Source organism: Streptomyces sp. NPDC033845, assembly GCF_055576225.1.
On sequence record NZ_JBVIRI010000003.1, the window covers coordinates 567,314 to 614,222 of the forward strand.

The 46,909-nt window shown below is 72.6% G+C and carries 40 protein-coding genes and 1 pseudogene (1 of these 41 only partly in view); 20 read left to right on the forward strand and 21 right to left on the reverse strand.

Annotated elements, in window-relative coordinates; genetic code table 11:
- On the reverse strand, positions 1–159 hold the beginning of the coding sequence (locus ACZ50K_RS09645) for a phosphoenolpyruvate carboxykinase (GTP) (RefSeq protein WP_468899744.1). The gene continues 1,662 nt to the left of window position 1, outside the view; only the first 159 of its 1,821 coding nucleotides appear in the window; the start codon lies at positions 157–159; its stop codon lies off the left edge, out of view.
- 248 nt (positions 160–407) lie between these two features.
- Here ACZ50K_RS09645 and trhA point away from each other — a divergent pair, with 248 nt between their 5' ends.
- A complete protein-coding gene (gene trhA, locus ACZ50K_RS09650) occupies positions 408–1,070 on the forward strand; it encodes a PAQR family membrane homeostasis protein TrhA (RefSeq protein WP_468899747.1) in 663 nt (220 codons plus the stop codon).
- Between the two features lie 389 nt (positions 1,071–1,459).
- Here trhA and ACZ50K_RS09655 read toward each other — a convergent pair whose 3' ends face one another.
- A complete protein-coding gene (locus ACZ50K_RS09655; RefSeq protein WP_468899750.1) occupies positions 1,460–3,529 on the reverse strand; it encodes a thioredoxin domain-containing protein in 2,070 nt (689 codons plus the stop codon).
- Positions 3,530–3,641: 112 nt separating this feature from the next.
- Here ACZ50K_RS09655 and ACZ50K_RS09660 point away from each other — a divergent pair, with 112 nt between their 5' ends.
- Together ACZ50K_RS09660 and ACZ50K_RS09665 are read left to right on the forward strand one after the other, a co-directional pair.
- Positions 3,642–4,208 carry a Uma2 family endonuclease gene (locus tag ACZ50K_RS09660; RefSeq protein ID WP_468899752.1) on the forward strand — a complete coding sequence of 189 codons (567 nt, stop codon included), beginning with the start codon at positions 3,642–3,644 and terminating at the stop codon, positions 4,206–4,208.
- Between the two features lie 339 nt (positions 4,209–4,547).
- Positions 4,548–7,976, forward strand: coding sequence for a tetratricopeptide repeat protein (locus ACZ50K_RS09665; protein ID WP_468899755.1), 3,429 nt, complete (start codon positions 4,548–4,550; stop codon positions 7,974–7,976).
- A gap of 336 nt (positions 7,977–8,312) precedes the next feature.
- Here ACZ50K_RS09665 and ACZ50K_RS09670 read toward each other — a convergent pair whose 3' ends face one another.
- A complete protein-coding gene (locus tag ACZ50K_RS09670; RefSeq protein ID WP_468899758.1) occupies positions 8,313–8,546 on the reverse strand; it encodes a hypothetical protein in 234 nt (77 codons plus the stop codon).
- Positions 8,543–9,430, reverse strand: a complete 888-nt coding sequence (mca, locus tag ACZ50K_RS09675; RefSeq protein ID WP_468899926.1) for a mycothiol conjugate amidase Mca — start codon at positions 9,428–9,430, stop codon at positions 8,543–8,545. The genes ACZ50K_RS09670 and mca overlap by 4 nt, the downstream gene beginning before the upstream one ends.
- A 105-nt stretch (positions 9,431–9,535) precedes the next feature.
- Here mca and ACZ50K_RS09680 point away from each other — a divergent pair, with 105 nt between their 5' ends.
- Positions 9,536–9,952, forward strand: a complete 417-nt coding sequence (locus tag ACZ50K_RS09680; protein WP_468899761.1) for a DUF4307 domain-containing protein — start codon at positions 9,536–9,538, stop codon at positions 9,950–9,952.
- Between the two features lie 219 nt (positions 9,953–10,171).
- Positions 10,172–10,669: a transcription elongation factor GreA gene (gene greA / locus ACZ50K_RS09685; protein ID WP_468899764.1), complete on the forward strand. Its 498-nt coding sequence runs from the start codon at positions 10,172–10,174 to the stop codon at positions 10,667–10,669.
- A gap of 82 nt (positions 10,670–10,751) precedes the next feature.
- Here greA and ACZ50K_RS09690 read toward each other — a convergent pair whose 3' ends face one another.
- Positions 10,752–11,159: an ATP-binding protein gene (locus ACZ50K_RS09690; protein WP_468899767.1), complete on the reverse strand. Its 408-nt coding sequence runs from the start codon at positions 11,157–11,159 to the stop codon at positions 10,752–10,754.
- A 115-nt stretch (positions 11,160–11,274) separates the two neighbouring features.
- On the opposite strand from ACZ50K_RS09690, the gene ACZ50K_RS09695 reads away from it, so the two are divergent.
- The gene (locus ACZ50K_RS09695; RefSeq protein ID WP_468899769.1) at positions 11,275–12,084 is read left to right on the forward strand and encodes a helix-turn-helix domain-containing protein; all 810 of its coding nucleotides are present in this window, start codon (positions 11,275–11,277) and stop codon (positions 12,082–12,084) included.
- Positions 12,081–12,257 carry a DUF397 domain-containing protein gene (locus tag ACZ50K_RS09700; RefSeq protein WP_468899771.1) on the forward strand — a complete coding sequence of 59 codons (177 nt, stop codon included), beginning with the start codon at positions 12,081–12,083 and terminating at the stop codon, positions 12,255–12,257. The genes ACZ50K_RS09695 and ACZ50K_RS09700 overlap by 4 nt, the downstream gene beginning before the upstream one ends.
- 56 nt (positions 12,258–12,313) lie before the next feature.
- Here the strand turns inward: ACZ50K_RS09700 and ACZ50K_RS09705 are convergent, their stop codons facing one another.
- The 3 genes from ACZ50K_RS09705 to ilvA form a co-directional block, all read right to left on the reverse strand.
- Positions 12,314–13,180, reverse strand: a complete 867-nt coding sequence (locus tag ACZ50K_RS09705) for an ABC transporter permease (RefSeq protein ID WP_468899774.1) — start codon at positions 13,178–13,180, stop codon at positions 12,314–12,316.
- Positions 13,177–14,163, reverse strand: coding sequence for an ATP-binding cassette domain-containing protein (locus tag ACZ50K_RS09710; protein WP_468899776.1), 987 nt, complete (start codon positions 14,161–14,163; stop codon positions 13,177–13,179). The genes ACZ50K_RS09705 and ACZ50K_RS09710 overlap by 4 nt, the downstream gene beginning before the upstream one ends.
- Positions 14,164–14,309: 146 nt before the next feature.
- The gene (gene ilvA, locus ACZ50K_RS09715; protein ID WP_468899779.1) at positions 14,310–15,542 is read right to left on the reverse strand and encodes a threonine ammonia-lyase; all 1,233 of its coding nucleotides are present in this window, start codon (positions 15,540–15,542) and stop codon (positions 14,310–14,312) included.
- Between the two features lie 409 nt (positions 15,543–15,951).
- On the opposite strand from ilvA, the gene ACZ50K_RS09720 reads away from it, so the two are divergent.
- The 3 genes from ACZ50K_RS09720 to ACZ50K_RS09730 are packed head-to-tail and all read left to right on the forward strand — an operon-like array spanning position 15,952 to position 17,282.
- Positions 15,952–16,482 carry a MarR family winged helix-turn-helix transcriptional regulator gene (locus ACZ50K_RS09720; protein ID WP_468899782.1) on the forward strand — a complete coding sequence of 177 codons (531 nt, stop codon included), beginning with the start codon at positions 15,952–15,954 and terminating at the stop codon, positions 16,480–16,482.
- Between the two features lie 45 nt (positions 16,483–16,527).
- A complete protein-coding gene (locus ACZ50K_RS09725; RefSeq protein WP_468899785.1) occupies positions 16,528–17,034 on the forward strand; it encodes an RNA polymerase in 507 nt (168 codons plus the stop codon).
- Positions 17,031–17,282 (forward strand): hypothetical protein, encoded by a 252-nt coding sequence (locus tag ACZ50K_RS09730; RefSeq protein ID WP_468899788.1) that lies wholly within the window; start codon positions 17,031–17,033, stop codon positions 17,280–17,282. Before ACZ50K_RS09725 ends, ACZ50K_RS09730 begins: the two co-directional genes overlap by 4 nt.
- Before the next feature lie 146 nt (positions 17,283–17,428).
- Here ACZ50K_RS09730 and ACZ50K_RS09735 read toward each other — a convergent pair whose 3' ends face one another.
- Positions 17,429–18,601, reverse strand: a complete 1,173-nt coding sequence (locus tag ACZ50K_RS09735; protein WP_468899790.1) for a cystathionine gamma-synthase — start codon at positions 18,599–18,601, stop codon at positions 17,429–17,431.
- 50 nt (positions 18,602–18,651) lie between these two features.
- Between ACZ50K_RS09735 and ACZ50K_RS09740 the strand changes: the two genes are divergently transcribed.
- Positions 18,652–19,758: a hypothetical protein gene (locus ACZ50K_RS09740; RefSeq protein ID WP_468899792.1), complete on the forward strand. Its 1,107-nt coding sequence runs from the start codon at positions 18,652–18,654 to the stop codon at positions 19,756–19,758.
- Between the two features lie 141 nt (positions 19,759–19,899).
- Positions 19,900–20,562: a peptide-methionine (S)-S-oxide reductase MsrA gene (gene msrA / locus ACZ50K_RS09745; protein WP_468899795.1), complete on the forward strand. Its 663-nt coding sequence runs from the start codon at positions 19,900–19,902 to the stop codon at positions 20,560–20,562.
- Positions 20,563–20,603: 41 nt separating this feature from the next.
- Here msrA and ACZ50K_RS09750 read toward each other — a convergent pair whose 3' ends face one another.
- Both ACZ50K_RS09750 and ACZ50K_RS09755 read right to left on the reverse strand, forming a co-directional pair.
- Positions 20,604–22,820 (reverse strand): sulfatase-like hydrolase/transferase, encoded by a 2,217-nt coding sequence (locus ACZ50K_RS09750; protein ID WP_468899798.1) that lies wholly within the window; start codon positions 22,818–22,820, stop codon positions 20,604–20,606.
- Positions 22,821–22,927: 107 nt separating this feature from the next.
- Positions 22,928–23,992 (reverse strand): NAD(P)-dependent alcohol dehydrogenase, encoded by a 1,065-nt coding sequence (locus tag ACZ50K_RS09755; RefSeq protein WP_468899801.1) that lies wholly within the window; start codon positions 23,990–23,992, stop codon positions 22,928–22,930.
- A gap of 205 nt (positions 23,993–24,197) precedes the next feature.
- On the opposite strand from ACZ50K_RS09755, the gene ACZ50K_RS09760 reads away from it, so the two are divergent.
- Positions 24,198–25,121, forward strand: a complete 924-nt coding sequence (locus ACZ50K_RS09760) for a helix-turn-helix transcriptional regulator (RefSeq protein WP_468899803.1) — start codon at positions 24,198–24,200, stop codon at positions 25,119–25,121.
- Between the two features lie 40 nt (positions 25,122–25,161).
- On the opposite strand, the gene ACZ50K_RS09765 is transcribed toward ACZ50K_RS09760, so the two are convergent.
- From ACZ50K_RS09765 to ACZ50K_RS09775, 3 genes are all read right to left on the reverse strand, one after another.
- Positions 25,162–26,145: a GNAT family N-acetyltransferase gene (locus tag ACZ50K_RS09765; protein ID WP_468899806.1), complete on the reverse strand. Its 984-nt coding sequence runs from the start codon at positions 26,143–26,145 to the stop codon at positions 25,162–25,164.
- Positions 26,146–26,236: 91 nt separating this feature from the next.
- Positions 26,237–27,514, reverse strand: coding sequence for a L,D-transpeptidase (locus tag ACZ50K_RS09770; protein ID WP_468899808.1), 1,278 nt, complete (start codon positions 27,512–27,514; stop codon positions 26,237–26,239).
- 130 nt (positions 27,515–27,644) lie between these two features.
- Complete coding sequence (locus tag ACZ50K_RS09775; RefSeq protein WP_468899811.1) at positions 27,645–27,986, reverse strand: hypothetical protein; 342 nt, start codon at positions 27,984–27,986, stop codon at positions 27,645–27,647.
- 108 nt (positions 27,987–28,094) lie between these two features.
- On the opposite strand from ACZ50K_RS09775, the gene ACZ50K_RS09780 reads away from it, so the two are divergent.
- Positions 28,095–28,436 (forward strand): hypothetical protein, encoded by a 342-nt coding sequence (locus tag ACZ50K_RS09780; RefSeq protein ID WP_468899814.1) that lies wholly within the window; start codon positions 28,095–28,097, stop codon positions 28,434–28,436.
- 113 nt (positions 28,437–28,549) lie between these two features.
- Here the strand turns inward: ACZ50K_RS09780 and hutH are convergent, their stop codons facing one another.
- From hutH to ACZ50K_RS09805, 5 genes are all read right to left on the reverse strand, one after another.
- Positions 28,550–30,091, reverse strand: a complete 1,542-nt coding sequence (gene hutH, locus ACZ50K_RS09785; RefSeq protein ID WP_468899929.1) for a histidine ammonia-lyase — start codon at positions 30,089–30,091, stop codon at positions 28,550–28,552.
- Between the two features lie 93 nt (positions 30,092–30,184).
- Positions 30,185–31,300, reverse strand: a complete 1,116-nt coding sequence (locus tag ACZ50K_RS09790; protein ID WP_468899817.1) for a GGDEF domain-containing protein — start codon at positions 31,298–31,300, stop codon at positions 30,185–30,187.
- Positions 31,301–31,368: 68 nt separating this feature from the next.
- Entirely contained in the window at positions 31,369–32,178 is an 810-nt protein-coding gene (locus ACZ50K_RS09795; RefSeq protein ID WP_468899819.1) for an enoyl-CoA hydratase/isomerase family protein, read from the reverse strand.
- A gap of 53 nt (positions 32,179–32,231) precedes the next feature.
- On the reverse strand, positions 32,232–33,383 hold the full coding sequence (locus ACZ50K_RS09800; RefSeq protein WP_468899822.1) for an adenylate/guanylate cyclase domain-containing protein: 1,152 nt from the start codon (positions 33,381–33,383) through the stop codon (positions 32,232–32,234).
- A 193-nt stretch (positions 33,384–33,576) separates the two neighbouring features.
- Positions 33,577–34,458 (reverse strand): biotin--[acetyl-CoA-carboxylase] ligase, encoded by an 882-nt coding sequence (locus ACZ50K_RS09805; RefSeq protein WP_468899825.1) that lies wholly within the window; start codon positions 34,456–34,458, stop codon positions 33,577–33,579.
- 143 nt (positions 34,459–34,601) lie between these two features.
- Here ACZ50K_RS09805 and ACZ50K_RS09810 point away from each other — a divergent pair, with 143 nt between their 5' ends.
- The 4 genes from ACZ50K_RS09810 (at position 34,602) to ACZ50K_RS09825 (ending at position 37,313) form a co-directional block, all read left to right on the forward strand.
- Positions 34,602–36,197, forward strand: a complete 1,596-nt coding sequence (locus tag ACZ50K_RS09810; protein ID WP_468899828.1) for an acyl-CoA carboxylase subunit beta — start codon at positions 34,602–34,604, stop codon at positions 36,195–36,197.
- 32 nt (positions 36,198–36,229) lie between these two features.
- Positions 36,230–36,436 (forward strand): acyl-CoA carboxylase epsilon subunit, encoded by a 207-nt coding sequence (locus ACZ50K_RS09815; RefSeq protein ID WP_468899831.1) that lies wholly within the window; start codon positions 36,230–36,232, stop codon positions 36,434–36,436.
- Between the two features lie 85 nt (positions 36,437–36,521).
- Positions 36,522–36,656, forward strand: coding sequence for a morphogenic membrane protein MmpB (gene mmpB, locus ACZ50K_RS09820; RefSeq protein ID WP_468899834.1), 135 nt, complete (start codon positions 36,522–36,524; stop codon positions 36,654–36,656).
- A 51-nt stretch (positions 36,657–36,707) separates the two neighbouring features.
- Positions 36,708–37,313 carry a nucleoside triphosphate pyrophosphatase gene (locus ACZ50K_RS09825; protein WP_468899837.1) on the forward strand — a complete coding sequence of 202 codons (606 nt, stop codon included), beginning with the start codon at positions 36,708–36,710 and terminating at the stop codon, positions 37,311–37,313.
- Here the strand turns inward: ACZ50K_RS09825 and ACZ50K_RS09830 are convergent.
- Positions 37,294–37,740: a hypothetical protein gene (locus ACZ50K_RS09830; protein WP_468899839.1), complete on the reverse strand. Its 447-nt coding sequence runs from the start codon at positions 37,738–37,740 to the stop codon at positions 37,294–37,296. The genes ACZ50K_RS09825 and ACZ50K_RS09830 overlap by 20 nt on opposite strands.
- 307 nt (positions 37,741–38,047) lie before the next feature.
- On the opposite strand from ACZ50K_RS09830, the gene ACZ50K_RS09835 reads away from it, so the two are divergent.
- Complete coding sequence (locus ACZ50K_RS09835; RefSeq protein ID WP_468899841.1) at positions 38,048–39,811, forward strand: acetyl/propionyl/methylcrotonyl-CoA carboxylase subunit alpha; 1,764 nt, start codon at positions 38,048–38,050, stop codon at positions 39,809–39,811.
- Positions 39,812–39,892: 81 nt separating this feature from the next.
- Here ACZ50K_RS09835 and ACZ50K_RS09840 read toward each other — a convergent pair whose 3' ends face one another.
- Positions 39,893–44,827, reverse strand: coding sequence for an FG-GAP-like repeat-containing protein (locus ACZ50K_RS09840; protein ID WP_468899844.1), 4,935 nt, complete (start codon positions 44,825–44,827; stop codon positions 39,893–39,895).
- Between the two features lie 502 nt (positions 44,828–45,329).
- On the opposite strand from ACZ50K_RS09840, the pseudogene ACZ50K_RS09845 reads away from it, so the two are divergent.
- Positions 45,330–46,909: pseudogene (locus ACZ50K_RS09845) on the forward strand (RHS repeat protein); the annotation flags it as partial.

Consider the following 46,909-nt stretch of genomic DNA (forward strand, 5'->3'; position numbering starts at 1 on the left):
CTTGGCGACGAGCTCCTCGCACAGCAGCTCGTACTCGGACTCGGAGCCGTCGCACCAGACGACGCGGTCCGGCTGGGTGAGGGCTGCGATCTCGTCCACCCAGGAGAGCAGCTCCTGGTGGTTCGTCGGGTTGGTGGGAGCCGCGTTGTCGCGCGCCACGATTGCTCCTTGTAGAGGGGTTGTTTGGTGTTTGCCCCGTGGGGGCTGCGACCCGGACGCTTCGCGCTCCGCTCATCCGGTGCCGACCGCACTCATCTGATCATCCGGTGGATGTGCGCATATGTCCAGGGGGCCTCTCACGTGAGCATCGCCACTCGATTCAATCTTCGGTAAAGCGGATGTTTCACGCGAGGAAAGGTGGGATCCCACCCACAGAAAACCTACGGAACCGTAGGTAGCATGGCCGTATGACTGCTGAACCGCTCGCGGAAGCCCTCGGCAAGCCGATGATGCGCGGCTGGCTGCACGCCGGGATGTTCCCCGCCGTGGTCGTCGCCGGCCTGGTGCTGATGGCGTTCACCGACTCCACCGAGGCACGGGTGGCCTGCGGGGTGTACATCCTCACCGCGTGCCTGCTCTTCGGCGTCAGCGCGGTCTACCACCGCGGCACCTGGGGCCCGCGCGGCGAGGCCATCCTGCGCCGGCTCGACCACGCCAACATCTTCCTGATCATCGCCGGCACCTACACCCCGCTGACCGTCCTGCTGCTCCCGCCCTCCACCGGCCGGACCCTGCTGTGGGCGGTCTGGCTGGCCGCGGCGGCCGGCATCGCCTTCCGGGTCTTCTGGGTCGGCGCCCCGCGCTGGCTGTACACCCCCTGCTACATCGCCATGGGCTGGGCCGCCGTCTTCTTCCTCCCCGACTTCATGCGGACCGGCGGCATCGCCGTACTGGTCCTGGTGATCGTCGGTGGCCTCCTCTACAGCGCGGGCGGGGTCATCTACGGCATGAAACGCCCCAACCCCTCCCCCCGCTTCTTCGGCTTCCACGAGGTCTTCCACTCCCTCACCCTGGTCGCCTTCGTCACCCACTACGTGGGCATCTCCCTGGCGGCCTACTCCCACGCCTGACGGGCGCCGGCCTGGCCGCCGCCCGTGGTACGGGGGGGGCGGGCCCGCGCCCGTGGTACCGGGGGGCGGTGCGGCCGCCGACCGTATACGGGCGGGCGCAGACGGGTGGCGGCCGACGGCGCCACGGCGGGGCCGGATGCCGGCCTGCCCGGGGCACCGAGCGCCGGGCGGGTGCGGGCCCGGGCCCCTGACTGCGGATCGCTGGCCGTCAGCGGCGGGGCGCGGCGCCGCACGGGCGGGTCGGGGCCTGGGCCCCGGTCCCGGATCGCCGGGCAGGGGCGGGCCCGGGGCCGACCGCTGGGTGCCGGGTGTCAGCGGCCGGGCCGGATGCGGGCCCGGCCGCACACGGGCGGCGACGCGTCCACGGACGGGGGAGGCCGGGGCAGCGCTCAATGGTCGGCGGCGGCCGTGGAACCCAGTTGCTCCGCGAGCGCGGCCGGGTCCGTCGTCGGCCGGTCGCACACGAAGTGCCGGCACACGTACGCCGCCGGCAGACCGCCGACCAGCGTCCGGTCGGCCAGCAGCGGGAACTCCCCCTCCCCCGGCCGGACGGCCGACGGCGCCCCCGCCGCCACCACGGCCCCGGGGGCCGTGGCCAGCAGCGCGGTCCGGTGCAGTGCGGCCGTCGCCGGATCGGCCGGGTCCCCGACCACCGCCACCTCCCGGGGCCCGTCCAGCAGCGCCTCGGCGACGGCCAGTCCGTGCCCGATGAACCTCGGCACCCGCGGCCCCAGCGCGTGCACCACGCCCAGCGCCCGCTCGGCGGCCGTACGGTGCGCCTCGGACCCGGTGTGCGCCGCGTACGACAGCAGGGCGCCGGCCGCCGCCGTCCACCCGGACGGGGCCGCGTTGTCCGTCGGGTCCTGGGGCCGCCGGATCAGCCGCTCCGCGTCATGGGCGGTGTCGTAGAGGGTGCCGTCCTCGGCGGTGAACCGGTCCAGCACCAGGTCGAGCAGGAACCCGGCGAACTCCAGCCAGACGCCTTCCCCGGTGACCGAGGCCAGCGCGAGGAATCCCTCGGCCACGTCCCCGTAGTCCTCCAGCACCCCGGCGTGCGCGCCCGCCTTGCCGTCCTTGCTGGTCCGGTACAGCCGGGCCCGCCCCGCGGTGGAGTCGAAGTGCACCCGCACCAGCAGGTCGGCGGCCTCGGTGGCCCGCTCCACCAGGTCGGGCCGCCCGAAGTACGCCCCGCATTCGGCGAGCGCCGCCACGGCCAGCCCGTTCCAGGCCGCGACCACCTTGTCGTCCCGGCCCGGCGCCGGCCGCCCGTTCCGGGCCGCCAGCAGCCGCTCCCGGATCCCGGCGAGCCGTACGGCGTCCGCCGCCGGGCCCTCCTGCGGCAGCTGCAGCACCGAGCTGCCGTGCTCGAAGGTGCCCTCCTCGGTGACCCCGAAGTACTCGGCGGCCAGCTCCCCGTCCGCCTCCCCCAGGACTTCGCGCAACTGCGCCGGCGTCCACGCGTAGTAGGCGCCCTCCACGTGCCGGCCGGTGCCGTCGTCGCTGTCCGCGTCCAGCGCGGACGCGAATCCGCCCTGCTCGGTGCGCAGCTCCCGGACCATGAAGTCGGCGGTCTCCAGGGCGACCCGGCGGGCCAGGTCGGAGCCGGTGGTCCGCCAGAGGTGGGCGTAGGCCCGGCACAGCAGCGCGTTGTCGTAGAGCATCTTCTCGAAGTGCGGGACCACCCACTCCCGGTCCACCGAGTAGCGGGCGAACCCGCCGCCGAGCTGGTCGTAGATCCCGCCCCGGGCCATCGCCTCACAGGTGTCGGCGGCCATCTGGAGCGCGCCCTCCGACCCGGTCCGGGCATGGTGCCGCAGCAGGAACTCGACCACCATGGACGGCGGGAACTTCGGCGCCCCGCCGAACCCGCCGCGGCTCTGGTCGTACTCCCGGGTCAGCCCCAGCAGCGCCTGCGCCAGCTCCTCCGGCCCGGGCACCCCGGCCCGCCCGTAGTCCAGCTTCCGGCCCGCGAGGTCCGAGGCCACCTTCCGCGCCACCTCGGCGACCTCCCCGGGCCGCCCGACCCACGCGGTCCGCACCCCTTCGAGCACCTGCATGAAGGAGGGCATCCCGTGCCGCGGCTCCGGCGGGAAGTAGGTGCCGAAGTAGAACGGCTCGGCGTCGGCGTTGAGGAACACGGTCATCGGCCAGCCGCCCTGCCCGGTGGCGGCCTGCACGGCCTCCATGTAGACCGCGTCCACGTCCGGCCGCTCCTCGCGGTCCACCTTGACGTTGACGAAGTGCTCGTTCATGTAGGCCGCCGTCAACTCGTCCTCGAAGGACTCGTGCGCCATCACATGACACCAGTGGCAACTGGAGTACCCCACGCTCAACACCACCGGCACCCCCCGCTCCCGCGCCTCGGCGAACGCCTCCGGCGACCAGGGCCACCAGTCGACCGGGTTGTCGGCGTGCTGCAGCAGATACGGCGAGGTCTCGTGCGCGAGGCGGTTAGACATGCACCCATCCTGCCCCACGGCCCCCGCCCGACCCGAGCGGCACGGCACCCCGGAACAGTAGGCTGGTCCCGGCAGCACCGGTCCCGCCGAGGCTCCTCGAAGGAGGCACACGATGACCGCCGAGATGGTGGCGCACGCGTGGATGCACAGCCAGATCAGCGCGGAGCAGTACGACTCCTGGACCGAGGAGCAGTGCGCCGGCATCGAGATCGTGGACGGAATGGTCGTCGTGAGCCCGAGCGCCTCCAAGCGTCACAACCGGCTGGCCCGCCTCCTGGCCAACGCCCTGGACGCCGCCGCAGGCCCGGACTGGAACGCGGACACGTACTTCGACGTCCGGCTGCAGGACGTCCCCCTCACCAACCGCCGCCCGGACGTCATCGTCTACCGGGCGGAAACCATCGACCTCACCCCGACCCGCCCCGAGCACGTGCTCCTGGTCGTCGAGTTCGTGTCGCCCGGTTCGGAGACCACCGACCGGGTCGTGAAGGTGGACCAGTACGCCAAGGCCGGGATCCCCTTCTACTGGCGGGTCGAGCAGGCCGCCACCGGCGTCCCGCTCGTCTACACGTACATCCTCGACCCCGCCACCAAGGCCTACCGGGACGGCGAGGTGTTCACCGGCACGGTGAAGGCCACGGCGCCCTTCTCCGTCACGGTCGACCTCGGGGCCCTGTAGGGGCACCGCGAGGCGGCGCCTCAGGCGATGGCGGCGATGTCACCGTCATCGTTCCACCGGCCCGACTTGTCTCCGGCGACCCAGCGGGATCCTACGGCGCCATGGACGGCGGCCGCCCCGGTGCGGGAACGCCTGTGGTCAGTACGTCCGGTGCCCGGACCAGCGTCGCGAACGCGGACTCGTCCGGGCCGTCGATCCACTCGCGCACCTCGTCAGCGACGTGAATGTCACGGGCGGTGGGGGGTCAAGTAGCTCTGAAGCAGCTCAGATTCGCTCGCCTTCGGGTCTGGGGCGCAGGACACTGGGGTGCTCGACCGGAGCGCTCGGAGGGGGATGCTGATGCGGGACAGCCATCGGAGCGAGGCGGAGCGGCTGTTGGAGCGGGCCGTCGAAGACGAAATGCGGCGCGGGGACGCGCAGGGGGCGGACGCGGGCGTGCTGCTGGCCCGGGGGCGGGAGGCCCTGGACGCGTTGGCGGCGAGTGCCGCCGAGGAGTACGAGGCGTACGTACGGGCGCTGGACGCGGCAGCGGCCGGGGAGCAGTCGCTCGGGGAGGCCTTCCGGCGGGGCAACACCTCGACGGCGCTGCTGGTGACGGCGGTCGCCTCGGTGGCGGCCTTCGCCGCGGACCTGGCGCTCGGGGTGGAGCCGGGCACCTCGCTGGGCGCCGGGGCGCTGGTCGGGGTAGCCGGGGCGGTGGCGACGGTGACCAAGGTGACGGCCACCCATCTGCCGGCCGCGCACCGCCGGGCCGGTGCGCTGAGCCAGCCGGGCGGGCCGGAGCAGTTGCGGCTGAGCTGGCTGTCGGCGCTGGAGGTGCGCGGGGTACGGCCGTTCCTGGAGCAGCAGCGGGCCGCCCGGGCCAAGGCGCGGGCCCCGCGCTCGGGGCAGCCGGGCGGGCCGGTGCTGCGCGGGGTGGACCGTAGCGCGGAGGCCCGGCAGCGCAGTGTGCTGGCCCAGAGTTTCGGTCAACTGCCGGAGCCCGCTGGTGGGTTCGTCGGGCGTCGGGCGGAGGTCGGGCGGATCGCGCAGTGGGTGCAGGCGGCCCGGGCCAGTACCGAGACCCGGCCGGTGGTCGTGGTCCTGCACGGGGAGCCGGGGGTGGGCCGGACCAGTCTGGCCTTCCGGGTGGCCCACCATCTGCGGGACCAGTACCGGGGCGCCTGCGTGGTGGACCTGCGGGGCGGTCTGCCGGGCGGGCAGGCCCCGCTGTCGACCCGGGAGGCGCTGCTGCACCTGCTGAACCGGCTGGGCGCCCCGCGCGAGCGACTGCTGTTCCGGGACGGCTCCTCGGTGGAGCAGCAGTTGCGCCGGCTGGTCGAGCTGTACCACCAGCAGGTGCGGGGGCTCGCGGTGGTCGTGGTCCTGGACGACGCGGTGGACGCGGAGCAGGTGGCGGCGCTGCTGCCGGAGGGTTCGGACTCGCTGGTCCTGGTGACCGGCCGCGAGCCGTTGGACCTGCCGGCCGGGACGCCGGCCTGGGTGCACCGGCTGAAGGTGCGCCCGCTGGCGGGCGCGGACGCGGTCGGGCTGCTCACCGACGGGGGCGCCCGGCCGGCCGGTGCGGGGGCGGAGGCCCTCGCGGAGGCGGCCGGCGGGCTGCCGCTGGCCCTGCGGATGCTGGGCCCGCTGCTGGACCGGCGGACCCCCGCCGAGCTGGTGGCCGCGTTGGCCGCGCCGGGTCCCGAGGCCGTACGTACCGATCCCGTAGGCGCCGATCCCGTACGCGCTGAACCAGGCGCCGAACCCGTAGGCGCCGGCGCTGAGCCGGGCCCCGAGCCCGTACGCCCCGAGCCCGGCCCCGGTGGGAGTGTCGGCGGGCGGAGTGTGCTCGGGCGGGCCGTGGCGGTGGCCGACCGGGAGCAGGGCGAGGCGGCCGGGCTGCTGCTGGCCCGGCTGCCGCTCGCCGGGCGGGCCTCGCTGGGGCCGGCGGCCGCCGCCGCGCTGCTCGACGTACCGGAGCCGGAGGCGCTCTCGGCGCTGGAGGAGCTGTGGCGGGCCGGGCTGATCGACCGGGTGCGCGGGGACCGGTTCCGGATGCACGACGCGGTGCGGGCGTACGCGGCCTCCGGGCCGTTCCGGCCGGCCGGCCGGGAGGCGACGGCCGCGGCCCACGAGCGGCTGATCCGCAACCTCGCCCAGCTGGCCGACGGGGTGATCCGCATGGTGGACGGGAAGACCTCCACCCGGGCCGACCAGTTCGGCGGCCACGGTTTCGGTTCGCTGGACGCGGCCCTGCGCTGGCTGGACGAGGAGTCCTCCTTCATCACCGCGGCGCTGCGGCACACCGAGGGGGTGGACCAGCAGGCGGTGCTGGACCTGTTGGGCGCCCTGTGCGACCACTGCCTGCTGCGCGGGGACCTCTACCGGCTGGGCGAGATCAACGAGCTGACCCAGGCGGTGGAGGAGGCCACCGGAGCCAGCGGGGCCACTGGGGCCACTGGGGCCACTGGGGCCAGCGGGAGCGCCCCGGCCGCCGGGTCGGCCCCGGCAGCCCGGACCGCCGAGCGGGGGCAGCTGGTCCGGTCGGTGCGCTGGCGGACCGGGATCGCGGCCCGCCAGCTCGGCGAGCTGGACAAGGCGCGGACCACGCTGACCGAGGTCGTGGACCAGTTCCGCGAGGCGAACCACGAGCCGGGCGCGGCCCGCGCCCTGGTCTCGCTGGGCATCACCCTGCACCACCAGGGCCACCTCCCGGAGGCCGCCGCGAAGATCCGCGAGGCGGTGGCGCTCCAGGCCGGCGAGGAGCTGGCCGGCGACCGGGCGTGGGCGCTGCACGCGCTCGCGGCGGTGGAACGGGACCTGGCCCACCTCACGGAGGCGCTGGCGCTGCTGGAGGAGTCGCTGCGGCTGCACCGGGACAGCGGGAGCGTGCACGGGCAGGCCTGGGCGCACTTCCAGCGCGGCCAGGTGTTCCTCCGGATGGACGGGGTGCCGGCCGCCGAGGCGGAGTTCCGGCTGGCCAGGGACCTGTACGGGCGGACCCGGGACGCCCGCGGCGAGGCCTGGGCGGTCACCCAGCTGGCGCGGGCCCGGCTGGTGGCCGGGGATCCGGCGGCGGCCGTCGAGGGGCTGGCCGACGCGCTGGCCCGGCAGCGGGAGGCGGAGGACGCCCGCGGCGAGGCCTGGACCCTGTACTACCTGGGGCAGGCGCTGGAGGAACGCGGCGAGCCGGACCGGGCGCTGCGCGAGCTGGAGCGGGCCCGGACCATGTTCTCGCGGATGCGGGACGTGTACGGGCTGGCGTGCGCCCGCCACCACTCCGGCCGGGTGACCCGCGACCAGCGGGCCGCGCGGACCGGGAACCTGCGCAACTCCGGCTTCGCCCGGCAGCTGCTGGTGGACGCCCGGGCGGACTTCCGCCGGATCGGGCTGGCCCACGGGGAGGGCTGGACCTGCCTGGAGCTCGCGGTGGTGGACGCGGGCAACGGCCGGATCCCGCAGGCGCTCGCCCTGTGCGGGGAGGCGGCCGGGCTGTTCGGGACGTACGGGGACCGGCGCGGCGAGGACTGGGCCCGGTTCCTGCGCTGCACGCTGCTGCCGTACGCCGGGGAGGCGGCGTCGGCCGGAACCGAACTGGCCGAGCTGGCGGCCGCCCGACATCCGCTGCGGGACGCGCGGCTGGAGGACTGCGTGGAGGCGTACGCGCTGGTGCTGGCGCGGGGGGTGGAGCCGGCGGAGGGCTGGCAGGGCTGGCGCCTGCGCATGGTGCCGGACCGCCACTCCCGCGAAATCATGGGCGTCCCGGTCCCCACGGCCTCCCCCTGACCCCGGTCCTTGACCATGGTCGTCCGGCGGCGGTCGGTCGGTCGGTCGGGCCATGGCCCTAGCCCTGGCCGACCTGGCCGCAAGCCGGTACCCGCGGGCCGTGACCGGCCCGATCGGCCCCAGGCCGGACGGCGCCGGGGCGCGGCCAAGCCGAGGGCCCGGCCCGAGGCGGTAGGGCAGGGCGAGGCCCAGGGGCCGCAGGGGCGGGGAGGCCGAGGGCCGGCCCGGCCGGGAGGCCGAGGGCCAGCCCGGCCCGGCCCGCAGGCGCGGGCGCGCCAAGGCCCGGCCCTCAGGCGCGGGCGCGCCATGGTCCGGGCCCGGCCGGAGGACCCGGGGCTAGGTGGCCGACGGGGTTTTCGGGGTGGTCTGGGCCGGGGCGGGGGCCTCTTCGAAGTCGACTCGGCCCATGTGGCGGTTCATGGACTTCATCAGGGCCCACACGCCGACGGCGAGGGCCGCGAACACGAGGAACCCGAGGATGCCCGGGGTCACCTTGTTCTTGTCGAAGGTGTCTCCGGCCAGCGGGAGGAGCTGGGCCATGGCCGCGTGCGTAGCCTGCGTAGCGCTCATGAGAGGACATTCTCCCGGATGCCCTCGAAGAGGTCGGACTCGGGGAGGGAGGTGTCGACGAAGGACTTCGCCAGCTCGTACTCCTCGGTGGGCCAGACCTCCTTCTGGATGTCCATCGGGACCCGGAACCAGCCGCCGTCGGGGTCGATCTGGGTGGCGTGGGCGATCAGTGCCTTGTCCCGGATCTCGAAGAAGTCGGCGCAGGGCACGTGGGTGGTCAGGGTCCGCTCCTTGCGCTCGAACTCCTTCCAGCGCTCCAACCACTCCCCGTAGGGGGATTCCAGGCCGCGCTCCAGCAGGGCCTCGTGCAGGGCGATGGTGCGGGGCTTGTTGAAGCCCTGGTTGTAGTAGAGCTTCTGCGGCTGGAAGGCCGGCCCGAACTCGTCCTCCGGGTACTTCACGGTGTCGGCCGCACCGTCGAAGGCCACCATCGTGATCTTGTGGGTCATGATGTGGTCGGGGTGCGGGTATCCGCCGTTCTCGTCGTACGTGGTGATGACCTGCGGCCGGAAGGCGCGGATCTTGCGCACCAGGCGGCCGGCGGCCTCGTCCACGTCGGCCAGCGCGAAGCAGCCCTCGGGGAGCGGAGGCAGCGGGTCGCCCTCGGGGAGGCCGGAGTCCACGTAGCCGAGCCATTCCTGCTCGACGCCGAGGATCTCGCGGGCCTCGTCCATCTCCTTGCGGCGCACCTCGTGGATGTTCTCCTCGATGTACCTGTCGCCCTGGAGCTTGGGGTTGAGGATCGAGCCGCGCTCTCCACCGGTGCAGGTCACGACCAGGACCGGTACCCCCTCGGACACGTACTTGGCCATGGTGGCCGCACCCTTGCTCGACTCGTCGTCGGGGTGGGCGTGGACGGCCATCAGTCGAAGCTGCTCGGTCAAGTCGGTCAAGACAGGATCCTCTGTGATTCGGCGCGATCGGCGGCTTCTATAGTGACCGAATCGGGGGACGGAAAATTCCGGGGCCCCCGAAGAGAGGATCCGATCATGAGCTCGCTGCGCGAGGGCCTGCCCGAGGGCCGCTACGGCCGTTCCGCGGACCAGACCGCCGACCGCAAGCTCAAGATCGTCGGATCCGTGCTGGGTGTGGGCCTGCTGGCCCTGGTCGGCTGGATCGGCTGGGACTACGTGGCCGGGCAGGACGTCAGCGCCGAGGTGATCAAGTACGAGGTGGTGTCGGACTCCGAGGTGAAGGTCCACCTGGAGGTCCGCAAGGAGGCCGGGGCCACCGGCGTCTGCACCCTGAGCTCGCAGGACGAGTCGCACGCCGAGGTCGGCCGGGCCGACTTCACCTTCGACGCCCCCGGCAAGCGGCTGGACGAGCTGGTCACCCTGAGGACCACCGGCCGTGCGACGATGATCGAACTGGTCGGCTGCCAGGTCGCCGGCACCCCGGCCGGCTGACCAAGGAACCCGTCCGGGCCCGCTCAGGGCCCGCTCAGGGTCCGTCGAGGCGGCGGCGTCCACCCGTCCGGAGCAGCGCCCGGCGCGCTGACCGGCACGGACACACTTGATACGACGGTGTCCTCCCTCTTTTCCCCCCGAATTGTTAGGCTCGTGGTTTCGCCCGCACGCCCTTCGCGTGCGCGGCCATGTATTCCCCTGTACCGACGAGGAGCACCTGTGACCCAGACGAGCGAGAACGTCACCTGGCTGACCCAGGAGGCGTACGACCAGCTCAAGGCCGAGCTGGAATACCTGTCTGGTCCCGCCCGTACGGAGATCGCCACCAAGATCGCGGCGGCCCGCGAGGAGGGTGACCTCCGGGAGAACGGCGGCTACCACGCGGCCAAGGAAGAACAGGGCAAGCAGGAGCTCCGGGTCCGCCAGCTGACCCAGCTGCTGGAGAACGCCAAGGTGGGCACGGCCCCGGCGGCCGACGGCGTGGTGGCCCCGGGCACCGTCGTCACCATCGCCTTCGACGGCGACCCGGACGACACCATGGAGTTCCTGCTGGCCTCCCGCGAGTACGCCTCCGAGGACATCCAGACCTACTCCCCGCAGTCCCCGCTGGGCTCCGGCGTGATGGGCAAGCAGACCGGCGACGACGCCGAGTACGAGCTGCCCAACGGCAAGAAGGCCCAGGTCAGGATCCTGGCGGTCCGCCCCTACACCGGCTGACCGACCCCCGCACCGATACGCACGGAGGCCCCCGCCGCGACCGCGGCGGGGGCCTCCGCGTCTGCCGCCGGGCCGGGGTCCTTCAGCCCAGGTCCAGCTCCGCCCAGACCGTCTTGGTGGGCAGCCGGACGTCCACACCCCACCGGGAGGCGAACGCCGCCACCAGGACCAGGCCCCGGCCGCCCTCCCCGTACGCGTCCGGGGCCGCTGCGGACGGGAGCGCCTCCGGCTTGGCGTCGTCGACCGCGATGAACAGGGTGTCCGCCCGCAGCCGGAGCCGCAGCCGGAAGCGCCGGTCGCGGCGGTGCCCGTGGGTGACGGCATTCGCGGTGAGTTCCGCCACGACGGAGGCGGCGGAATCCGAATGCGGACTTCCGGCCGGAATTCCCCAGTCGGCCAGCCGGACCACGGCCAGCCGACGCGCCAGCCGCGCGCCCCTGCGCGTACTGCTGAACTGCCGGGCGAACTCCGGTTCGATCATCGTCGGCATGCCGTCACGTCCCCTGCCTGTTTCCGCTTCTTGGGTATGAGCCTGGCCCCCACTGGATACGCTCACCAGGGGTTTCAACGTGCACGAATGCGTTCCGCAGAAACGGAGTTGGGGCATGGCCCGACCGCGGAAGGATTTGGACCGGTCGACGCCGGCAGGCCTGCTGGGAGCCAAGGTCAGAGACCTGATGGACCTGCGGGGACTCAACGCGAAGGACCTCGCTGCGCTGGTATTCGTCTCAGAAACGCGCATCATCAAAGTGCAGACGGCCAACGACCCGCCGAACCGGGAACTCGCGGAGCGGCTGGAATCGGCGCTGGACGCGGGCGGGGCGATCATGGAGCTCTATCCGCTGACGCGGAACGAGTCGTTCAAGGACTACGCCAGGGCCTTCCTGGCGAAGCAGCGGACAGCGAAGACCGTTCGCGAGTACTCGCCGATCATCCCGGGCCTCCTCCAGACACCGGAGTACACCGCCGCCATCGTGCGTTTCGCTTCCCCCGGCGGGGCCGCCCACGTCGAGGCGGCCGTGGAACGCCGAATGGAGCGCCAGGAAGTCCTGGAGGGCCCCGACGCGCCCTGGCTGTGGGTCACCCTGACCCGCTCGGCGCTGGACTCGGTGATCGGCTCCCGGGCCGTCATGAGGGAGCAGATGGAACACCTGCTCAAGATGGTCACGCGGCCCAACATCCACGTACAGGTCCTGGCCCGCGACGCTCCATCCATCCCCGGCTCCATCAGCCTGCTCGCCCAGCCGAACGGTGAACGCTCCGCCTACACCGAGGGATTCGGCATCGGCCGGTACATGCAGGACATCGAGGACGTGGAGCGACACCAGAAGATTTATGATCAGCTCCACGCTGAGGCCGTAGGGGTCAGCGGGTCGGAAGAGCTCATCCGGGAAGCCCTGAGGAATCACACATGACCGAGCAGCCCAACTGGCACAAGTCCACCCACAGCGGCGACGACGACAACTGCGTCGAGGTCGCCGAGAACCTTCCCGGCACCGTCCTGATCCGCGACACCAAGAACCACGGCGCGGGCACGCTCGCCGCCTCCCCCGCCGTCTGGGGCCGGTTCCTCGACTCGGTGGTCTGACACGGCGCACGTGGGCCCCCGCCGCTTCGCGCGGCGGGGGCCCATGGCTGCCCGGGTCAGGCGGTGGCCGAGCGGTACTTGCGGACCGCGAGGGTGCGGAAGAAGACGATGATCAGGACCGACCAGATCACCGAGGCGAGCACCGGGTGCTGCATCGGCCAGGCGTCCGGGGCCTGGTAGCCGGGCGGGAAGTTGCCGAACAGCTCGCGGGCCGCCTGCACGGTCGCGCTGAACGGGTTCCATTCGGCGATGTGCCGCAGGAAGGTCGGCATGTTGTCGGAGGGGACGAACGCGTTCGAGATGAACGTGAGCGGGAACAGCCAGATCAGCCCGCCGGAGGTGGCCGCCTCCGGGGTGCGTACGGACAGGCCGATCAGGGCGCCGATCCAGGAGAAGGCGTAGCCCAGGAGCAGGAGCAGGGCGAAGCCGGCCAGGACCTCCAGGGCGCTGGTGTGGGTGCGCCAGCCGACCAGCAGGGCCACGAGGGCCAGCACCACCAGGGTGAGGGCGGTCTGCACCAGGTCGGCGAGGGTGCGGCCGGTCAGGACCGCGCCGCGGGCCATGGGGAGCGACCGGAACCGGTCGATCAGGCCCTTGTGCATGTCGTCGGCGATGCCGGCGCCCGCGCCGGCGGTGGCGAAGGTGACGGTCTGGGCAAAGATGCCCGCCATCAGGAACTCCCGGTAGTCCTGGGAGGAGAGGCTGCCGCCGACGCTGATGGAGCCGCCGAAGACATAGCTGAACAGGACCACGAACATCACCGGCTGGATCACGCCGAAGATGATCATTTCCGGGATGCGGGACATCCGGATGAGGTTGCGCTTGGCGATGACCAGCGAGTCGTTGACCGACTGGACGATCCCGCCGCGCGGGCGCGGGGCGGCCGGTCCGGGGGTGGCCGCGGTGTTGTCGGTGAGGGTCACTTCGCCTCCTCCTTGCCGCCGTCACCGTTCTCTTCCTCGGTCAGCTCGGCCGCGTGGCCGGTGAGCGAGATGAACACGTCGTCCAGGGTGGGGCGGCGCAGTCCGATGTCGTCGATCTCGATGCCGAGCCCGTCGAGTTCGCGGATGACCTCGGCGAGCAGTTTCGCGCCGCCGCTGACCGGCACGGTCAGCTTGCGGGTGTGGCGTTCGACGGAGGTCTCGCTCTTGCCGAACACGGACAGCACCCGGCGGGCGTCCTCGATGTGCGCGGGGTCGTGCACGACCACCTCCACCCGCTCGCCGCCGGTCTGGGCCTTGAGCTGGTCGGAGGTGCCCCGGGCGATGACCTTGCCGCGGTCGACCACGCAGATGTCGTGGGCGAGCCGGTCGGCCTCCTCCAGGTACTGGGTGGTGAGCAGCAGGGTGGTGCCGGCGGCCACCAGTTCCTCGATGACCTCCCACAGGGCCTGCCGGTTGCGGGGGTCGAGGCCGGTGGTCGGCTCGTCCATGAACATCACGGGCGGCTGGACGACCAGGGCGGCGGCGAGGTCCAGGCGCCGGCGCATGCCGCCGGAGTAGGTCTTGGCGGTGCGGTCGGCGGCGTCCGCCAGGTTGAAGCGCTCCAGCAGCTCCACGGCGCGGGCCTTGGCCGCCTTGGAGTTCATCTGGTAGAGCTGGCCGACCATCTGGAGGTTCTCGCGGCCGGTCAGGTACTCGTCCACGGCGGCGAACTGCCCGGAGAGGCCGATGGAGCGGCGGACCTCGTTGGGGTGCTTGAGCACGTCGATACCGGCGACGACGGCCTTGCCGCTGTCGGGCTGCAGGAGGGTGGTCAGGACGCGGACGGTGGTGGTCTTGCCCGCGCCGTTGGGCCCGAGCAGGCCCAGGACGGTTCCCTCGGGGACATCGAGGTCCACCCCGTCCAGGGCCCGTACGTCGCCGAAGGTCTTCACCAGACCTTCGGCGTAGATCGCGCCTGGCATATGGATTCTCCCAGATTTATTTCGGGTGTTTCCTACGCAAATGCTATGGGCGATAGTCGAGATACGCCCAAGTGGGCCACGGTATCGCGCTATATCGCGTGGCGCCCGGGAGTTTTCGACACCGGCGGGAAGGGAAAAGGGCGGGGTCAGCCGATGACGGGGTAGCCGGCGGCGTGGAGGTGGCGGGCGACCTCCCGGCAGTGCTCGGGTCCCTTGGTCTCCAGGTGCAGCTCCACCTCCACCTCGGTCAGCCCCAGCCTCGGATCGGTCCGGACATGGCTGACGTCCAGCACGTTCGCGTCCACCACCGACAGCTCCCCCAGCAGCCCGGCCAGGGCCCCCGGCCGGTCCGCGACCCGCAGCCGCAGCGAGAGGTAGCGGCCGGCCGCCGCCATGCCGTGCCGCAGGATCCGCTGGAGCAGCAGCGGGTCCACGTTGCCGCCGGACAGCACGGCCACCACCGGGCCCCTGCCGTACCGCTCGGGCTCGCTGAGCAGCGCCGCCACCGGGCTGCACCCGGCCGGCTCCACCACCAGCTTGGCCCGCTCCAGACAGAGCAGCAGGGCGCTGGACAGGGCGTCCTCGGACACCGTCCGCACCTCGTCCACCAGCTCCCCGATGATCCGGAACGGCACGTCCCCGGGCCGGCCGACCTTGATGCCGTCGGCCATCGTCACCGGGTTGTCCACGGACACCGGATGGCCGGCGGCCAGCGAGGGCGGATAGGCGGCCGCACCCGCCGCCTGCACCCCCACCACCCGGACGTCCGGGCGCAGCGCCTTGACGGCCACCGCGATCCCGGCGGCCAGCCCGCCGCCGCCGATGCCGACCAGGATGGTCCGCACCTCCGGGCACTGCTCCAGGATCTCCAGGCCGACGGTGCCCTGGCCGGCGATGATGTCGCGGTGGTCGAAGGGGTGGATGAACACCGCGCCGGTCCGCTCCGCGTACTCCTCGGCCGCGGCCAGGGTCTCGTCCACCACCTGGCCGTGCAGCCGCACCTCCGCCCCGTAGTCCCGGGTCGCCGCCACCTTCGGCAGCGGGGCGCCGACCGGCATGAACACGGTGGAGCGCACCCCCAGCAGGGAGGAGGCGAGGGCCACACCCTGCGCGTGGTTGCCGGCGCTGGCCGCCACCACCCCGGCGGCCCGCTGCTCGGGGCGCAGCCCGGCGATCCGGACGTACGCGCCGCGCAGCTTGAAGGAGCCGGTGCGCTGGAGGTTCTCGCACTTGAGGTGGACCGGGGAGCCGGTGAGCGCGGTCAGGTGCCGGCTGCCCTCCATGGCCGTCATCCGCGCCACCCCGGACAGCATCTTCTGGGCCCCCCTGATGTCGTCGAGGATCACCTGGGGGACGGGATGGGGCACGCGGTAGTTCATGCGGCAAGTCTCGCAGCCGCCGCCCGGGCGGGCGCGGGCTGCGACCGCGGGCAGGCACGGGCTGCGGCCGCCCGGCGGTCCGGCGGGGCCGCCCGACCGGCCCCGACCGCCCCGCACCCGCCCCGCGCCCCGCCCCCGACCGGCCCGTACCCGGGCTCCGCCGGACCGCCGCCGGGCCCCCGCCGGCCCGCCGCCGCGCGCCGGTGGCCGGATCTCGCCATGCGGAACGCGGTGCACGGCTCGCCGGAACTCCCGCACACTGACCCCCGGCACGGCCCCGGACCGGCGGCCCCGCCACTCGTGCCGGACCCGGCACCTCCAGTTCCGCCACGACGCATACGGGCCACAGCCCGGCCGCGTACGCTGTGCCCCATCCTTGTCGGCCCCCCTGCGAAGAGAGCACACGGCCATGTCCTCCACCCCGGCCAGTCCCGACCTGCCGGCATCGGCCGCGCCCGACGGTGCACCCGCCGGAGCCGGTCTCCTCGACGCCCTCCAGCACCAGGTGGCGCTCTTCGCCCGGCGTGCCGAGCAGACCCGGCTCGGCGGGGTCGGCCAGGCCCGCAACTCGATGGACCGTGCCGCGTACCTGCTGCTCAACCGGCTCGACCTGGAAGGCCCGATGGGGGTCAAGGCGCTGGCCGGCGGGATGGGCATCGACTCCTCCACCGTCACCCGGCAGGTCGCCCCGCTGGTGGACACCGGTCTGGTGAAGCGGACCTCGCACCCGGAGGACGGCCGCGCGGTGGTCCTGGCGCTGTCCCCGCGCGGACTCGCCCGGCTGGAGGAAGTACGGTCCTCCCGGCGCGAGTTGATGGCCCGGGTGACGGAGGGCTGGTCGGAGGAGGAGCGCGAGGCGTTCACCGGCCTGCTGACCCGCTTCAACCTGTCGCTGTCCGACCTGATGGGCGCGGCCTCCGAGGGCGGCCCCACCTCCTGACGCGCCTCTTGACCGGGACGGCCCCGCTGACCGCACTATGAGCGTGTGCAACGGGGCGACCAGGGCGGGGAGTTCGGCGAGTTCGAGGCGTTCGTCGCGGGGGCGGCGGGCCGGCTGCTGCATGTCGCCCAACTGCTGACCGCGGAACCGCCCGGGGAGACCGCGGCCGCCCGCCGACTGCTGTCCGGAGCGCTGTCCCGGACCTTCGCCGACTGGCCGAGGCTGCGCGGGGACGACCCGTACGACCACACCCGGCAGGAGCTGTGCGCGGCCTTCGCCCGCACCGCCTGGCGGCACCACCGGGGCCGTGGCGGCCCGCTGGCCCGGCTGCGGCCGCAGCTGCGGCTGGTGGTCGTCCTGCTGGTCTACGAGGGCGTGGCCGAGTCCCAGGCGGCCGCCCTGCTGGGGCTGCCCGAGGAGCGGCTCAGAGTGCTGCGCGGCCGCGCGATAGCAATCCTGCGGGCCCCCGTGCGAGCCCCCCGGGGCGGGCGGCGGGAACGGGGCGGCAGTCCGGGCCCGGGCGGGGCGGCGGGCCGGGGGGCCGCGGCATGACGGCCCGGGACCGCAAGGAACTCGACGTCCGGGCCATGCTGGACGGACCGCACCCGGCCGTCCCGCCGGACCTCGCCGGCCGGGCGGCGGCCCGCGGCGGCCGGCTCCAGCGGCGCCGCCGGGCCCTGCGCCGGGCGGGCTGGTGGCTGGTGCTGACCGCCCTGGTCGCGCTGGCCGTGTGGGCGGCCCTCACCGATCCGCTGTCCGCCCCGCCCCGGACCGTCGCCCCGCCCCTGGAGGGCTGGTAGCCGCAACCGGCCAGCCTCCGGGACCGGCCGGTTCCGGGACCGACGGCCTCGGCGCGGGATGGCCGCCGGGAGGGGCGGCCCACCGGGCGGTCAGCCCACCGAGGCGGTCGGCCCTCCGTACCGCCCGGCCCTCCGGGCAGACGCTGCTAGCCGAGGGCCTGGGTGAGGTCGGCGATCAGGTCGTCGACCGCCTCGATGCCCACCGACAGCCGGACCAGGTCGGCCGGGACCTCCAGTGCCGAACCGGCCGCCGAGGCGTGCGTCATCCGGCCCGGGTGCTCGATCAGCGACTCCACACCGCCCAGCGACTCGCCGAGGGTGAACAGCTTCGCGCGGTTGCACACCTCCACGGCCGCCTCCTCCCCGCCGGTGACCTGGAAGGAGATCATGCCGCCGAAGGACCGCATCTGCTTCGCCGCGATCTCGTGGCCCGGGTGCTCCGGCAGGCCCGGGTACAGCACCCGGCTCACCTTCGGGTGCCGGGTCAGCATCTCCGCGACCTTGGAGGCGTTCTCCCCGTGCCGGTCCATCCGGACCGCGAGGGTCTTGATGCCGCGCAGCACGATCCAGGAGTCGAACGGCCCGGCCACCGCGCCCATCGCGTTCTGGTGGTAGGCGAGTTCCTCGCCGAGCGCCGCGTCCGCGGTGACCAGCGCGCCGCCGACCACGTCCGAGTGCCCGCCCATGTACTTGGTCAGCGAGTGGACCACCACGTCCGCGCCCAGGGCCAGCGGCTGCTGGAGGTAGGGGGAGGCGAAGGTGTTGTCCACGACCAGCTTGGCGCCGGCCGTCCGCGCGATGTCCGCGACCACCGCGATGTCGGTGATGCCCAGCAGCGGGTTGGAGGGGGTCTCCACCCAGATGACCTTCGTGCGGTCGGTCAGCGCCGCCCGCACCGACGCCGGGTCGGAGGTGTCCGCCACCGACCACTCCACGCCCCAGCGCGAGACCACCTTCGCGAACAGCCGGAAGGTGCCGCCGTAGGCGTCGTTCGGGATCACCACGTGGTCGCCGGGCGACAGCAGGGTGCGCAGCAGGCAGTCCTCGGCGGCCAGCCCGGAGGCGAAGGCCAGACCGCGCCGGCCGCCCTCCAGCGCGGCGAGGTTCTCCTCCAGCGCGGTGCGGGTCGGGTTGGCGCTGCGGCTGTACTCGTAGCCGCCGCGCAGCCCGCCGACGCCGTCCTGCTTGTAGGTGGACACCTGGTAGATCGGCGGCACGACCGCGCCGGTCAGCGGGTCCGCGGTGTTGCCCGCATGGATGGCGCGGGTCTCGAAGCTCTGGTGCTCGTGCTCGTGGCTCTGGTGGCTGTCGTCGCTCATGGGCAGAGCCTATTCGCCTCCGGGGCGGTCCGTCTGGTTCGCTTGGGCGCATGGAGATTCTCTGGTTCCTGATCGCGATGGGCCTGCTGGTGGCCGTCATCGGCCCGTGGATACGACGGCGTCGCGGCGGCATCCGGCTCGTCGCGCCCGGCAGCCCGGACGCGGCCGACCCGGCGGACTACGGCTTCGTACGGCAGGAGCTGCTCGACATCCGGGTCCCCGGCCCCGACCAGGACCTGATGGACGCCCTCGAAGTGGTGCAGGGCACCGGCCGCTGGCAGGCCGCCTCCCAGCTGCTGGCCGGCACCCCCAAGGAGGGAGAGCAGCGCTGGCAGCGCGTCCAGGCCTTCGCCGGGGCCGCCGCACTGGAGCTGGCGCAGCAGCCGGGCACCGGGGCGCGCTGGCTGAAGGCCTGGCGGCTGGAGGCGGAGAAGGACGCCGGCGGTGCGCAGGTGCACGCCGAGTTCCTCGTCCAGCAGGCCTGGCGGCAGTCCGGCGGGGTCGGTTCGGACGACCACCGGATCATCCTGGAGGAGGCCGGGGACGCCTGCCGCAAGGCGGCCCTGCTGGCTCCCGGCGACCCCGTCCCGTACATCACCGAACTGGCCGTGGCGCGCGGCCTGGCCTACCGGCCCGCCGAGTTCGACGCCCTGTGGGCGAACGTCCTGGACCGGGCCCCGCAGCACCTGGGCGCGCACCTGGCGGCGCTGCACTACTGGTGCGAGAAGTGGCACGGCTCCCGGGAGCAGGCGGACACCTTCGCGCACGCCGCCGCGGCCCGCGCCCCGCAGGGCTCGCTGCTGGCCGCGCTGCCGCTGTTCGCGGTGTACGAGCACCTGCCCGACATCGCCCTGGTGCAGAACTTCTACGGCAGCGCGGTGGTCAGCCGGGCGATGGACGGCGCCCTCTACGCGGTCCACTCGGCCCGCCAGGACGACCCGATGCTCGCGCACGTCCGCCACATGCTGCTGTTCTTCCTGGTCAACGGCGAGCGCTGGGCCGAGGCCATGGAGCAGCTGCGCCATGTCGACGGGTTCGTCGGCGCGCTGCCCTGGTCGCACAACCCCGACCCGGCGGAGATGTACGCGGTCTTCCGCGCCATGGCGGTCGGCGGCTACGAGGCGAACGGCGGCTCCCCGGCCACCCTGCCGCACTGAGCCGCACCGAGCCGCACGTGCCGCACGTGCCGCCGCCACGGTGCCGGAGGCGGTGGCCCGCTGCGGAGGCTGCTGCCGGCCCGGTGACCGGGAATCCCGGGCCGTCCGGCACCGTTCTCCCCTTACACAAGGAGGCCACGCATGTTCTCGTACCGCCGCACGCCCGAGCTCCCCACCGCCGAGGAGGCCCTCAAGGGCCGCCCGGAGCCCCTCTTCGCGCTCCCCGACCGGCACACCGTCCTCGGCAACCCGCTGGCCGGCCCCTACCCGCAGGGGCTGGAGGTCGCGGACTTCGCGCTGGGCTGCTTCTGGGGCGCCGAGCGCAAGTTCTGGCAGGTCCCGGGCGTGTGGACCACCCTGGTCGGCTACCAGGGCGGGTTCACCGAGAACCCCACCTACGAGGAGGTCTGCTCCGGCCGGACCGGCCACACGGAGATCGTCCGGGTGGTCTTCGACCCCACCCAGGTCACCTACACCGAGCTGCTGAAGCTGTTCTGGGAGTCCCACGACCCCACCCAGGGCTTCCGCCAGGGCAATGACGTGGGCACCCAGTACCGGTCCGCCGTCTACACCCACTCGGCCGAGCAGCAGCGCACCGCCGAGGCCTCCCGGGACTCCTACCAGCAGGTCCTGACCGGCTCCGGCTACGGCGCGATCACCACCGCCGTACTCCCGGCCGACCCCCGCCCCTTCTGGCCCGCCGAGGCCTACCACCAGCAGTACCTGGACAAGAACCCCGGCGGCTACTGCGGCATCGGCGGCACCGGCGTCTCCTGCCCCATCGGCGTCGCCGACGCCGGCTGAGAGCACCCGGGCCCGGGCCGGGGGCGGGCCCGCCGGGGCGGTCAGGGGACGGTGATGTGGGGGCGGGCCCAGGAGGTGTGGTCGAAGGCGGTGTTGCCGTTGGCGTCCTCCACCACCAGGTGGAGCAGGCGGACCCCGCGGACGTCCAGGTCGAAGGCGGCGGGGCCGCCGGCCGCGGTGAGGGTGCCGGTGGTCAGCAGGGTGCGGCCGTCGCCGATGACCCGGGCGCGGGTGGCGCCCGCCGTGGACTGGTTCTTCGAGAAGTCGTCGATGCCCACCAGGCCCGTGAAGCGGCCGGCCCGGCCGCCCAGGTGGTAGACGATCTCGGAGCGGGCGTGGACGCCCAGGCCCTTGGCGTGGACGGTGCCGCCGAAGGAGATGGGGGTGCCGTCGCCCGCCTCCTTGCGGCCGTTGGACCGGTCCTTCTCCACCGGGCCCCAGCCGTTGGCCGCGGACACCCAGGGCAGGTCGGACAGGTGGGAGTTCCGGGTGGGCGGGGCCGGCAGCACGGTCCAGGGCCGGAGCGCGGTGAAGGTGAGGGACCCGGTGGCGGCCTCGGCGGTGAGGACCGCCGTGCTGCCGGGGGCGGCCCCGGCGGGCGGGGTGATCCGCCAGGTGGTCGTCAGGACCGTCCCCGCGGCCAGTGAGGCGGCCGTGGCGGGTGTGGTGGGGGTGGCCGTCCAGCCGGCCGGGGCGCGCAGCACCACCCGTACGTCCGGCCAGGCCCGGGACGTGGAGTTGCCGAGGGTGGTGGTGACGGTGCCGGCGGCCGGGTCGGCGGTGGTGGTGAGGCCCCAGGGGCGGCGGGCCGAGGAGTCCGACCAGGAGGACCGCAGCAGGGCGGTGAGGGAGGCCACCACCGCCGGGTGGGAGGCCGCCAGGTCGTGCTGCTCGCCGCGGTCGGCGGCCAGGTCGTAGAGCTCGAAGCGCCACTGGGCGTCCGGGGCGGTCCGGTCCCGGGCGGGGGCGAAGCGGACGGCCTTCCAGTGGTCCTTGCGGACGGCCTCGGCGATCCGGGTGGCCCGCCCGCCGTCCTGGGTGTTGGCCCGACCGGTGACCCCCTGCTCGTCCCGGTACCAGTAGAGGTGCGGGTGCCGGGGGGCGAGGGCGGGGTCGCCGTCGAGGACCGGGACGGCGGAGAGCCCGTCGATGTCCGCGGGGGCGGGGGCCCCGGCCAGTTCGGCCAGGGTGGGCAGCAGGTCGTAGAGCGGGGTGGGGCGGTCGCTGGTGGTGCCGGGGGCGATCCGGCCCGGGGCCCAGGCGAGCAGCGGGACCCGGACGCCGCCCTCGTAGAGGTTGCGCTTGTAGCCGCGCAGCGGCCCGTTGGCGTCGAACAGGTCCGGGTCGACCCCGCCCTCCTCGTGCGGACCGTTGTCGCTGGTGAAGAGGACCACCGTGCGGTCGGCGGCGCCGAGGGCGGTCAGCCGGTCCACCAGTGCGCCGACCTGGGTGTCCAGCCGGGTGATCTGGGCCGCGTGCCCCTTGTTCTGCGCGCTCCAGGAGCGGCTCGCGTAGTCGCCGAGCTCCGGGATGTCGGAGGGGGCGTGCGGCAGCGTGGGGGTGAGGAACAGCAGGAGGGGGTCGGGGCCGGCGGCGTGCGCGTCGAGGAACTCCAGGGCCTCGGAGAGGATCAGGTCGGGGGCGTAGGTCCCGGCCGGTACGGCTTCCTCGGCGCCGTCGCGCCAGAGCCGGGCGGGCCGGTACTGGTGCGCGTGGCCGTGGTCGATGTAGCCGTAGAACCGCTCGAAGCCCCGGGAGTTGGGGTGGCTGTCCTGGCCGCCGGCCTCCGGTCCGAAACCCCATTTGCCGAAGAGGCCGGTGCGGTAGCCGCGGGCCCGCAGGACCTCCGCGAAGGTGGTGTCCCCGGCCCGCAGGGAGCCCTGGCCGCCGCTGCCGGGGTTGGCGCGGACCGCGGAGTGTCCGGTGTGCAGTCCGGTGAGCAGGGAAGCGCGGGAGGGGGCGCAGACGGCGGCCGCCGCGTAGGCGTCGGTGAAGCGGAGCCCTTCGGCGGCCAGCCGGTCCAGCCGTGGGGTGGAGATCAGCTTCTGGCCGTACGCGCCGAGGTCTCCGTAGCCCAGGTCGTCGGCCAGGACGACGACCAGGTGGGGCGGGGCGGCGGATCCGGCCGGGGCCGCCGGGGTGGCCCGGGTGCTCGCGGCGGCGGTCGCGGCCCCGGACCCGGCCCCGGTGAGCTGGGGGAGCGCGGCCAGCCCGGCCGCTGCCGCGGACCCGGTGAGGAAACGGCGGCGGCTGGGCATGACGGACTCCCGGGCGGTGAGGGCGGCGATGGGCGGCTGTGGTGCGCCGATCTTGCGCCCGGGGACGCCCGGGAATCCATGCACGCGGGATGAAGAGCTTGTTGCGGTCAGATGGTGGCGGTGTCGATGACGAAGCGGTAGCGGACGTCGCTGTTCTGGACGCGCTCGTACGCCTCGTTGATCTGGTCGGCGCGGATCAGCTCGATCTCCGCGCCCAGTCCGTGCTCGGCGCAGAACTCCAGCATCTCCTGGGTCTCGGGGATCCCGCCGATCATCGAGCCGGCCAGGGTCTTGTTCCCGCCGATCACCGCGAACAGGTTGAAGGAGACGGGCTCCTCCGGGGCGCCGACGTTGACCAGGGCGCCGCCCACCTTCAGCAGGCCCAGGTAGGCGCCCAGGTCCAGCGGGGCGGACACGGTGGAGACGATCAGGTCGAAGCGGCCGGCCAGCTCGGTGAAGGTCTCCTTGTCGCTGGTGGCGTGGTAGTGGGCGGCGCCGAGCGCGAGCCCGTCGTCCTTCTTGCGCAGGGACTGGGACAGCACGGTGACCTCGGCTCCCAGCGCCGCGGCGATCTTGACGCCCATGTGGCCGAGACCGCCGAGGCCGACGATCGCGACCTTCTTGCCGGGGCCGGCCCCCCATCGCTTGAGCGGGGAGTAGAGGGTGATGCCGGCGCACAGCAGCGGGGCGGCCACGTCCAGGGAGAGGCCGTCGGGGATGCGGAGGGTGTAGTTCTCGTCCACCACGATGTGGGTGGAGTAGCCGCCGTAGGTGGGCTCGCCCTTGCGGTCGACGGCGTTGTAGGTGCCGGTCATGCCCTGGACGCAGTGCTGCTCCAGGCCCTGGAGGCAGTACTCGCACTCCCGGCAGGAGTCGACGAAGCAGCCGACGCCGACCCGGTCGCCGACCGCGAAGCGGGTGACCTCCGGGCCCGTCTCGGTGACCACGCCGGCGATCTCGTGGCCGGGGACCATCGGGAAGATGCCCTCGCCCCAGCCGTCGTGGGCCTGGTGGATGTCGGAGTGGCAGATGCCCGCGTACTTGATCTCGATGAGGACGTCGTGCGGGCCCACCGGCCGGCGCGGGACGGTGGTGCGCTCCAGCGGGGCCTTGGCGGCCGGGGCCGCGTAGGCGGGGACCTCGGTGGGCGCCTGGGTGGGGGCCTGGGACATGGGGGTGCTCCTCGGATCGTGTCCGGACGTACGGGGGTGTGCGGCCCGTACGCGCTGTTCGGGGGGTACGGGGCGCCGGGGGAAACGATGCCCCGTCCGGCGGCGGTCACCCACCCCCCTGTCCAGCCTAGGACTGGCGAACGTATCCCCAGCAGGGTCAGGCTGGGCCCGGCGCGGCGCCCGGCGGCCCGGCGATACTGGGCTGATGGACCAGCTTGACCAGCGCGCCGAACTCAGCGAATTCCTCAGGTCCCGCCGGGCCCGGCTGCAGCCCGCGGACGTGGGGCTGCCGGAGTACGGGCGGCACCGGCGGGTGCCGGGGCTGCGCCGGGAGGAGCTGGCCCAGCTGGCCGGGGTGTCCGTCGCGTACTACACCCGGCTGGAGCAGGGGCACGGGCAGAACGTGTCCGCGGAGGTGCTGGACGCGATCGCGCGGGCGCTGCGGCTGGACGGGGTGGAGCGGGCGCACCTGACGCATCTGGCCCGCCCGAAGGCGCGCGGCCGGCGCCGGCCGAGCCCCCGGCCGGAGCGGGTGCGGCCGGAGCTGCTGCACCTGCTGGACGCGATGGACGGGGTCCCGGCGTACATCGTGGGGCGCCGGCAGGACGTGATCGGCTGGAACCGGATGGCGCGGGCGGTGTTCGGGGACTTCGCGGCGCTGCCGGCGGCCGAGCGGAACCTGGTCCGGCTGATGTTCCTGGACCCGGCGACGGCGGAGCTGTACCAGGACTGGGACTGCCGGGCCTGCGAGGTGGTCAGCAATCTGCGGCTGTACGCGGGCCTGTATCCGGACGATCCACAGCTGTCCTCCCTGGTGGGCGAACTGTCGGTGAAGAACGAGGAGTTCCGCCGGCTGTGGGCGGCGCACACGGTCGCCGACAAGGCGCACGGGGTGAAGCTGCTGCGGCATCCGCTGGTCGGGGAGCTGTCGCTGTCCTTCGAGACCTTCCGGCTGATGGACGACCCGGAGCAGGCGCTGATCACCTACTACGCGGAGCCGGGCTCGGCCTCGGCGGACGCGCTGCGGCTGCTGGGCGCCTGGGGCGTCCCGGAGCCGGACCGGGCGGAGCCGCCGGGGCGGGCCGGCACGGCCGGGCTGCGGGCCGGGGACGGGCTGTCCACGGGCTGAGCCCCGCACAGGGGCCCGACAGCCCCGCAGCCCCGCAGCCCTACAGGGTGAGCTGGTAGAGGGCGGCCCGGCGCTCCGGGCGGTAGCCGAGCGCCTCGTTGACCGTCCGCATGGGGGTGTTCCCGTCGGCGACGGTGGTGCCGATGGTGCGCAGGCCCGGGTAGCCGGCCGCGACCTCGGTGAGCATCCGGCGCTTCACGGCGCGTCCCAGGCCGCGGCCCCGGTGGGCGGGGAGCACCACGGTGTCGTACTGGAGGGCGCGGGTGGCGTCCGGGTCCGGCAGGACCAGTTCGGTGTACGCGGCCACCTCGCCGGTGCCGGTGACCGCGGCCGCGGTCAGGATCCGGCCGCCGCGGTCCAGGACCAGCCGGGCGGCGGCGCGGAGCCGGTCCGCGTCCCAGGCGACCACCCGTTCGTCGGTGTCCCCGCCGGGGGCGTCCTCCATGGCCTCGTGGGCGGCGGCCGCGGCGTCCGCCCAGGTGTCGGGCACCACGCCCGCCCAGATCGCCCAGTGGTAGCCGGCGGGCGGCTCGGCGGCGGGTTCCGGGACGGCCGGCACCTCCTGGACGTACCAGGTCAGCGGGAGGACGGGGACGAAGCCGAGGGACTCGGCGAAGGCCTGGCCGGGGCCGCCGAGGTCCACCATGACGCTGACGGAGCTCCGGCCGCGCGCGGCGAGTTCGGCGCGGACCCGGGCGAAGAGGGCGGTGCCGGCGCCGCGCCGGCGGGCGTCGGGGCGGACGGTGAGCTCCTGGAGGGAGGCGGTGCCGTCGTTGGCCCCGTCCTCGAAGAGCATCAGGGTGGCCACCCCCTCGTCGTCCCGTTCCCCGGCCGTCCAGTTCAGATGGCGGCCGCGGGCGGGCCGCACCAGCAGCCGGCCGGCCACCTCGGTCCGGCTGGGGCCGGGGACCCCGGGCAGGTCGGCCGCGGCGGCGGCGGTGAGCACCGCCCACCAGGTGTCCACCTGGTCCTCGCCGGGCGGGACGGGCAGCGGGCGGGTGGGCACGGGTGCGGTCGAGGTCATGGCAGGACCCTAGGCCGTGCCGGGTGGAACGCACGACGGGGTTTCCCGGGCCTTGCGGGCCCGGGAAACCCCGTCGGGGGAGCCGTTCGGATCAGAGGGCGGAGCCGGCCTGCCAGTCGGCCCAGTCCATGTTCCAGCCGTTGAGGCCGTTGTCCGGCTTGATGGTCTTGTCCGGGGAGTTGACCACGGTGACCACGTCGCCGATGAGGGAGCTGTCGAAGAACCAGGCGGCCGGCTGGCCCGGGTCGCCCGCGCCCTTGGCGTCGTTCAGACCCACGCAGCCGTGGCTGGTGTTGACGCTGCCGAAGATGGAGTCGCTGCCCCAGTAGTTGCCGTGGATGAAGGTGCCGGAGGTCGACAGCCGCATGGCGTGCGGGACGTCCTTGATGTCGTACTCGCCCTTGCCGTCGTCGTCCGTGAAGCCGACGGTGGCGCCGTTCATCCGGGTCTCCTTGAACTTCTCGGAGATCACCATCTGACCGTTGTAGGTCGGGGTCTCCGGGGAACCGGCGGAGATCGGGATGGTCCTGACGACCTGTCCGTCCCGCTTGACGGTCATCTTCTTGGTCTTGGCGTCGACCACCGAGACCTGGCTGCGGCCGATGTGGAAGGTGGCGGTGCGGTCCTGGACGCCGACCACTCCGGGCGCGCCCTCGACCCCGTCGAGCTTCATCTTCAGCGTGACGGTGGAGTTGGCCTCCCAGTACTCCTCGGGCCGGAAGTCCAGCCGCTGGGAGTTGAACCAGTGGCCGACGACCTCCTGGCCGCTGGTGGAGCTGACCGTGATCGCCGACTGGACGGCCTTGCGGTCCTTGATCGGCTTGTTGAAGTTGATCGAGACCGGCATGCCGACGCCGACCTTCTGACCGTCCTCGGGGGTGAACGAGCCGATGAAGCTGTTCTCCGGGGAGACGGTGGTGAAGGAGGCGTTCTCGTGGGCCTCGCGGCCCTCGGAGTCCTTGGCGGTGGCCGACAGCGCGTACTTGGTGGAGCGCTTGAGGCTGGCGGACGGCTTCCAGCTCTTGCCGTCGGCGGAGATCTTCCCGTCGACCGCGGTGCCCTCGGAGGACTTCATCTCCACCTTGGTGAGGGTGCCGTCGCTCACCGTGACCTTGGTGTCCGAGTTGAGTCCGACGTTGGTGGCGCCGTCCTTGGGCGCGATGGCTATTCGGGCCTGCGAGGTGTCCTTCGCGGCCGCCGCGTCGACGTCCGCCTGGGACTTGCCGGTCGCCTCGCCGCTGCCCTTGGGGGTACCGCCGTCGTCGCCGTCACTGCACGCCGAGAGCACCAATACGCCACCGAGCAGGAGGGAGACGGCCGTCAGGCCCTTCTTCCGTCCCTTGCTGAACGTCCTCACACGCCACTCCATCGTTGCCGGATGCCCGGGAGCCCGCCCGGGACGGGCCCAAGGCAGGGGGCGCACCCCCCGCCTTGATCAGACAACGCGCACGAGCACCGGATCGGTTCCACATCCCGTCCGGATGTGGGCCACTCCACTGTCAGGCGTTGTCGTCCTCTTCTTCGAATACCCCATCTTCCTCGTCCATGTCCCACTCCAGGGACTCGGGGTCGTATTCGACGGGTTCGGTGCTCCAGGATGCCTGGGCGAGGTCCACTCCGGGGATGTCTGCGACCAGGTCGGTGGGGTCCACCAGGTAGGCCAGGGCTTCCGCTTCGTCCTCGCGGACGGCCGACTCGGCGTGGCCGCGCTCCTCGTCGGGCATGAACTCGTCGGTCCTGATGTGGTCGAGGGCCGCTCCGGTGAGTGCATCCGGATCGGACACCTCCAGTACCAGATCGACACGAAGGCGGACGTATCGGACCGTATCTGATGTCTCCATACGACGGAGCGTAAGGCTGGCGGCCACCCCGACTTCCCCACGACCCGCCCCTTTGCTTAGCATCGGCGCACACGGCCAATTCGCTGCTGCCACAAGGGGGATCGAACCGTGTCCGCACGTCGACCGCTGCTCACCGCCCTCGGGGCGACCACCCTCCTCGGCGCCCTCTGGTTCGTCCCTTCCGCCAATGCCACCGCGCCGGAGCACCCCGGCGCGCCCCGGGACTCCCTGCGCGCCCTCGGAGCCCAGGGTGTCCAGGGATCCCACGGCGCGCAGAGCGTCCAGGGCACCCGGGACACCCAGTCCATCGCTTCCGCTTCGGTCCGGCCGCTGGCGCTGGCCGACACCGGCGGGATGGACACCACCCCGCTGGTCTTCGGCGGGATGGCCTCTCTGGGGGTCGGGGCCGGGTTCGTGGTGTTCTCGGCCCGCCGCTCGCGCCGGACCTGAGCGCCCGGACCCGAGGGCCGGACCCGAGGGCCCGCACACGGAGAGGAGGGGCCGCCCCGCGCGTCGTGCGCGGGACGGCCCCTCCTTCAGTTCGGGGTCCTCGGGGCGGCCGGTCAGGCCAGCGGGCCGGTGACCCGCTCCACCGCCTCGACCAGTCCGCCGCGGCGGACGAACTCCTCGGCGGCGGCCAGGTCCGGGGCCAGGAACCGGTCCGGGCCGGGGCCCGCCACACCCGCCGCGCGGGCGGCGTCGATGGCCGCCCGGGAGGCGGGGGCCGGGGTCAGCCCGTGGCGCAGTTCGATGCCGCGGGTGGCCGCGTACATCTCGATGGCGACGATCCGGGTCAAGTTGTCGATGGAGGTGCGCAGCTTGCGGGCGGCGGACCAGCCCATCGAGACGTGGTCCTCCTGCATGGCGGAGGAGGGGATGGAGTCGGCGGAGGCCGGGACGGCCAGCCGCTTCATCTCGCTGACCAGGGCGGCCTGGGTGTACTGGGCGATCATCAGCCCGGAGTCCACGCCGGCGTCGTCGGCGAGGAAGGGCGGCAGCCCGTGCGAGCGGTTCTTGTCGAGCAGCCGGTCGGTGCGGCGCTCGGCGATGGAGCCGAGGTCGGCGGCGACGATGGCGAGGAAGTCCAGGACGTACGCCACCGGGGCGCCGTGGAAGTTGCCGTTGGACTCCACCCGCCCGTCGGGCAGCACCACCGGGTTGTCGACGGCGGCGGCCAGTTCGCGGGAGGCGACCAGCGCTGCGTGCGCGAGGGTGTCCCGGCCGGCGCCGGCCACCTGCGGGGCGCAGCGCACCGAGTAGGCGTCCTGGACCCGGGGGGCCTCGTCGTGCTGGAAGTGGCCGGTGAGTCCGGAGTCCTTCAGCACGGCGGCCATGTTGGCGGCGGAGGCGCCCTGGCCGGGGTGCGGGCGGATGGCGTGCAGTTCGGGGGCGAGCACCTTGTCGGTGCCGAGCAGCGCCTCCAGCGAGAGGGCTGCGGTGATGTCGGCGGAGGTGTAGAGCATCCGCAGGTCGGCGAGGGCCATGCAGAGCATGCCGAGCATGCCGTCGGTGCCGTTGAGGAGGGCCAGGCCCTCCTTCTCGCGGAGTTCGACGGGGGTGATCCCGTGTTCGGCGAGGAGCTCCCCGGCGGGGCGGAGGGTGCCGTCGGGGCCCTCGGCGTCGCCCTCTCCCATCAGGGTGAGGGCGCAGTGCGAGAGCGGGGCGAGGTCTCCGGAGCAGCCGAGGGAGCCGTACTCGTGGACCACCGGGGTGATCCCGGCGTTGAGGACGTCGGCCATGGTCTGGGCGACCTCGGGGCGGACGCCGGTGTGCCCGGAGGCCACCGTCTTGAGGCGGAGGAACATCAGCGCGCGGACGACCTCGCGCTCGACCCGGGGGCCCATGCCGGCCGCGTGCGAGCGGACGATGTTGCGCTGGAGCTGGGCCCGCAGGTCCGGGGAGATGTGCCGGGTGGCCAGGGCGCCGAAGCCGGTGGACACCCCGTAGACGGGTTCGGGCTTGGCGGCGAGCGTGTCCACGATGGCGCGGGCCCGGCCGAGGGCCGCCACGGCTTCGGCGGACAGCTCGATCCGTGCGTTGCCGCGGGCCACGGCGATGACGTCCTCGGCGGTGGTCCCGGACGTCCCCACCACGACAGTGTGCATATCCATATTCAGCACCCTACGGACTGAATCCCAACATGTCACTAGGTGATCGGGGCCGGCCTCGGGAGCCGCCCCCGACCGGCCCGGCGGACCTCAGCCGCGGCCGCGGAACCGGCGGCGGTCCGCCGAGCCGGTCGGGGCGGCGTCGGCCAGCGGCACCACCGCGGTGTCCCGCCCCGCCACCACCGGTTTCGGCGCACGCGCCGCCTTCGCCTTGTACTGGGCCGCGTCCGCCAGCCGGAACAGCCGCCGCGAGGACCGCACCGGCCCGATCTCGTCCCCGGTGGAGGCCACCCCGCAGGCCACCCCCTCCCCCAGCTCCAGCTCGCCGGCCCGGGCGCACAGCAGCTCCGCCGCCCGCACCACCTCGTCGGCCGACGGGCCCACCGAGACCAGACAGAACTCGTCCCCGCCCAGCCGGGCCGCCAGGGCGCCCGGCAATATCGCCCCGCACAGGCTCAGCACCGACCCGAACCGCTCCAGCAGCCGGTCGCCCATCTCGTGCCCGAGGGTGTCGTTGACCTTCTTCAGCCCGTTCAGGTCGCAGACCACCAGGCTGACCACCAGCGCCGCGTCCGACCGGTGCCGCTCCAGCGCCTCGTCGAGGCGCATGTCCACCGCCCGCCGGTTCGCCAGCCCGGTCAGCGGATCGGTGAAGGCCAGCCGCCGGGCCTCCTCCAGCCGCTCGTTCTGCGCCAGCCCGGCCGCCACCACGGCGGCCAGCACCGTCGCGAACTCCGCGTCCTCCGCGCCGAACCCGGGCAGTCCCGCGTCCCGCGCCACGTACAGCTCGCCCCAGGCCCGGCCGCTCAGCACCACCGGGGCGACCACACAGCTGCCGCGGCCGCGCCGGCGGAGCGCCTCGCCGCGCCGACCGGGCCGGCCGCCGGCCGCGTTCTCCACCCAGGCGTGCGGGCCGCCGCCGCCCACCCAGCGCTCGTGCAGGAACTCGGTGATCTCCGGGAAGTCGTGCACGGGATAGGACTCGTCGGCCGGGAACTCCTCCTCACCGGCCCGCCGCGCCCCCTCGTTGACCAGCACCCGCAGCCGGCCCCGCTCCCGCTCCCAGGCCGAGATCGCCGCGAACGAGCCGTACATGGCCGTCCGCGCGCCCCGGGCCGCCGCCCGCACACTGTCCTGCGGCGTGTGCGCCGCCGCCATGGCCTGAGCCAGGCCCACCACGGCTCGCAGCCGCCCGTCGACTCCCATCACCCCACACTAGGGGTTTTATCCGATTTGGTATCGATTGATACCACCGGCGGGGGCGGGCGCCTCGGCTACTCCCCCGGCCAGTTCGGCTTCCGCTTCTCGTTGAACGCCGCCACGCCCTCGGCCCGGTCCCCGGAGAAGGCCACCGTCCGCCAGGCCGCGTCCTCGATCTCCAGACCGGCGGCCAGGTCCATCCCGTGCCCCAGCCGCAGCGCCCGCTTGGCCGCCCGCAGCCCCACCGGGGAGTTCACCGCCATCCGCCCGGCCAGCTCCAGCGCCTCCTCCCGGTCCCGGCCGGCCGGCACCAGGACGTCCACCAGCCCGAGCCCGGCGGCCTCCGCGGCCTCCACCCGGCGGGCCGTGAAGATCAGCTCGGCCGCCCGGGCGGCGCCCACCCGGCGCGGCAGCAGCTGGGTGCCGCCACCGCCGGGGATCACCCCGACCGACACCTCCGGCAGCCCGACCACCGCCGACTCGTCCGCCACGATCACGTCGCAGGCCAGCGCCAGCTCGAAGCCGCCGCCCAGCGCGAACCCGTGCACCGCCGCGATCGTCGGCATCGGCAGCTCCAGCACCCCGCCGTAGGCGCCCCGGGCGGTGGGCCGCTGCCGCACCAGCTCGGCGTCCGACAGCGAGTTCCGCTCCTTGAGGTCCGCCCCCACGCAGAAGGCCCGCTCATGGGTGGAGGTCAGCACCACCACCCGGGCGGACGGGTCCGCGGCCAGCGCCGCACAGGCCGTACCGATCGAACGGGCCATCTCCGTGGACACCGCGTTCATCGCCTTGGGCCGGTCGAGCACCAGCTCCACGACCCCGTCGTCACCGTGCCGGCGCACCTCGACGAACTCCCCGAACCGCTGACCCGCAGACCCGCTCATGACCGCTTCCCTCCCGACCGACGACGGGCAGGTTAACGAGCGTTACCGTGCCCTCATCCGGGGATCTTAGAGGTACGGCGGGTCAGCAGCCAGGGCTCCACCACACCCAGCCCGCGCACCGGCCGCTGCCACATCGGCTGCAGCGCGAACCGGTAGGGCCGCTCCTCGGCGCCCCGCGCCTCCGCCTCCTTCTCCGACAGCGGCGCGTCACCCGCCCGGCCCAGCTCCTCGGCCAGCGCCCCGTCCACCAGCACCGCGTCCTTCGGGGCTATCGAGGTCAGCCGGCTGGCCAGGTTCACCGTGGTCCCGAACACGTCGCCCATCCGGGTCGTCACCGTGCCGAAGGCGATCCCGACCCGGAGCTCCGGCATCGAGGCATCCGCCTCCATGGTCTCGATCAGCCGCAGCGCGATCTCCGCCGCCGTCCCCGGCTCGTCCGCGCAGTAGAGCACCTCGTCGCCCAGCGTCTTGATCAGCCGGCCGCCGTGCGCCGCCACCAGGTCCGCGGCCGTGGTCTCGAAGGCCTCGACCAGCTCGCCGAGCTCCTCCTCCTCCAGCCGCCGGGTCAGCCGGGTGAACCCGACCAGGTCCGCGAAGCCCACCGCCAGCCGGCGGTCCACCATCTCCTCGTCGTCCGCGGCCTGCACCACCCGGCCGGTGGCCGCCGCCAGCTGCCGCCGCCAGACGTAGACCAGGAACTCCTCCAGCTCCGGCAGCAGCAGCTCCACCAGCGGATACGTCACCTCGGTACGGGTCATCCCCGGCTCCGGCGGCTCCGTCAGCCCCTCCAGGAACGAGTCGATCTGCCACTCGGCCAGCCGGGCCGTGGTCTGCCCGGTCGACCGGGCCACCTGCACCGCCATCGGCTCGCTCAGCAGCCCCGCCTCCACCAGACCGGCCAGCCGGCGCAGCGCCAGCACGTCCGCCTCGGTCAGCGCCTTCGCCTGCCCGATGTCCGCGAACCCCATGGCCCGCCAGAACCGGGAGGCCAGCTCCATCGACACCCCGGCACTGCGGGCCGCCTGGAAGGGGGTGTAGCGGCGCTCGGCGCCGAGGATCAGCTGCTCCAGCCGGATGGCCAGGGGATCCGCCGTGGGCTGCGCCGTGTGGTCCACCTCGTGCATCGGAGTGTGCTGGTCACGCCCGATGGGCGTGACAGGGCCGGGGGGAGCGGACGCGCCGGAACCTGTGTCGTCGACGGTCAAGGGCCGCCTCCTGTCATTCCGTGCGCCATGCCCTGCCGAACCGGTAGATCACCGAGACCACCGGGATCGCCTAAACCATACGGCAGGTGTGCCGTAGCTCACTCGCCGTCCCCTGTTCCGGTGCCCCCCGGAAGGGCCCCGGCTCCCCCGGCGCCCCGGCGGGAGCGCCGGAGCACCGGGTGCGCCGAACGGGTCAGTGCACCGACCGCAGGTGGATCACGTCGCCCGCGCCGACCGCCTCCCGGACCCCGTCCGCCGTCCGCACCACCAGCCGGCCGTCCGCGTCCACCGCCTCCGCGGTGCCGGTCAGCTCCCGGCCGCCGGGCAGCTCCGCCCGGACGTGCCGGCCGAGGGTGGCGCAGCCCGCCGCGTAGGTCTCCTGGAGGCCACTGGCCGCCGGGTCGCCGCCGGCCGCGCGCCAGCGCCCGTACCAGTCCTCCAGGGACCGCAGCACGGCCTTCAGGAGCGGCTCCCGGTCGGTCACCGCGGCCTTCGCCAGGGCCAGCGAGCCGGCCGAGGGCACCGGCAGCTCGTCCTCCGTGAGCGTGACGTTCAGACCGATCCCGATGACGATCCCGCCGGCCGAGCCGCCGTCCCCGGGAGCGCCCGGCGCCCGCTCGGCCAGGATCCCGCCGGCCTTCCGCTCCGCGCCGTCCACGGTCACCAGCAGGTCGTTGGGCCACTTGAGTGCCGTGTCCACCCCGGCGGCCCGGGACAGCCCGGTCGCGGTGGCCACCCCGGCCAGCAGGGTCAGCCAGGACCAGCGCTCCACCGGCACGTCCACCGGCTTCAGCAGCACGGAGAAGAACAGCCCGGAGCGGGCCGGAGCGACCCAGTCCCGGTCCAGCCGGCCGCGGCCCGCGGTCTGCTCCTCCGCGACCAGGACCGCGCCCTCCGCCAGCTCACCGGCCCGGGCCGCGAGGTCGGTGTTGGTCGATCCGGTGGAGTCGACGACCTCCAGGGAGGTCCACAGGCCGCCCTCGGTGACCAGGGCGCGGCGCAGCGGGGCGGCGGAGAGCGGCGGCCGGTCGAGGCTCGACCAGCGGCCGCCTGCTGATGCATCTGATGGCGTCATGCAAGCCACATTAGGTGTGTCAAACGCCGCACTGCCGTGCGGCATGCCCGCCACTACGCTACGCACCAGTAGCCAGCAGTAGTCAATCAATTGACCGATCAATTGACCAGGCAGTGGACACCACTCAGGGAGCCGCGACCCCGATGTCTCAACCCTCAGAGCCGATCGACATCCACACCACCGCGGGCAAGATCGCGGATCTGAAGCGCCGGATCGACAAGGCCACGCACGCCGGCTCGGCGCGGGCCGTGGAGAAGCAGCACGCCAAGGGCAAGCTGACGGCTCGTGAGCGGGTGGGCCTGCTCCTCGACGAGGGGTCCTTCGTCGAGCTCGACGAGCTGGCCCGGCACCGCTCGAACAGTTTCGGGCTGGAGAGGACCCGACCCTACGGCGACGGGGTGGTCACCGGCTACGGCACCGTGGACGGCCGCCCGGTGGCCGTGTTCTCGCAGGACTTCACGGTGTTCGGCGGGGCCCTCGGCGAGGTCTACGGCCAGAAGATCATGAAGGTGATGGACTTCGCGCTGAAGACCGGCTGCCCGGTGGTCGGGATCAACGACTCGGGCGGCGCGCGGATCCAGGAGGGCGTGATGGCCCTCGGCATGTACGGGGAGATCTTCCGCCGCAACACCCATGCCTCCGGGGTGATCCCGCAGATCAGCCTGGTGGTCGGGCCCTGCGCGGGCGGCGCGGTGTACTCCCCGGCGATCACCGACTTCACGGTGATGGTCGACCGGACCTCGCACATGTTCATCACCGGGCCGGACGTCATCAAGACGGTGACCGGCGAGGACGTGGGCTTCGAGGAGCTCGGCGGGGCCCGCACCCACAACACCACCTCGGGCGTGGCGCACCATCTGGCGGGTGACGAGAAGGACGCCATCGAGTACGTCAAGTCCCTCCTCTCCTACCTCCCCTCGAACAACCTGTCGGAGCCGCCGGCCTTCCCCGAGGAGGCCGACACCGAGGTCTCGGACACCGACCGGGAGCTGGACGTACTGATCCCGGACAGCGCGAACCAGCCGTACGACATGCACCGGGTGCTGGAACACGTCCTGGACGAGGGCGAGTTCCTGGAGACCCAGGCCCTTTTCGCGCCGAATATCCTGACCGGTTTCGGCCGGGTCGAGGGCCACCCGGTGGGGATCGTCGCCAACCAGCCGATGCAGTTCGCCGGCTGTCTGGACATCGACGCCTCGGAGAAGGCCGCCCGGTTCGTGCGGACCTGCGACGCCTTCAACGTGCCGGTGCTGACCTTCGTGGACGTGCCGGGCTTCCTGCCGGGCGTGGACCAGGAGTACGGCGGCATCATCCGGCGCGGCGCCAAGCTGATCTACGCCTACGCCGAGGCCACCGTCCCGCTGATCACCGTGATCACCCGCAAGGCCTTCGGCGGGGCGTACGACGTGATGGGCTCCAAGCACCTGGGTGCGGACCTGAACCTGGCCTGGCCGACCGCGCAGATCGCGGTGATGGGCGCGCAGGGCGCGGTGAACATCCTGCACCGGCGGGCCATCGCGGAGGCGGAGGCCGCCGGGGAGGCCGAGGAGACCCGGGCCCGGCTGATCGCCGAGTACGAGGACACCCTGCTGAACCCGTACACGGCGGCCGAGCGCGGCTACGTGGACGCGGTGGTACTGCCCTCCGAGACCCGGGCACACATCGTGAAGGGGCTGCGGCAGCTGCGGACCAAGCGGGAGTCGCTGCCGCCGAAGAAGCACGGGAACATCCCCCTCTAGCACGTCCCGTCCAGGGCCCAGGGAGGTCTTCGGTGATCAAGGTAGTCAAGGGGAACCCGACCCCGGAGGAGCTGGCCGCCGCACTGGCGGTGGTCCAAGTGCGCGCGGCGGCGCTGGCAGCGGCCCCGCCGGGCGCGCCGGGCGGTCCCGGACGGTGGTCGGATCCGGCCGGGGTGGCGCGCGGCCGGCTGCCGCGGCCGGGGCCGCGGGCCTGGGCCCGTACGTACTGGCCCGGCTGACCGGGCGTCGGCCGGACGGTCCGGGGCGGCGGTTGAGTACCCGTACTCAGGCGCCGCCCCCGGGTCCGCGGGCAGGATCGGGGGCATGCTGTGGTCCGATCCCGAGAACGAGCCGCCCGAGGACATGCGCGAGGCTCAGGCGATGGTGCGCCGGCTGACCGTGATCCTCGCCGTGGCGATGCTGGTGCTGGTCTACGTGCTGGGCGTGGGCGGCTTCTGAGGCCGCCCGCGGGGCCCCTGCGGCCCCCGAGGCCCCCCTACGATGGCGAGCATGACTGCCGAACCGCGCGCCCTGATCCTCGCCTCCGCGTCCCCCGCCCGGCTCAACCTGCTGCGGCAGGCGGGGCTGACCCCGCATGTGATCGTCAGCCACTTCGACGAGGACTCGGTGACGGCGGACAGCCCCTCCGAGCTGGCGCTGGCGCTGGCCGAGGCCAAGGCGGCCGTGGTGTCCGGGCTGCCGGAGGCCGCCGGGGCGCTGGTGATCGGCTGCGATTCGGTGCTGGAGCTGCACGGGGAGGCGCTGGGCAAGCCGGCCGACGCGGAGGAGGCCACGGCCCGCTGGAAGGCGATGCGCGGGCGGGCCGGAGTCCTGCGGACGGGACATTGCGTGGTGGACGCGGCGTCGGGCCGTCAGGTGTCGGCGACGGCCTCCACCACGGTCCGGTTCGGGGAGCCGACGGATGCGGAGGTCGCGGCGTACGTGGCGAGCGGGGAGCCGCTGCACGTGGCCGGGGCGTTCACCCTGGACGGCCTGTCCGCCCCGTTCGTCGACGGGATCGACGGGGACCACGGGAACGTGATCGGGCTCTCGCTGCCGCTGCTGCGCTCGCTGCTGGGGGAACTGGGCGTGTCCATCACGGACTTGTGGGCGTGACCGGGGCGGGGACGGCCTGCGGCCCCTTGGGCGCCCGGGCGGCCGGGTAGAGCACCAGGCTCAGCACCAGCAGGCACAGGATCACCATCAGGGCGGCGAAGGCGGTCCAGCCGACCAGGCCGACCACCAGGGCGCCCAGGACGATGTGGGTGACGGCGGCACCGACCAGGACCATCCTCGGCACCTTGCCGGGGGCCCGGTCCCGGACGGCCGCCACGGCGAGCAGGACGGCGCAGAAGATCAAGAACGCCCCCATCCCGGCTCCCAGGGCGTAGGTTGCCTTAGACATGACATCCGGATCGCTGCCGGCGATCGACATCGACTGACTGTCGGTGGTCCGGCCCAGCACGACGTGGACGAGGACGAGGAGCGCCGCTTCCGCGACGAGCACGAGGGCGGCCGCTCCGGCCACCAGTCTGCGCAGCATGCACGGAGGCTACTAACGGGTAAACCACGGGACAAGGGTCTGTACGCAGGCAAAGAATGATCGGGGCGTTCGTAGGGACCCCACAAAGAATCGTCGAGGGCCGATGCGCGTGCGCACAGAGACCTTGACCACACGACAGGGCTAGTGTGCCGGTGGGGATGCCCCCGACCTGGGGCGCCACAAGGGTTCTCGGAACTCGAACCGGCCTCGAATAACGCTCTGTGTGGGCAAGCTCACCTCTGGAGACGGGTCGAAAGCCCGTGTCGGCTGTCCCTAAACTCAGCTTGTTTCAAAGGAGGGAGCCATCGTGCGCAAGGTGCTTATCGCCAACCGAGGCGAAATCGCTGTCCGCGTTGCCCGGGCCTGCCGGGACGCCGGGATCGCGAGCGTAGCCGTGTACGCCGATCCGGACCGGGACGCTCTGCACGTCCGCGCGGCCGACGAGGCCTTCGCGTTGGGCGGTGACACCCCGGCCGCCAGCTACCTGGACATCGCGAAGGTCCTGCAGGCCGCAGCCGATTCCGGTGCGGACGCCATCCATCCCGGATACGGCTTCCTCTCCGAGAACGCCGAATTCGCGCAGGCGGTCCTCGACGCGGGCCTGACCTGGATCGGCCCGCCGCCGCAGGCCATCCGCGACCTGGGTGACAAGGTCGCCGCCCGGCACATCGCCCAGCGGGCCGGCGCCCCGCTGGTGGCCGGAACCCCAGACCCGGTGTCCGGCGCGGACGAGGTCGTGGCCTTCGCCAAGGAGCACGGCCTGCCCATCGCCATCAAGGCCGCCTTCGGCGGTGGCGGACGCGGACTCAAGGTCGCCCGGAACCTCGAAGAGGTCCCCGAGCTCTACGACTCCGCGGTCCGCGAGGCCGTCGCCGCCTTCGGGCGCGGCGAGTGCTTCGTCGAGCGCTACCTGGACAAGCCGCGGCACGTGGAGACCCAGTGCCTGGCCGACTCCCACGGCAACGTGGTGGTCGTGTCCACCCGTGACTGCTCGCTCCAGCGCCGGCACCAGAAGCTGGTCGAGGAGGCCCCTGCCCCGTTCCTGTCGGAGGCCCAGAACGCCGAGCTGTACGCGGCGTCCAAGGCCATCCTGAAGGAGGCCGGCTACGTCGGCGCGGGCACCGTCGAGTTCCTGGTGGGCGTCGACGGCACCATCTCCTTCCTTGAGGTCAACACCCGCCTCCAGGTCGAGCACCCGGTCACCGAGGAGGTCACCGGCATCGACCTGGTCCGCGAGATGTTCCGGATCGCCGACGGGGAGGAGCTCGGCTACGACGACCCGCCGATGCGCGGCCACTCCTTCGAGTTCCGCATCAACGGCGAGGACCCGGGCCGCAACTTCCTGCCCGCCCCCGGCACCGTCACCCGTTTCGCCCCGCCGACCGGCCCGGGCGTCCGCCTGGACGCCGGCGTGGAGTCGGGCTCGGTCATCGGCCCCGCCTGGGACTCGCTGCTGGCCAAGCTGATCGTCACCGGCGCCACCCGCGAGCAGGCCCTCCAGCGGGCCGCCCGCGCGCTCGCCGAGTTCGAGGTGGAGGGCATGGCCACGGCCATCCCGTTCCACCGCGCGGTGGTCGCCGACCCGGCGTTCGGCCCGCTGGACGGCAGCCCGTTCACGGTCCACACCCGCTGGATCGAGACCGAGTTCGTGAACGAGATCCCCGCCTTCGCCGCTCCCGCGGCCGAGGACGTGGAGGACGAGCCGGGCCGCGAGACCGTGGTCGTCGAGGTCGGCGGCAAGCGCCTGGAGGTCTCCCTGCCCTCCTCGCTGGGCATGACCCTGGCCCGTACGGCCGCCGCCGGCGGTGCCAAGCCCAAGCGGCGCGCCGCCAAGAAGTCCGGCCCGGCCGCTTCCGGCGACACCCTCGCGTCCCCGATGCAGGGCACCATCGTCAAGGTCGCGGTGGAGGAGGGCCAGCAGGTCGCCGAGGGCGAGCTGATCGTGGTCCTGGAGGCCATGAAGATGGAGCAGCCGCTGAACGCCCACCGGGCCGGCACCGTCGTCGGCCTGGCGGCCGAGGTCGGCGCCTCCGTCACCTCGGGCGCGGTCATCTGCGAGATCAAGGACTGACCTCCCCGGTACGACGAGGAAGCCCCCGCCCGGGCGAACCGGGCGGGGGCTTCTTTCACTCACTGCGGCCGGACGGCCCGACTAGAAGGTGCCGGGGCTCGACTGCCAGGCCTTCAGCGGGTTCTCGAACCCGCCGTCGGCCTTGCCCTTGAAGACGCTGGCGGAAACCGCGCCGTCGCCGTGGTTGTAGACCACGGTGATGTCGTCCCGGCCGTCGTTGTCCGCGTCGGCGGACAGCGGCGGACCGGCCTCGTGGGCGTACCAGGAGCCGTGCGTGGTGGTCCAGCTCATGAAGTCCTCGGCGACCCCGCCGTCGGGCTTCCCGAGCAGGGTGAACAGCGCACCGCGGCCCTCGGTGTAGTCGTACATGATCGCGAGGTCGGCGCGGCCGTCCCCGTTGTAGTCGCCGGCGGTGAACCGGCTCTTGTTGTACTCCCAGTTGCCCGGCGAGCGGGTCCAGGAGGCCAACGGGGCGTTGAAGCCGCCGTCCGGCTTGCTCAGCAGGGTGTACGCGGTGACGGTGCCGTAGCCGAAGCCGTAGACCGCCACGATGTCGTCCCGGCCGTCGCCGTTGAAGTCACCGGCGACCTGGGTGGACTCGTTCCAGTACCAGGCGTTCTGCGCGGAGCGCCAGCTGCCGAACGAGGCGTTGAAGGAGCCGTCCGCCTTCGAGATGAAGGTGTGGGCACCGGTGGAGCCGCCGTGGTCGTAGAAGAACGCCACGTCGTCGCGCTTGTCGCCGTTGAAGTCACCGGCCACCAGCTTGGCCTTGCTCGGCTCCCAGCTGCCGGCCGGCGAGGCCGCGCTCTTGAGCTGCTCGAAGGTGCCGTCCGCCTTGGTGATGAAGGAGAACATGGCGTTCTGGCCGTTGGTGTAGTCGTACAGCGCGGCCAGGTCGTCGCGGCCGTCGCCGTTGTAGTCGCCGACCACCCAGCTGGACTGGCTGTAACGCCAGTTCCACCAGCCGCTGTTGAACACCATCTTCGGCTCGGTGAACTTGCCGTCCGCGGTGCCGTTCTGGGTGTAGATGGTGGTCATGTCGCCGCCGAAGTCGTACACGGTGGCGAGGTCGGAGCGGCCGTCGGCGTTGAAGTCACCGGTCAGCGAGGTCCGCAGGTTGGTGCTCTTGTCGTCGAACTTGTGCTCGACGCTGTTGCCGGTGTGGGCGTTGTGGCGGATGTAGCCGCCCCGGAAGTCCTCGCGGGGTCCGCCGAGGATGTCGTACTCGTCGGACTGCGGGTAGCCCAGGAAGCTCTTCTCGGCCCCCAGCGAGACCCACTTGTTGCGGATCGAACCGCGCACCGACCAGGCCTGGTAGTTGTACGTGGTCCAGTAGATGGACGCGGTGTCGGAGGTGTCGACGGACCGGCGGAAGTGGTTGAAGCGGCCGATCCCGTCCGCGTTGTTGGTCTCGTCGGTGCTCGGGTAGCCCAGGAAGGACGGACCGCCCAGCGCCAGGTACTTCGCGTAGATGGTGCCGTGGATCGACTGGCCGCCGGTGTTCGGGTGCCAGTAGATGGCACCGTTGCCGCCGGAACCGGTGAAGGTGGAGAACCAGCCCACCTCGTCGAAGGTGTTGTCCTCGTCGGAGGTCGGGTAGCCCAGGAAGCCGTTCTGGGCGCCCAGGCTCATCCACTTCTCGCGGATGCCGTTCATGACCACCCAGGCACCGGTGCTCGGGTGCCAGTAGATGGACACGTGGTCGTGGCCCACGCCGGCCGCGCGGAAGTGGACGTACTTGCCGCCGTCCGGGGTGTCCGTGACGTTGCCGGAGGGCTTGACCCAGTTGGCGCCGCCCTTGGCCTTGAACTTCGACAGGATCGGACCGCACAGCTGGTGCGTGCCCGAGACCGAGGAGGGGATGTTCTCGCAGGTGGTCCACGGGGTGCCGCTGGTGGCGACCTGACGGGCCGGCGCGAACACCGAGCCGTTGGTCAGCGTACGTCCCGGGATCTCCCGGATCACACCGTTGTTGTCCCGCGAGTACAGGTCGGCGAAGCCGTCCTTCTCGAAGTCGCCGACGCTGGTCAGGTGCGGATAGGCGGCGGCGGTGTAGCCGGTGCCGATGGAGCCGTCGCGCACGGCGGTGTCCGTGTACACGGACAGGTCCAGCGCGTGCTTGGCCGTGGTGTCGGTGCTCTTCTTGCTGGTGTACTGGTGGATCTTGCCGCTGACCTTGTCACGGGCCCAGACCTCGGGGAGCCCGTCACCGTTGAGGTCACCGGGGGCCGCCAGGGTGATGTTCTCCCAGTCGAGGTTCCCGAGCCGGACCGGGTCCAGGCCGCGGGGGGTGATCAGACCGGTCGGGGTGCCGAAGTACAGCCAGAGCTCGTTGCCGGACTTGATCAGCAGGTCGGGCGAGTCGTTGCGGTCGATCTTGCCGTCGCCGACGCCCGTGTCGGCCGCGATGTCGTCGTTGACGCTGGAGATCGCCACGACCTGCTCGGCGTTCTTCCAGCGGTTGTCCGCCGGGAAGCGGGCGGTCAGCTCGATGGCGTGTCCGTCGACCAGGTCCAGGCCGCCGTCACCGGTGCTGCGGTACGAGAACAGCTCGTTGACGGTCGGGTCGCCGGGGGACGGACGCAGGACGATCAGGTCCTCGTAGCCGTCCGCGTCCCAGCTGCCCCACTGGGTCAGCGACTTGGCGTTGGTGAAGTTGCCCTGGGCGGTCTTGCGCGGCACGCCGAAGGCGGCACCGCCCTTGCCCGGGACGAACCACAGCGAACCGTCGCCCGGGTCCACGCTCCAGATGTCGGCGTTGCCGTCACCGTTGGTGTCACCGTGCTCGTCCGGCACCGGCGGGCGCTTGGCGTAGTACTGGTACGCCGTGGTGTCCGAGCGGTTGCCCGCCGCGTCCAGGCTCCGCACGTACAGGGTGTGCGGACCGGCGGCGGTCGGCGTGTACTGCAGGGTCGCCGGCCCACCGGTGTGGCTCGCGTTCACGGAGCGCACGGTCGGGTCGCCGGAGGTGAACCAGTCGTACTTGACGACGTCGTCGACGCCGTTGGCCGTGAACGTGAAGTTGCCGGGGGTCCGCGCGTAGGTGGGGTTGGACGGGTTGTTCGCCGGGTACTCCGGCGAGCTCACCCCCGGCATCGAGGCGGGACGCGTGGTGTCGAGGTCGAAGACGCACTGCCCGGCCCAGGAGCCCGCGGAGTGGTTGTCCAGGCCGCGGACGTCCCAGCGGAACCGGGTACCGCCGTTGAGCTGCGACTTCGGGATGCGCAGCTGCGCCACGTTGCCGCTGGTGACCTGCACCTGCGGGCGCTGGATGGTGCCGTTGTAGTCGTTCTCCCGCCACCAGTTGAACTCGGCCCTGAGCAGGTTGTCGTCCGGGTCGCCGATCCAGGCGTTCAGCACGACCTCGTCGGTGGTGCCGATCTGACCGCCCTCACAGGGCACCCACGGGTTCATCCAGCGGTCCGTCACCGGGTTCGGCGGGGTGTTGAACTCGATGGAGATCCGAGCGCTGTCCGGGTTCAGCTTGCGCCAGGAGACGTCGACCACGTCATTGGCGGACTTCAGACCGAAGGTCCAGGCCGGCCAGTTCCAGCGGGCGGCGTCCGCGATCGCGGAGGTCACCTTCATCTCGATGAGGTCGCTGTCACCGGGGCAGTTGCGGCCACCGTAGGACTGACCGGAGGAGTCGACCATCCGCTTCCAGGCGGGCTGGTTGTTCCAGGTGGTGGAGCCGTTGATGCTGTCGGTGTCCCAGACCTGGATGTCACCGGACTTGCAGCTCCACGAACCGGCCGACTTCTGCTGGATCCTCAGGTCGGCGCCGAGGATCTGCTTGCCGGCCAGGCCGCCCATCGGCACCTGGAAGAAGGTCTTGGCGCAGACGACCGCGTTGCCCTTAGCGGCGTCCTTGGCGCAGCCGACGCGGGCTTCCTTGCTGAGGGTGCCGCCGTTCCAGTAGTTGGTGTTCGCCGAACCCGCGATCGCGTTGTGCTTGTAGGCGAGCGTGTAGGCGGACTTCCAGTAGTCCCAGGTCACCGGGTCGATGACCACCGGGAAGTCGGTGTCGGCGCCGGTGAGCAGTTTGCGGTCCGGGACCAGCGTCAGCTTGTCGTTCTTCAGCTGCACCCCGAGGTCGGCCTGACGGCTGCCGAGCGAGATGCCGTCGACGGCGGGCACCCGGTCGGCGACGCCGGCCGCGGCCCGCGCGGAGTCGGCCCCCGCGACCGACTTGGACGGGCTGTTCGCCGGGCTCTTGGCGCTCTTGGTGGCCGCCTTGGCCGCCGGGGCGGCAGCCGGGGGCTGATCGGCGCCCGAGTCCCACATCTGCGGCTTGCCGAAGCCGAACACCAGCTTGCCCGTGGCGTCGACCGCCTTGAGCCCGCCGTTGGTGTCCTTGCTGACCTTCAGGCCGTTGCCCTTGAGCCCGAAGTCGATGGAGTTGAGCTCCGGGTTGGCTGCGGCCTCGCGGTTCTTCACCACCAGCTGGTGCACGAACCCGGTGGCCTCGACGGCGATCCGCAGGTCGACGCCCTTCAGCACCTCCCGGTACGTGGCGCTGTCGCCCTCCAGGACCGGCGCGGGCAGCGCCTTCGGCCAGGTCAGCGTGATGTCCCGGCCGTCCCGGTGCATGACGGCGAGGGGGGACTTGCCGCCACCGGAGAAGCTGAGCCCGGCGATGGTCGCCTTGGGGACGATCCGCCCGTCCTTCTGCTTCACCAGGGTGGTGTCCAGCGGCACGAAGGCACCGCCCCGACGCACCCGGGTGGGCACCAGCGACTGCTCGGAGGTGAACGTCCCGTTCGGGTTCGCCCAGACCTCCTCGGTCTCCGAACGCTGCGAGACGATCTCGACCCGCTTGCCGGTCCGCTTCGCCTCGGCGGTGGCCTTGGCGGTCGCCTCCGCCTCGGTGACCTTGCTCTTGCCGTTGCTCTTGGCCTTGTCGGCCTTGGCCGCCTTGGCGGCCGCGGCCACCGCGGCCTGGGTGGCGACGGCCGGCACGGCCGCTTCCGCCACCGGTATCGCACCGATCAGGGCGGCGGCCATCGCCGTCGCCACGGTGAGTACGGGCGCCCTGCGCGAGGGCGGTGCTCCCGCGACGCGCTCACGCGTCGTGAAGGGTCTCACTGACTGAGTCCTCAGGGGTCGGGTTCCGGCAACCCCGCATGCGGGGTTGGCCGAAAAGTATCGACTGAACCTCTATGTGGAGGCTGACATTCAGCCACTCACAGACAGGTCACAGATGTTCGATTGATTTGTAGCACCTCGGAGCCCCCAAATTCGAGGCGATCCCACACAAGCGCGGCGCGGGAACCGGCCCTTTATCAAATGTTCAGCGGAACGCAAAATTCCGAATACAGCCCTCCGCTTACCTGGCTGGACCTGCCGGAACGCCCGAATTCCCCCTCGATCGCCCCACCCTCAAATCAACCTCAGATCCCACCCCCCGCTGTTAAATTCAGTCCGCATCACGGCCGACCGAACAGCGTCGGCCGCACCGATCCCAACGGGGGAGTGTTCGATTTTGAGAAGGACCCAGGCGGGCGCTATGCGCGCGCCTATGAGGCGTGTCTGGCGGTGGCCGATACCACTGCTGGCCACGACGCTGCTCGCGAGCGGTATGACGGTGATCGAGGCCTCGGCGGCCTCGGGTGCCAAGCTCCCGGGCCTGCAGAAGCTGACGAAGGTCACCGGTGAGGACGTGAAGGGCAAGCCCGCGAAGGGCCCTGCCGAGTCCGACCTGAAGGCGTGGAAGGGCGCTCCGAAGATCGCCTGGCCGGCGGCCGGGACGGCTGAAATAGCCCTGCCGGACGCTCCGGTGGCGCCGAAGACGGCGCTGAAGTCGGCCACGGCGGGTGCGTTCGGCCAGGCCGTGAAGGACGCCGGTCTGGCCGGGAAGCCGGTCAAGGCGGGCAAGCTCCCGGTGTCGGTCGCGGCTGTTGCTCCGGCGACGGTTCCGGCGGCGGCGAAGTCGAAGTCCTCGCTGGCTGCGAAGGCCCCGGCGGCGCCCGCGACGGGTGTGAAGGTGAAGGTCGACCTCCTCGACCAGACGGCGGCGAAGCGTGCCGGGCGTCCGGGCAACGTGTTCTTGAACGTGGCCCGCACCGATGCGGGCAAGACTGCCGCGCCGGTGTCGGTGGAGCTGGACTACAAGGCGTTCAAGAACGCCTACGGCGGCAGCTGGGGATCGCGCCTCCGCTTCACCGCCATCCCCTCCTGCGCCCTGACGACCCCGAAGCATCCCGACTGCCAGGGCAGCTTCCCCGTCACCACGCAGAACAACTACGAGACCGGCAAGCTGGTCGCCACCTTCGAAGCCCCCGCCAAGCCCGCTCCGCAGGCTCCCGGCAAGGCGCTGAAGTCGGCGTTCGCTTCCCCCGCCTCCTCGGGTGGCATGACCCTGGCGGCCGCTCCGGGCGCCCAGGGCGCCAACGGCTCCTTCAAGGCCACCTCGCTGAGCGCTTCGGGCTCTTGGCAGGCCGGTGGCTCCGCGGGTGACTTCTCCTGGTCCTACCCGCTGGACATCCCGGCTTCGCTGGGTGGTCCGAGCCCGTCGCTGTCCCTCGGCTATTCGAGCGCGAACATCGACGGCCGCACGAACGCCTCCGCTCAGCAGACGTCGTGGGTGGGTGACGGCTGGGACCTTGCCTCGAACTACATCGAGCGCGGTTACGTCCCGTGCAGCCAGGACAAGCGCGAGGGCTCCGGGTTCAACAACCCGAAGGACGACACCGGCGACCTCTGCCACGGCGCACCCATGGTCACCATGTCCCTCAATGGTGGCTCCACCGCCCTCGTCCTCGACGACACCACCAAGAAGTGGCGTCCCGCCAAGGACGACGGCTCGAAGATCGAGCAGCTGACGGGTGCCGACAACGGGGACAAGGAAGGCGACCACTGGCGGTTCACCAACCCCCAGGGCGTCCAGTTCTACTTCGGCCTGAACAAGCTGAACGGCTGGGCGGCGGGCAAGCCGGTCACGAACTCCACCTGGAACGTTCCGGTCTACGGCAACCACCCGGGTGAGCCCTGCTACAACGCCACCTTCGCGGATGCCGTCTGCAACCAGGCCTACCGCTGGAACCTCGACTACGTCGTCGACCCGCGCGGCAACGCGATGACGTACTGGTACCAGAAGGA

What these genes read in the sequence shown, in the direction of transcription:
- ACZ50K_RS09735 (WP_468899790.1), bottom strand. Translation starts at nt 18,601, where the DNA reads ATGAGCGACGACAGCCACCAGAGCCACGAGCACGAGCACCAGAGCTTC.
- ACZ50K_RS09660 (WP_468899752.1), top strand. Translation starts at nt 3,642, where the DNA reads ATGACCGCCGAGATGGTGGCGCACGCGTGGATGCACAGCCAGATCAGC.
- ilvA (WP_468899779.1), bottom strand. Translation starts at nt 15,542, where the DNA reads ATGAACTACCGCGTGCCCCATCCCGTCCCCCAGGTGATCCTCGACGAC.
- ACZ50K_RS09695 (WP_468899769.1), top strand. Translation starts at nt 11,275, where the DNA reads ATGGCCCGACCGCGGAAGGATTTGGACCGGTCGACGCCGGCAGGCCTG.
- ACZ50K_RS09760 (WP_468899803.1), top strand. Translation starts at nt 24,198, where the DNA reads ATGGACCAGCTTGACCAGCGCGCCGAACTCAGCGAATTCCTCAGGTCC.
- ACZ50K_RS09690 (WP_468899767.1), bottom strand. Translation starts at nt 11,159, where the DNA reads ATGCCGACGATGATCGAACCGGAGTTCGCCCGGCAGTTCAGCAGTACG.
- hutH (WP_468899929.1), bottom strand. Translation starts at nt 30,091, where the DNA reads ATGCACACTGTCGTGGTGGGGACGTCCGGGACCACCGCCGAGGACGTC.
- ACZ50K_RS09710 (WP_468899776.1), bottom strand. Translation starts at nt 14,163, where the DNA reads ATGCCAGGCGCGATCTACGCCGAAGGTCTGGTGAAGACCTTCGGCGAC.
- ACZ50K_RS09740 (WP_468899792.1), top strand. Translation starts at nt 18,652, where the DNA reads ATGGAGATTCTCTGGTTCCTGATCGCGATGGGCCTGCTGGTGGCCGTC.
- ACZ50K_RS09720 (WP_468899782.1), top strand. Translation starts at nt 15,952, where the DNA reads ATGTCCTCCACCCCGGCCAGTCCCGACCTGCCGGCATCGGCCGCGCCC.
- ACZ50K_RS09655 (WP_468899750.1), bottom strand. Translation starts at nt 3,529, where the DNA reads ATGTCTAACCGCCTCGCGCACGAGACCTCGCCGTATCTGCTGCAGCAC.
- ACZ50K_RS09665 (WP_468899755.1), top strand. Translation starts at nt 4,548, where the DNA reads ATGCGGGACAGCCATCGGAGCGAGGCGGAGCGGCTGTTGGAGCGGGCC.
- ACZ50K_RS09825 (WP_468899837.1), top strand. Translation starts at nt 36,708, where the DNA reads ATGACTGCCGAACCGCGCGCCCTGATCCTCGCCTCCGCGTCCCCCGCC.
- msrA (WP_468899795.1), top strand. Translation starts at nt 19,900, where the DNA reads ATGTTCTCGTACCGCCGCACGCCCGAGCTCCCCACCGCCGAGGAGGCC.
- ACZ50K_RS09750 (WP_468899798.1), bottom strand. Translation starts at nt 22,820, where the DNA reads ATGCCCAGCCGCCGCCGTTTCCTCACCGGGTCCGCGGCAGCGGCCGGG.
- ACZ50K_RS09775 (WP_468899811.1), bottom strand. Translation starts at nt 27,986, where the DNA reads ATGGAGACATCAGATACGGTCCGATACGTCCGCCTTCGTGTCGATCTG.
- ACZ50K_RS09795 (WP_468899819.1), bottom strand. Translation starts at nt 32,178, where the DNA reads ATGAGCGGGTCTGCGGGTCAGCGGTTCGGGGAGTTCGTCGAGGTGCGC.
- trhA (WP_468899747.1), top strand. Translation starts at nt 408, where the DNA reads ATGACTGCTGAACCGCTCGCGGAAGCCCTCGGCAAGCCGATGATGCGC.
- ACZ50K_RS09755 (WP_468899801.1), bottom strand. Translation starts at nt 23,992, where the DNA reads ATGTCCCAGGCCCCCACCCAGGCGCCCACCGAGGTCCCCGCCTACGCG.
- ACZ50K_RS09770 (WP_468899808.1), bottom strand. Translation starts at nt 27,514, where the DNA reads ATGGAGTGGCGTGTGAGGACGTTCAGCAAGGGACGGAAGAAGGGCCTG.
- mmpB (WP_468899834.1), top strand. Translation starts at nt 36,522, where the DNA reads ATGCTGTGGTCCGATCCCGAGAACGAGCCGCCCGAGGACATGCGCGAG.
- ACZ50K_RS09790 (WP_468899817.1), bottom strand. Translation starts at nt 31,300, where the DNA reads ATGGGAGTCGACGGGCGGCTGCGAGCCGTGGTGGGCCTGGCTCAGGCC.
- ACZ50K_RS09810 (WP_468899828.1), top strand. Translation starts at nt 34,602, where the DNA reads ATGTCTCAACCCTCAGAGCCGATCGACATCCACACCACCGCGGGCAAG.
- ACZ50K_RS09730 (WP_468899788.1), top strand. Translation starts at nt 17,031, where the DNA reads ATGACGGCCCGGGACCGCAAGGAACTCGACGTCCGGGCCATGCTGGAC.
- ACZ50K_RS09805 (WP_468899825.1), bottom strand. Translation starts at nt 34,458, where the DNA reads ATGACGCCATCAGATGCATCAGCAGGCGGCCGCTGGTCGAGCCTCGAC.
- ACZ50K_RS09670 (WP_468899758.1), bottom strand. Translation starts at nt 8,546, where the DNA reads ATGAGCGCTACGCAGGCTACGCACGCGGCCATGGCCCAGCTCCTCCCG.
- ACZ50K_RS09700 (WP_468899771.1), top strand. Translation starts at nt 12,081, where the DNA reads ATGACCGAGCAGCCCAACTGGCACAAGTCCACCCACAGCGGCGACGAC.
- ACZ50K_RS09765 (WP_468899806.1), bottom strand. Translation starts at nt 26,145, where the DNA reads ATGACCTCGACCGCACCCGTGCCCACCCGCCCGCTGCCCGTCCCGCCC.
- ACZ50K_RS09680 (WP_468899761.1), top strand. Translation starts at nt 9,536, where the DNA reads ATGAGCTCGCTGCGCGAGGGCCTGCCCGAGGGCCGCTACGGCCGTTCC.
- ACZ50K_RS09830 (WP_468899839.1), bottom strand. Translation starts at nt 37,740, where the DNA reads ATGCTGCGCAGACTGGTGGCCGGAGCGGCCGCCCTCGTGCTCGTCGCG.